Source organism: Enterobacter sp. 4974935, from assembly GCF_058661735.1.
In genome coordinates, this window is the sequence record NZ_JBZWGT010000003.1 from 2,107,803 (window position 1) to 2,163,770 (window position 55,968).

Consider the following 55,968-nt stretch of genomic DNA (forward strand, 5'->3'; position numbering starts at 1 on the left):
AATGGCGGACGTTGCCAGGCGTTGAGCGGTTGGGTCCGCGCCATACGCCAGAATGGAGATCGCTTTCATGGCTTTTCCTTAAACAGATGAAAGCCTTAGTCTAGGAATCCGCGTGATGGATAACCTTTGTCTGTTTGACAGCCACGCAGGCAGGCTGGCAAAAAAGCGGATATTTACTGGCTGGCGATCACCGCAACGCCCTTTTCTTTCATAGCGTTGACCCAGCGTTCATCCGTTGTGTTTTCAACAACGAGCGTATTCACCAGCGACAAATCGCCAATCACAAACGCCGAGGCCGTGTTGATCTTTTCCGGTGAGGCCAATACCACCGTTTCCGCCGCTCTGCCGGAAAATGCACGTTTGATGCATGCTTCTTCATAATCTCCGGTTGTCAGCCCGGCCTCAGGATGCACGCCGGTGACACCCATGAAAAACAGATCCGCATGAATATTGTTGATGCCTTCAATAGCGGCCGCGCCGACCGTGACGATGGAGTGTTTATACAAACGACCGCCAATCAGGATCACCTCTATGCACGGATGGTTGACCAGCCCCAATGCAATACCCGGGCTGTGCGTCACCACGGTTACCCGCAAATCTGGCGGCAAGAAGGTAATAAGTTCTGAGGTGGTCGTCCCGCCATCAATGATCACCACCTGCCCCGGTGAAATGAGCTGCGCGCCCCGACGTGCCACGCGTTTTTTTGCATCCATTTTAACGGACTGACGCTCGGCAAAAGGCGCAATCGCTGAAGATGCCGGAAGCGCGCCGCCGTGGACACGCTGCAAACGCCCTTCTGCCGCCAGTTCACGTAGATCCCGGCGGATAGTGTCCTCAGACACCGAGAAAAAGAGGCTGAGCGCAGTTGACTGGACCTGGCCTTCCGCCTCCAGCTTTTCCAGAATCAACTGTTTACGCTGACTTGTGAGCATGAATTATTCCTGATGTTGCACGATAATTATTGTAATTACACGAAAATGCTGTTTATGATGCATACTCTACGAGAGGAGAGCCAAACGTGCAATCAAAACGTGCAGATATACGCATCATCAACAGCGAAACGTTGTCCGACAACTGGTATAACCTGAAAAAATACACTTTTGACCTCCAGCGCAGCGATGGTGACTGGCAGCGGCAAGAGCGTGAAGTGTATGACCGCGGGAATGGCGCGACGATCCTGCTCTATAATCGCGGCAGCAAAACAGTCATTCTTACACGTCAGTTTCGTTTCCCTGTGTTTATCAATGGTCACGAAGAGGATCTCATTGAGGCGGCTGCCGGGTTGCTCGATAACCTTGACCCGGAAAGCCGGATTAAGGCCGAAGCGGAAGAGGAAACCGGGTATAAGGTGACGCGCATAGAGAAAATTTTTGAGGCCTATATGAGCCCGGGCTCCGTTACCGAAAAACTCTACTTCTATCTGGCGGAATATCACCCGCAGGATCGGACCAGCGCGGGCGGCGGCGTTAAAGCAGAGGGGGAAGATATCGACGTGCTGGAAATGACGCTGGACGACGCGCTTCGTGGCATCGAGAATGGCCAGATCGTCGACGGTAAAACCATCATGCTGCTGTATCACCTGGCCCTGAAAGGCATTTTATAATCTCACGTTTATCCGGATACCTGCCCCGGCGCAGGTATTTGCCTGTGCTATTCTTGCTGAACACCTCAACATGGAGATGCGAAAATGGCCGACTGGGATCCTTCTCTATATCTACAATACAGCGCAGAACGCACACGTCCCGCCGCTGAGTTACTGGCCCGGGTGCCGCTTGCTGACATAACCTCTGGCGTGGATTTGGGTTGCGGGCCAGGCAACAGCACCGCGCTGCTGAAACAACGCTGGCCTTCAGCGCAGATAGCCGGTGTGGATAACTCCCCGGCGATGCTGGAGGAAGCCCGACAGGCCCTGCCAGACTGCCACTTTGTTGAATCGGATATCCGTCACTACAAACCTGACCAGCCTCTCAGCCTGATCTACGCCAACGCTTCCCTGCAATGGATCCCGGACCATTACCACCTTCTGCCGCATCTGGTTTCACTGCTCCAGTTAAACGGCGTGCTGGCGATACAAATGCCTGACAACTGGCTTGAGCCGACGCACGCCCTGATGCGTGAAGTTGCCTGGGAACAGGGCTACCCCGATCGTGGCCGCGAGCAGCTGCCGGGTATTCATGCCTACTATGATATTCTGACGGATGCGGGATGCGACGTGGATATCTGGCGCACCACCTACTTTCATCAGATGAGCTCTCATCAGGCGATTATTGACTGGGTCAGCGCGACGGGGTTACGGCCGTGGCTACAGGATCTCAACGAGAGCGAGCAGCAAAAGTTTCTGAAACGCTACCTCGAGCTGCTGGAAGAGCAGTATCCGCTCCAGGAGAACGGGCAGATACTGCTGGCTTTTCCGCGCCTGTTTATGGTTGCTCAGCGGGTTCCGTAAGCCGAATCAGGAACGCGCTTCCTTGAGCAAATGCTGAATTACAGCCTCCTGCTTGTCGTAGTTGCCTTCGCCAAACGAGGTGTAACGCAGTTGCCCTTTCGCATCGAAATAGTAATGTGCTGGCCAGTACTGATTACCGAACGCGCTCCAGATTTTGTAGTTATTATCCGTCACTACGCGGTACGGCAACTGCCATTCGTTGACCGCGTTTTTCACCGATGATAACGGCTTTTCCCAGGGGTATTCAGGGGTGTGGACGCCAATCACCACCAGACCTTGTGACTCATATTTTTTCGCCCAGTCTCGAACATGCGGAAGGGTATGCTGGCAGTTGATACAGTCCCAGGTCCAGAAATCGATAAGCACAACTTTCCCCCGCAAGGCCTTAGACGTGACAGGGTCACCGTTTACCCAGCCCGTACCGCCGCTTAATGTCGGTAGCTGGCTGCTCGGCATTGCGTCAGCGGTCGGTCGCAGTTTCACCTGCGTGGAGGTTGGTTGCGCAAGGCTCAAGAGAGCGTTTTCCAGCTGGTCGGTAATACCGCTGGCGCCTTTCAGGACCGACGTCATTCCTGAGGCGTTGAAAGCCACGGCGGCTAACATCATCACCCCTGCGCCCTGACGCAGACGCTCCATCAATGCGGATTTGGCTCTCAGAGGGGTTATCAGCTTACGGCCCCCCGCGACAAGCAGCCCCAGCATCAACGCGCACCCACTGCCGTAAGCGGCTAACAGCGCTCCGGTTGCGATGGCCGAGTGGCCAGTAATGTTAATGCCGAAGATCGCCCCGAGAATCGGTCCTGCACAGGGGGACCACAGAAGTCCAACGGCCAGCCCTGCCAGAAAAGCCGAAAACATGCCGTGTCGCTGAACGCTGTGGGTGTTAAGAACGTTCCCCGCGCTGACCGCCGGGCTGGCAATGCGCTGAGCGAACTGCGGGAAGATCAGGGCCAGGGCGGCAATGCTCAGTACCAGCAGCGCAATCCAGCGACCGATAACGGTGGCGTCAGCGATCCAGTCACTGGCAACCGTTACTACCATCGCCACAAACGTGAACATCACTATCATTCCCGCCAGAAGCGCCAGAATGTGTTTGCGCTGCCCCTGAAAGCCGGCGAACAGCAGAGGAATAACGGGAAGCGTGCACGGACTGAGCAGGCTAATCATGCCGCCTAAAAAAGCGATTATCAGAAACATAACGACCTCACGATACAGTTGCTGCGAAGGTGCAGTGAGGTCATTTCACCCTGCGAATGTGTTCAGGCCGTGTGCAAAAAACTGAATTTTGTCTGCCTTCGTATCCGCACGGCGCGCAGATACACAGGCGTACAATTAAACGCGCGGAAGAGTCACGCTTACGGCCAGCCCGCCCTCTGCCCGGTTTGCAAGATGCAATTTCCCGTCAAGCTGGGCGGTGAGCTGCGCGGCGATGGCGAGGCCTAACCCGGTGCCGCCCGTTTCGCGGTTGCGCGACGTTTCAACCCGGTAGAACGGCTGTAACACCGCCCCCAGTTCTGCCTCCGGGATGCCGGGGCCGTTATCCATAATGCGGATCGCTACCTGCCTTTCATCTTCATCAATCTCTATTACCGCGCTATGGCCAAACTTGAGCGCATTATCCAGCAGATTGGTCATTACCCGGCGCAATGCCTGGGGGCGGGTGACGATCGGCAGACGTGTACTGCGTGCATGAAACTGCACGTTTTTACCAATGTCCTGATAATCACTGGCGATGCTGTTAACCCACGCGTTTAGCTCCAGCTTAAGCGTGGTCTCTTTCAGTGATTCTGATGACCGGGCATAGGCAATACCTTCTCGTACCAGGCGCGACATATTATCCAGGTCGCTCAACAACTTATCGTGGAGTTCGGGCTGATCCGCCATTTCGACCCGCAGCTTCATACGCGTGATGGGCGTCTGAAGATCGTGAGAAATGGACGCCAGAATCTGCGCGCGTTCACGCAGATAAGTTTGTATCCGCGACTGCATCTCATTAAAAGCCTGCGCCGCCTGTCGCACCTCAACCGGACCTTTTTCAGTCATAGGAGAATGGGCCGCAGGATCGAGGGAATCAACCGCGCGCGTGAATTGCAGGAAAGGCCGGACAACCTGGCGCACGGCAATCCAGGAGCAGAGCGCGACAAGTAACAACTGAAGAACCAGCACCACGGGTAACCAGCTGGCGACTGGCGGCATGCGCGGGATCAGATCGATAGTGAGCGGTGCGCCGTCGCGGAGCGTCAGATGGGCCTGAATGTGGGAAACAGGCCCCGGCACTGCCGTAAACTGGAGCGGATATTGAACTGAAAGCGTCTCTTTCAGGGTGCGAATCGCATCCCGCGAGCGCTTGTCCGTTGGCGCAGCGCCTGCCTCGCCGGGACCAAGGATATAACGATAATTACCGCGACCGAGCCGTTCCAGCCACTCTGGCCGCTCTTTGGCCGGAAGCCGGTCGAGAATGGCCACGCTGGTCGCCACGTCATTCTCAAGATTGCCCAGCATAACCGTGCGCGCGCTGTGCATTCGCTCAACCATGACCAGCGTCAGGCTGAGCGCGTTAGCCAGCAAGAGTCCAAGCAGCACAATGATCAGCAGCCGGGCCAGTAAGGTGCGGGGCCACAGCGTCATTCATTGGCCTCGACGATGGTCACCGGCATAGTAAAAACGTAGCCTTCGCTGCGAACGGTTTTAATGTAGGCTGGCGAGCGGGCATCTTCATTCAGGCGCTGTCGCACGCGGCTCACCAGGAGATCAATCGAACGCTCAAACAGCTCGGCATCACGTCCCTGCGTCAGGTTCAGCAGTTGATCGCGGGTCAGCACCCGTTGAGGATGATCGAGAAATACACGCAGAAGGCGATATTCCGCCCCGCTGAGCGCCACAACCATCCCCTCGTTATCAATCAGATGACGCGCCACGGTATCCAGCTGCCATTCACCGAACACCACCAGGCGCCCTGCCTCGGTCACCTGAAGATTAGGCGGCATAGTACGAAAACGGCGCAGGATAGTTTTGATACGCGCCAGCAGTTCGCGGGCCACAAACGGTTTTACCACATAATCGTCGGCGCCCATCTCCAGTCCCAGGATCCGGTCCATGTCCTCGTTGCGCGCGGTGAGCATCAGGATCGGCAGATCCTTATGCCTGCTGCTGCGCAGCTGTCGACACACCGTCAGGCCATCATCACCGGGCATCATCACGTCCAGCACCACCAGGTCGATGTGCTGTTTGTCGAGCACTACGCGCATCTCTTTCCCGTTCGCCGCGCCAGAGGCGTGGTAGCCGGATTTCACGAGGTAATCGACAATCAGTTCACGAATATCCCTGTCGTCATCGACGACAAGGATGTGATCAATATGCTCCACCGCAGGCTCCTGATTAAGAGGTAACGGATTGAAAATAGCACATATCAGAGCTTATCCGCGTCGACAACGGCTTTAACAAAGTTCTGCGGATCTTCCTGCGGCGGGTTGTGGCCAACTGTTGCGCCGAAAGTACGGTGCTCATATTTTCCGGTGAATTTCCCCGCATAGGCTGCGGGTGCAGGATGTGGTGCTCCGTTGTTACCGCCCTCGATGGTGATGGTCGGCACCGTAATGTTCGGTAGCGTAGCCAGTTTCTGTTCGTAGGCGTCATATTTCTGCTCACCCTTCTCCAGCCCCAGACGCCAGCGGTAATTACTGAGCGTGACGGCAACGTGGTCCGGGTTATCGAGGGATTTGGCGCTGGCATTGAAGGTGGCATCGCTGAATTTCCAGTCAGGCGAAGCCTGGGACCAGATCAACCGGGCAAAATCGTGTGTATTTTTAGCATAGCCTTCCGCCCCGCGCGGCGTAGCGAAATAGAACTGATACCACCACTGAACTTCTGCCTTCGGCGGTAAAGGCTGTTTGCCAATCGCCTGGCTGCTGATCAGGTAGCCACTTACCGAGACCAGCGATTTCACCCGTTCCGGCCAGAGCGCCGCAACGATATCCGCCGTACGTGCACCCCAGTCATAACCGGCAAACACCGCCTGTTTGATATCCAGGGCGTCCATCAGGTTGACGATGTCTTTCGCCATTGCCGAAGGCTGGCCGTTTCGCGGCGTTTTATCAGAAATAAAGCGCGTGGTGCCGTACCCGCGCAGGGACGGCACAATGACACGATACCCTTTCGCGGCCAGCGCGGGGGCCACTTCAGCGTAGCTGTGAATGTCGTACGGCCAGCCATGCAGCAGGATCACCGGTTGCCCCTCTTTCGGCCCGATATCGACATAACCGACGTTAAGATCGCCAGCGTTAATCTGTTTTACCTGGTTGAAGGCCGACGCGTAATCCTTGCCCATCGCTTCCGCCTGACAGGACATCACGGTGCCAAGCGAAACGGTCAGGGCGACTGCTGAGTATGCGAGTTTGTTAAACATGATGTTATCTCCGGGTGAGTTCAGTTGACGGAGATATAACACCATGCGTTTGTATAAAGGATGTGTGCGGATGCGGTTTTATTGCATACCTGTGTATGTATCACAGACGCAGATACAGTGTGATACAAACCCGGTTAAGGGGTGATTCGGTACCGGACGTAATCGTCGGCTTCACCATAGTGGTCATACAGCTTACGCGCCGGATTGTGCATGCGGGTTACCCAGTAGAGTTTTGACCACCCTTCCCGCTTACCCTCATCGATCAGGGCGTCGATAAGCGCTTTACCCGCCCCTGCGCCACGTTCGGCAGCGTCAACAAATAGATCTTCCAGATAGGGGTAAGTTTGGATATCGAAAATTATGTACGTTAAGGTTAATTTTTTGCCATCACGTCATTAGTATATTCACAAACAGACTCGCCATTATTGACTGTATGCTGGAGATTCAGCTCCGTTAAGTAGCCGTCTGCCAGATACAAAACCCGGTCTGCAGAGGCTATGGTTTCCGGGCGATGGGCTATCAGCAGAACAGGAAGCCCCAGTTGACGTAAGGTCTGGCTTATCCGGATTTCACTCTCAACATCAAGGTGGCTGGTCGCTTCATCCAGTAACAGGAATCCCGGTTTCTTGTACAACGCCCTTGCCAGCAGAATGCGTTGTTTTTGTCCTCCGGAAAGCCCTCCGCCGGTTTCACCAATCAGCGTCTGATACCCCATCGGCATTGCCATAACATCGCTGTCGATAAGTGCCAGTCTTGCGCACTGGATCATTCGTTCATAATTTCGGTCATCACTGAAAAAAATAATGTTATCTGCTACAGAACCTTTGAAAAGATGGTCATCCTGCAGTACGGTACCGATACGCTGACGAACCTGAAAATAATCCGGATGCGTATGCAATATGCCAAATGCCCTGATCCTGCCCTCATCAGGGATGTGGATCCCAAGGATAAGCTTCACCAGTGTCGTTTTCCCGCATCCGGATTTACCTGTAATGGCAACGACTTCTCCGGGATTGAGTGTCAGCGACACCCCGCCGATTATCGGATTTTCCCCTCCCTTGTGGCTGAAGATGATGTGCTCAAGTACTAGAGGAGCATGAGCATATTCATCCATCTCCCTGCGGGATACAGAAGGAATGTGCGAAGCGTTGTTATGCTCACGAAAAGGCTGTTGCTGAAGGCCTTCTGTCGGGGTCAGTACAATATCAGCCAGTCGTTCGTTGTAAACATCGAGCATACGCCAGGAAAAAAACTTATCAGTCAGGCTACTGATACTGGAAGAAAAACGCGTCTGATAGGATAAATAAGCAACCAGCATGCCGACGGTGAAGGTACCATTCAATACCTCCCCGGCGCCTTTCCACAAAATGATTGCTGATACCACGCTGCCGGTAAGAGTGTGAGCAATGTCATAGCACATCAGCAGACGGCTCTGACGCAACTGCGTATTTCTGCGGGCAACGTTGAGATTCAGCCAGGCGGCCTCACGATGTGCCGTCACACCGTTAATTCTCAGGCTGAGGATCCCGTTGAGTGTTTCAAGAAAATGCCCGGACTCCTTGGCACCTGCATCCCAGGCATCTTCTGCCGACTGTCGAAGGGACGGATACCACAGTGCCCTCAACACACCATAGAAAATGGCTGCAAGTACGGCGATCAATGTCATTTCAGGACTGTACAGCAGCATCATGCAAAGCGCAGTCACCACGAGCAACACATCCAGAATACCTTCCAGCACTTGCGTAGTCAGCGCCTGCTGGATGGTATCTACCGCCTCAAAACGAGCATTAATACTCCCCTTACTGCGTGCATCAAACCAGGCCAGAGGAAGATGGACCAGATGATGGAAAACCCGTGCTGTCCACTGCATGTTAAAATTGACGGACAGTGTAATACTCGCCCACTGGCGGGCCAGTGACAGCAGCATCTGGGTCAGTGACATCAGCAGAAGCGCAATAATAATGACGGTCAACAAACTCTGGTCGGCAGCCACCAGGACTTCATCAATCACCAGCTGGTTGAGAAGCGGGCTTCCCAGTGTCAGGATTTCGAGTGCCACGGCAAAAACGATAATTCGCGACATTGCCGACAACAGACCCGGTGTTTTACCTGTCAGTTGGCGCAGATGGATTTTTTTCCTTTCATCCCGAGCGGTAAAATCACTGGCTGGCATCAGCTCCAGCGCGACGCCGGTGAAATGTTTTCCAGCATCCTGTAGGGAGAGCGTTACTTTTCCCTTTTCCGGATCATGAATAACCAGCCTGCTTCCGCGAACTTTATGTAGCACAACAAAATGATTCATGTTCCAGTAGAGAATACACGGGAGAGAAAGGGATCTTAGGTCCTCAAGCTCCAGCCGAACTGCCCGGCTGGATAATCCGATACCGGCCGCACATTCAGTCAGTCTCTGCAGGGTCATCCCTTGTGAGCTGATACTGAAACGTTCGCGCAGTGTGGGTAAGTCTGTTTGCAGACCATGCCAGCAGGCCATCATGACCAGGCATGCCAGACCACATTCCGCTGACTCTGTCTGTCGGGTGAGAGGAAGCTGTTTTCTCCCGGTCCATTTGAGTGTATCCATCACAGCTTTCCTTTCAGGCTCCAGAGCGGCTCAGTCAGCCACTCCCACAAATTGCGGGTATCCAGGCTGACATCCCCCTCAAGAACCATGCCGGGGCGCAGGGCTTCCTGTTTCCCATAAGCCAGAATAAAAGTATTTTCAGGTTCAACGATGACGCGGTAATGACCTTCATTCTCCTTCCAGGTCACAGGAGATACGGAGAGTAAATCAGAAGATGTCAGCGTTGTATGGCTTATTTCACGGATAGTCCCGTACTGCACACCAAACTTCTGATAGGGGAAGGCAGAGAACCGCAGGGCAACACGCTGCCCCGCCTGAATAAAGCCAGCATTCTGACTGGTAGCATAGAGTTCTATCTGCAAACGGGCATTGTCGGGAATGAGGGTCATGACAGGTTCAGATGCCCTGACAGACTGTCCCTGTCTGACCAGCACGGCAGCAACGGTTCCGGATACCGGTGAAGTCAGCGTGAAATTTTCCTTACCTGCCAGTTCGTCCTGCTGTTGCCTGATAACCTGCAACTGCCTGTCCATTTCAGCCTTCCGGCTTTCACCCTGAACGATGAGATGGTCAAGGTCGTCTTTAGCAGCCTCCATCGCGGTGTGCAGTTGCAGAAGCCCCTGACGCTGATCCTCAACGTTTTGCTGTGACGTTGAAACGTCAATCTGCTTCTGCTGGTATTCGATATCTGATACGTAATGCGTATCAGCAAGTTTCTTATAGCGCTCCATAACAGACACGGCCAGCGCAGCCTGATGCACGGCAAGTGACAGACGCTTTTCTGCACTTTTAACCTGAGGTTTCAGGGAAACTATTCGCTGTTGTATGGCATGCTGCTGCTGACTGTTGTCACGCAATTCCAGGGTCTGTTGAGAAGTCAGCATTGTAAACTGAGTTTGTAGGGAAAGTCTTATAGCAGCGAGTGTACCTGCCCCCTGTTCGTTGAAATGTTCAAACTTCCTTAAGTAAAAAAATATACAAGAAAAATGCAATTGAAAATTCCGCAATAAACAATAAGAAAAATGACACATCGAGAGTAAGATAGCGGAGGGTTATGGATGGCGATAACGTAATTATTATTGAGATAACAGACGCAATAAAAAGAACAATTACGTTTTTCTTACTATAAATGAATGGATAGACATGCCTAAAGATTATCATGTTCAACCTATTATTAATTCATATTTTATATAAGAATCAACAAATATGGTTATGATATCGTAATCATTTTTTGATATCATGCACTTTAACTTCAGTGAACATTTGTAATGATTCCATTCTGCAACACAACAATTTTTATCGGAGTGTACTTTATTTACTTTTAAACCTATTCATCAAGTTAACGCCCCATCGAGTTACTGCTATTAATACAATCAACGCAATAAGAAACCTTGATATAATCCCTGGCCGTGATACTTCGTTAAACTCAAGAACTTCAGCGTATTTCAAAAGGGTAAATGCGATAATGAAAAAAAATAAGTAAATTAGGAAATTTAAAAATTGTTTCATGCTTAACCCGATACTTGTGATTACATTAACTTTATCAAAAATAATAGCTCATCATGACTACTTCGAATAATCATTAAATATCGAAACACCTAGAATAACATTCAGTTATAATGAGCTTTTAAATTATTATCACACACAACTCAAATTACTTACCAACGGCATTGTCCGGGGCCGTTGTAATTATTACTTTTATCTTTACTACCACGATCTGAAAAACTATCTTTTGTGCACTGGCCAGCTATAGCTCCACCAATTACCCCAGCGGTCATACCCACTGGCCCCCCAGGAGAGCCGGCGATTAGACCACCGATGATTCCTGCGCCGCATGAGTCAACGCCCTTGTAAATAGAGCCATTGTTTCCTTTTGAATTACCAGATTTAGAGCTGGTGTTACGACTACCGGCACCTTCATAATTACCGCTTCCATTGCCGCCACTTACTAATGCTATCTCATTAAGGCTTATTGCTCTTATATTCGACATAAATCATCTCCATTTAATTTAGTTTTGCATTTTGTGCTAAAAAAATATCTTACATTACTTAATGTAAAGAAAGTGTATTTATGTAAGCAAATGTAAATAAGCTATTGAACTTCGTAAACCGTAGCTCCATTTGGGAGCAGTTCAGCTCCTGCATGGGCAGGCCTATAACACGAAATCGACCTGGAGGTACGGTAATGTTCAGGCATCTTTTCTGACGTCCAGCGCGCAATCACTTCTGCGTCGTAACAGATTTTACAGCCATGGCGCATCGCTTCGTTACGGACGTGCCAGAGTGTTTCGGCTTCTTCGGGCCTGGCTTTTCTTGGCATTACATACTCCTTTATGGATAAATCTGAATAACAAAAGCACGACCAACTGGAATGTGATATTGATGAAATATCAGAACCCAAACAAATGATAACGCTCAAATATGGAGATCACCGGATGACGATACCCACGCTTACGACAGAACGCTTATTACTTAAACCCCTTGTTGCCGCCGATGCCGTCCAGATCCAGCAACGCTATCCGCGCTGGGAAATTGTCCGCTATATGGTGGCTTCAGTCCCCTGGCCCTACCCGGAAAACGGTGCAGAAAATTATGTCAACAACGTTGCACTGCCCGACATGGCCAAAGGGATTGCGTGGTTCTGGACGATTCGCCGTCGCGAAGCGCCTGACGAACTGATGGGGTTGATTTGCCTGTATGACGTGGAGGACAACAACAGGGGGTTCTGGCTCGCGCCGGAATTTCAGGGCCAGGGATATATGCGTGAGGCGAGTATCGCGGCAACGGATTACTGGTTCAATACGCTTAACAAAGCGGTGTTACGCGCGCCGAAAGCGGCGGCCAACAGCCGCTCCCGACGTATTTCAGACAGCAGCGGCATGCGACTCATCAGGACAGAGAAGAAAGCCTATGTCAGCGGCCTGCTGGATTCGGAGCTGTGGGAAATCACCCGCGACGAGTGGAATGCCCGTCAGGTCAGCTGATAATACTTATCCGGCATTAGCCTTTCAGGGATGTTCTCTTCATCGTTCATCTGCAACAGATCGCGCTCCATCATGTTGCAGATGGCGTCCAGCGGCAGATCGTTATCTTCCGTCCCAAACGGATCTTCCAGCTCTTCCGCCAGCGTATCAAGCGAGATAAAAGTGTAGGAAATCAGCGCAGAGACAAAGGGCGTCATGTAATGCAGATCAACAACCAGCGCAAACGGCAGCATGATGCAGAACAAATACACCGTTCGGTGCAGGATCAGCGTATAGGCAAACGGGACTGGCGTATTGGCGATACGCTCACAGCCTGCCAGCACGATGGACATATCGTTCAGGCGGTTGTTGAGGCTGTGAAACAGGATGTCTGAAAGGTACCCGCTGCGCCGCCGTACGGCCAGCCACTCCCCCATGATCAGCAGGATACGGTTCGCCGGCGAGTTGGCATCCATCACTTTGCGTAAATCGTCTGGAGCCAGATAGCGGGACAGCTGATCGGCATTGGTTTCTCTGCGCAGTGTCATACGTAGACAGTTAGCAAACGCGATTTGCAGGCGGACAAACTCTCCAAGATGTTTATCATCCGGCAAGGTGTTTTTTACCTCGCGAAACAGCGAGCGCGCCGCTATCATCAACTGCCCCCAAAGCAGGCGCGCCTCAACGTAGCGCGAATAACAGGCGTTATTGCGAAATCCCAGGAAGATGGCGATAGCCACGCCCAGAATGCTGAACGGCGCGACGGTAAAGCGGATACCCAGCGAGGTGTACCACGGCAGCATGACAATCACGGCGATGGAAAGCAGGAAGTTAAGCAGCAGTCGGGTATAAATTTTGGGAAGTACCGAACCATGCCAGACAAAAATCAGTTGCAGCCAGTGCTGTTGAGGACGAACAATCATAATCAGCTTCAGAAAAGTAAAGAGCGCGGCTATTAAACGTGATCCTCATCACGGTTGCAAGCATGTTAATAGTTCATTGCATTTTCTGACCTGTTAAGCCCTGACCGCACGGTGCTGCCTGTGCTTTTTAAAAAAAGGATGTATAGTATGTTGTAACTAATACTGTTCTGTAAAAAACCCGGCAAACGCCGGGCATTATGATTAGCAGAGCGGTTTCACCGCCTCGCGCATGCCTTTGCTTAAAATTGCATCCAGATCCTGCGCAACCTGGTCTACCAGTCCGTTCACCAGAGTGAGATCCTGTTCCCAGTGCTCGCTCACGCTTAACACCGACGATACCAGTTCACGGGTAGTGACTTGTTTGTCGTGATGTTGCGTCCACAGCTGCTGGTAACGTTCAAGCCAGTGCGCATCGTCCTGCACCGGATAGCGCTCACCGTTGCGCTCGGCACGGTAAAATGCAATCAGCGCCGCCAGGGCAAAGGTCAGACGTGCTGGCAGTTCACCGGTCGCCTTCTGCCCTGCCAGCAGTTGCGGCAGAATGCGGGTGCGGTACTTTGTCATCCCGTTCAGTGCAATCGACAGCAGCTGATGCTTAATGTACGGATTACGAAAACGCCCCGTTACGGCACTGGCGAAGGAGTGCAGCTCATCGCGCGGCAGATCCAGGACCGGAATAATCTCTTCATAAATAGCCTTCTCTACGAACGCGCAAATCTCCCCGTCGTTCATGGCTTCCCCTACCGTATCCAGCCCGGCCTGAAAAGCGACCGGAACCAGCGCCGTGTGTGCGCCGTTGAGGATCGCCACCTTACGCTCTTTATAAGGTTTGATGTCGTCAACAATCAGGACGTTGAGCGGGTATTTATCCAGGCGCAATTCAGCTGAAAGTGATTTTGGCCCCTGAATAACAAACAGGTAGAAATGTTCTGCCGTGTCGAGGAAGCTGTCGTGATAGCCCAGCCCGGCTTCCAGCTCTGCCACCTCATCACGCGGATAGCCGGTAACAATGCGGTCAACCAGCGTCGAGCAGAAGGTGTTAGCGTTATTCAGCCACGCAATGAATGCCGCTGGCAGCGCCCACTCCTGTGCATAGCGCAGCACCAGTTCACGCAGGGCATCGCCGTTATAGTCGATAAGCTCACAAGGAATGATGATCCAGCCTTTATCCGCAGCCCCGTTAAAGTGGGTAAAGCGTTCGAACAGCAGACGCGTCAGTTTGGCCGGATAGCTGACAGCTGGCGCATCGTCAAACTTATCGCCCGCGTGATAGCCGATCCCCGCCTCCGTGGTATTGGAGAAGACAAACCGCATCTCCGGATTATGGGCGAGTTTCAGGAATTCATCGTACTGGCTGTAGACGCTGATTTCACGATTCACGGAACGAATAAGACGCGCATCGCTTACCGCATCCCCCTCCTCATTCAGACCACGAATAATCGTGGTATACAGACCATCCTGGGTGCTCAGCGACGGCGGAAAATCACTCTGGATCGGCCGTACAATCACCACACCTGCATTGAGATCGGTATGCTCGTTTAAGAGGTCGATTTGCCAGTCAACGAACGCGCGGAGGAAGTTACCTTCGCCAAACTGGATGATACGTTCAGGGTAGCGCGCACCGGGGAAATCACGACGGTTGAGTGTGTTCACAATGGAGGTCCTTTATAATTAGTCATACAGCCTGATAAGATTGGTGTGATAACTTATCAAAACTTCAGGACCAGAACCCCTGTCTGGATCAACTCAGGACGCGATGGTGAAAAATATCAAAGAAATTTATAGAACACCGAGGTCGCCGTCATGTCCCCGTTCGGCATCAGGGCGTAGCGTGGGATCTCCCCCGCCTTTTGCCAGCCCGCTCTCTGATAAAACGTCTCCGCGCCGCTGCCGGTCGAGGTATCAAGCACCAGCACCGTAAGCGCTTTTTCACGCGCAACCGCCTCCAGGGCTTCCATCAGCGCCATTGCCGCACCTTTACGGCGCGCCTTCTCATGTACCAGAAGTTTCGCGACATCTGCGCGGTGCGGCTGGTTTTCCGGCTGGTCGGTGATCAGCTGGACCGTGCCAACCAGCCCCTGCTCCGCGTCAAAACAGCCCAGGACGGTACGCTCGTCGCGCCCGACGCTGTCTGCGACGCCGAGCCAGAAGGTTTGGGCTTTCTCGGGAGAAAAAGGCAGCATAAAGCTGACGGAGGCGCCGCCGTTGACACAGTTGACGAGGATATCGCTCAGGGCATCAATGTGGCTGAGGATGTCCTGTCGGGAGAGAGGTTTAATCAGCATGGGAGAGTTCATTGCGCGTCCTTAGGTTGAATCTCTCCACTTTGCTATTAACATTTTTGTTACGCAATAAGCGATGACATAGGATTTCGTTATGTCATTTTTCGCCGTGATGTTGCCGCTTCATGGCGTACATTTGCGCATCTGCCTGTTTTAACCACGCCTGCATATCGTTGCGGTGATGATCGAACTCGCTCAGCCCCCAGGAGAACTGTAACGACCAGGGATGCAGCTGACGCGCGTTATACTTCTCCGTTTGTTCGACAAGATACTGCATGGCGATCCAGGCGCCAGGTTCATCGGTATCCGCAAATAGCACCGCGAACTCATCTCCCCCGAAACGCACCAGCATATCGGCCTCGCGGAATGAGGAGCGCATCAGGGCGGCCATCGCTTTCAGGGCCTTGTCGCCCTCCTGATGCCCGAAGCGATCGTTAATGGTTTTGAAATGGTCCAGATCCAGCCAGCCAAGCGTTAACGGTTCTGCCCTACGCTGCGAAACCGACAGTGCAAACTGCGCAAACTGGTTAAACCCGCGTCGGTTAAACAGGCCCGTGAGTTCATCGGTCGTGGCGGCGCTAACGGCTGCAAATTCATCTTCTGCCAGCGCGCTGAGATCGGCCAGTACGGCGGAATCCGCCGCGGTAAACTCACGCGGTGCGTAATCAATGAGACACAACGATCCTACGCACGCCCCGTCACGTAAACGCAGCGGGAAACCGGCATAAAAGCGCACGCCCGGATCTCCCGCCACCTGCGGATTATCCGCAAAGCGTTCGTCCAGCAGCGTGTCAGCCACCACCAGCGGCGCGTCACCCAGGATCGTATGACCACAAAACGAGAGATCGCGAGGCTGGCTGGCGAGTGCCCGCCCGTCGGCAGATTTCACGATCGCAGCGTGGTCATCCACCAGCGTAATCATCGCCAGCGGCACCCTGAAAAAGCGTGTTGCCAGCCGCGTGAGACGATCAAACGCGGGATAATTGTCGATCTCAAGCAGACCGGACTCGCGCAGCGCATTCATGCGCTCCGTTTCATTCACGGGAATTAGAGGTGCTTTCATGACGTCTCCTGACGCTGAGCATTAGTAAAAGCGTAGCTTAAACAGAGACATTGTCAGTTCAGGAGGCACGATTTACCTCAATGACCAGCCAATGATGGATCACGTTGACGATATACTGTTGCTGCTGCGCACTCAGCGGCACGCCCTGCGGGATAGCATGCCACTTAGCCAGACAGCCCCGGCAGCAGGTTGCCGTGGCATGCTGGGCGATAAAAACCGGATGGCCGCGCATCGGCGTCTGCTTACCGTCATTCACCGGGTGTGCAGGCGCCAGCCGCGCGGCGATAAAATCAGCGGCATGCTTATCGATAGTGTCCGCGCCCTTATCCCAGCAGTATTGCCGCTCTTTCATCCCTAAATGAAATCGTGAACGAAACGTGGAGCGAGCCAGGCGCGTGAACAGAGGATCTAACGTGGACATCAGTATACGGACCGCCCAAGGCGTTTGGTCAGCTGTTCCAGCGCCGCGACGCCCGCCAGTGAGTTGCCGGTCTCGTCCAGTTCCGGGCTCCAGACGGCAATCGCCATCTCGTGCGGAACAATGGCCACGACGCCACCGCCAACGCCGGATTTAGCCGGCAGCCCCACGCGCCAGGCAAACTCCCCGGCGTTCTGATACATTCCGCTGGTTGCCATTAAGGCGTTGATCTGCCGGGCCTGCATCGGGGAGACAACGTCCTCGTCCAGATGCGGGGCATGGCCCTGATGCGCCAGAAACAGAAAAGTCTGCGCCAGTTCAACGCAGTTCATCTTCAGGGCGCAGTAATGAAAATAGTTTTGCAGAACCGTGGCGACATCATTATGAAAGTTGCCGAAGGACTTCATCAGCCAGGCGATGGCGGCGTTACGTGCAGAGTGTTCAAACTCAGAGCGCGCTACCACCGGATCGTAGGCGATGTCCTGCACGCCGGAAAGCTGCCGCACAATCTGGAGCATACGCTGGCGCGGCGCGCTCAGCCGGCTTTGCAGCATATCGCACACCACCAGCGCCCCGGCGTTGATAAACGGGTTGCGCGGCTTACCCTGTTCGATTTCAAGCTGGAGAAGGGAGTTGAAGGGCTGACCGGAGGGATCTTTGCCCACCCGCTGCCAGATCTCCTGCTCGTCATACTGGCGCATGGCGGCAACGAGGCTAAGCACTTTTGAGATCGACTGAATTGAAAAGCGCTCCAGTGCATCTCCCGCCTGAAAACGCTGCCCGTCGACAGTACAAATGGCGATGCCGAGCTTATTACCGCTGATCGAGGCCAGCGCGGGAATGTAATCGGCAACCTTACCCTGCCCCAGTAACGGACGAACCTGCGCCAGAATCTCGTCCAGCATCTCATTATGGATGACCGCAGCCACACTTTGCTCCTTGCCCTCAGGCTAAAACGGGCTGCGAGTATAACAGAGGCTTATACGTCACGTCAGGCAGGGAGACGAAAACGCGAGACGGCCTGCAACAAAAGATCTGACTCCCGATGCAGGCGCTCAGAGGCATTCGACGCTTCGCTAACCAGCACATCTGTCTGACGCGATACCTGATTCAGCGCCTGAAGTTGGCGCGTCATCTGATGAATGCTTTCCCCCTGATTTAGAGTGGCCAGCGAAATATCATTCAGCAGGCTACTCAGATTGGCCACCAGCCCGGTGACCTGCTGGAGATTTTCTTCCAGACGGTTTACCACCTGAGAACCTTCTTCAATGCCCTGTAGCGAGTGGTTAATTAGCGACTGGATGGTTTGCGTAGAGTGACTGCTTTTTCTGGCCAGCAGCCCCACTTCACGGGCGACCACCGCGAACCCGCGCCCCTGTTCTCCCGCATGGGCGGCTTCAATGGCAGCGTTGAGGGCCAGAATATTGGTCTGAAACGCCACGCTGTCGATCATGGCGACGATCCCACGCATCTCTGAGGATCGGTCGACGATCGTCTGCATTGAGCCATTCACCGCTGTCATCATTTGCTCCCCGCCGACGGCAGCCTGTCGGGCTTCATCCGCGCGCGAGCGGGCGAGTTTTGCATAACCCGTGTTCCCCTCAACGTGGGTTTCGAGATCGGCGATATGCGCGGTCACTTCCTCCAGCTCTTTGGCCTGTCGCGTGGACTGCTGATAAAGCTTCTGGTTCCCCTGCGCAAGTGACCCGATATTTTCGACCATAGAGGTCGTGGCCTCGCTGACCTGAGTCACCAGTTGCTGGAGCCCGCGCTGCATGGCGGTAATACTGCCGCTGAGCTGGCTGATTTCACGGTTAAAACGCACAACGTCAGGGGGTATTCCCGACAAATCCCCTGCCGCAAGCTGGTTAATATGGACAATCAGACGGCGTAGCGGGGATATCACCCATTTCGCCATTGCAAACCAGACGGCAATGGCAATAGCCAGCAGCACCAGCGGCGCAAACAGGAAAAGCCGTTGCAGGCCTGAGAGCTGTTCCATGAGCGACTGACGCCCCTGTATCGCCTGCTTCTCACTCCGTTGCTGATAACGTGCAAAGTTGTCATTAAAATCGGTCTGAAACGCCTGGGCGGGTACGGCGAAAAAGAGGTCGATGCTGTTGGTTTTCACCAGCCCTTCCGCCTGCTCGCTAATGGCACCGAAGAACAGCTGATAGCTATTAACAAGCCCCTCGTCCTGCCGAGGATTAAGCGCGAGCCAGGCTTGCCATGCCTGCTGAGACGCCGCCAGGGATTTTTGCGCCTCGTCCATCAGGCTATGCCAGCTCCCTTCCGAACCGGTCTCTTTATCCTGCATAAAGTACACCCCGGAGCGGTTGAGCAGATCGCTCGCCGCAAGCAGCGAAATACGCGCCTGATCCAGTCTGCTCTGTTGCTGCCAGGCCAGCTGATTGCGCTGTTCGTTACGCTGGGCTTGATTCAGGGAAGCGGTAAGCAGGAAGGAGGATGAAAGTTGCAGGGCGGAGAAAAGGCCGATAATACAAAAGATGCCGGTCAGCAGGCCAAACTGACGAGGAAAAAAGCGCTGCGCAAGACGACGAAAAATTTGCGTTAGGTTCATAATTTTCTTCTGTAACAATACGTTAGACGCGAGCGAGTCTACGAAACGAAAATGACAGAACCATTGCAAAATAATGACAGGAAACGTGAATTGCCGGGTAGCGGCCTTGCCCTACCCGGCAACAACATTACACGCGATCCTTCCAGACCGTCTGAACGTTACAGAACTCATGCAGACCGAAATGTGAAAGCTCTCGCCCGAAGCCGCTCTTCTTCACTCCGCCAAACGCAACGCGCGCATCGCTTGCGCTGTAGCCATTGATAAAGACTCCGCCACACTCCAGCTCGCGAGAGAAGGTTTCAGCCAGCGCATCGTTCGCGGTAAAGACCGTCGCTGATAAGCCAAAGTCGCTGTCGTTAGCCAGCTGCAACGCGTGCGACGCATCATTGGCGACGGTAATCGCGGCCACCGGGCCAAACAGCTCCTGACGGAAGGCCGTCATCTGTGGGGTGACGTCGCCGAGTACGGTTGGCGCATAATAGTTACCGGTCCCGGCAAGCTTCTCGCCGCCGAGCAGCAGGGTCGCCCCTTCCGCCAGCGTAGCCTGTACCTGCTGATGCAGTTCATCGCGAAGATCAAATCGCGCCATCGGGCCAATATAGTTATCTTCCTCATCCGGTGCGCCCATTTTCAGCGCCTTGACCGCGTCAACAAAGCGTTGGGTAAAGGTGTCCGCCACGCCCGCTTCCACAATAAAGCGTTTCGCCGCCGCGCAAACTTGTCCGGTATTCTGATAACGTCCGGCCACGGCCGCGTTGACAGCCAGATCCAGATCGGCATCATTCAGAACGATAAACGGATCGGAGCCGCCCAGCTCCAGCACGCATTTCTTCAGCGCCGCGCCCGCCTGCGCGCCAATTGCCGCACCAGCCCGAACGCTGCCGGTTACGGTCACCGCCGCGATACGCCGATCGTTAATCGCCTGGCTGACGCCGTCATTTGTCGCGTTCACCCAGCCAAAGATCCCCTCCGGGAAACCGGCATCCGCGAACACCTTCCCGATAAGCTCCGCCGAGCCGAGCACATTTGGCGCATGTTTAAGCAGATAGCTGTTCCCTGCCAGCAGGATCGGCACCGCACCGCGCAGCACCTGCCAGAGCGGGAAGTTCCACGGCATCACCGCCAGAATAGGCCCCAGCGGACGGTACTCAATCACCGCATTGTCGACCTGGGTAGATTCCGGGCGCAGCATTGCCGGGCCGTATTCAGCGTACCAGTCGCAAAGGCTGGCGGACTTAGCCACCTCCGCACGCGCCTGCACAATGGGCTTGCCCATCTCCCGGGAGATAGTCTGCGCCATCTCTTCCGCACGGCTACGCAGCGCCGCACCCAGATCGCGAAGTTTTTGCGCCCGGTGCGCCACGCTTTCGCGTCGCCACTGACGAAAACCGGTATCCGCCTGCGCAATGGCACGCTCAACGTCACCGGACGTTGCCCACGGGTAAGCAGCCAGCGTTTCGCCGGTAGCCGGGTTGACAGAGTGGGCATGGGTAGCAGATGAATACGTCATGAAGTTCTCCATGTAATAACAGTTGATTGATTGTGGCCCACTCTGCTATTTCTTAAAAATGAATAATACTCACCACCTTGTTCACGAATCGAGAACGGTATGGACTTAACACAGCTTGAGATGTTTAACGCCGTCGCACTGACCGGCAGCATTACCCAGGCGGCGCAGAAGGTACACCGGGTGCCGTCAAATCTCACCACCCGCATCCGACAGCTTGAAGCGGATCTCGGTGTGGAGCTGTTTATTCGCGAGAATCAGCGCCTGCGGCTTTCCCCCGCCGGGCACAATTTTTTGCGCTACAGCAAACAGATCCTGGCGCTGGTCGACGAAGCGCGAATGGTCGTCGCCGGGGATGAACCGCAGGGATTATTCTCGCTCGGCGCGCTGGAAAGTACCGCCGCCGTACGCATTCCGGAAAGTCTGGCGCGGTTTAATCAGCGCTATCCGCGCATTCAGTTTGCGTTGTCCACCGGGCCTTCCGGTACGATGATTGACGGTGTGCTTGAGGGGACGCTCAGCGCCGCCTTTGTCGACGGGCCGCTCTCACACCCCGAACTGGAAGGAATGCCGGTTTACCGGGAAGAGATGATGCTGGTCACCCCTGCGGGCCATGCGGAAGTGTCAAAAGCCACGCAGGTGAGCGGTAGCGACGTGTATGCCTTTCGCGCCAACTGTTCCTACCGGCGTCATCTGGAGAGCTGGTTTCATGCTGACCGCGTAACGCCGGGAAGGATCCACGAGATGGAGTCCTACCACGGGATGCTCGCCTGCGTGATTGCCGGGGCAGGCATTGCGCTGATGCCCCGCTCCATGCTAGAGAGCATGCCGGGGCATCATCAGGTGGCGGCGTGGCCGCTGGCGGAAAACTGGCGCTGGCTCACCACCTGGCTGGTGTGGCGACGCGGGGCGATGACCCGCCAGCTTGAGGCGTTTATAGGGCTGCTAAACGAACGTCAGCCACCAGTGTCTTCTCCATAAACAGGCTCAGCGGATCCTCGTTGTAGGGGGCAAACGCGGGGCGCCGTTCGTATCCACACTGTTGATACAGACGAATAGCGGCGTGTTGTTTGATCCCCGTCTCCAGCCGGACGGTGTGGCAGCAGCGGCTGAGGGCTTCATCTTCCAGCGCCGCCAGTAATTTATCACCCAGCCGTTGCCCGCGATGGGTTGGATCAATATAGACCCGTTTCATTTCCCCGGTCCCGTCCCCGTTCAAAACAACAGCGCCACACCCGACAGCGTTAAGCTGAGTGTCACGAATAATCATCAGGATCAGCGAGTCGTCCGGCAGTTCGGTTAAATCCAGCAGATGATTACTTTCCGCGGGATAGAGAACACTTTGATAACGGTCCAGCGCCGTAATCAGGGCGAGAATATCTGGATGATGGGCGGATTCAGCGGTAATAGAATACATGGCAGGCTCCTTGTCGTTTTCGTTCAACATACCGCCCGCCCTGTATACCGGCGTCATAGTTTTTAATGATGACCGTAATCCTGGAGACGAAGGAAAATTTTCCCCTTCATATACAGCGTGGCCTGGCCGCCAATCAGCACGCGGTCGCCTTTCAGCTCGCAGCGCAGATCCCCGCCGCGCAAGGAGACCTGGCGGGCCGACATCTGCGTTGTTCCAAGCTTTTCGCTCCAGTACGGGATCAGCATGCTGTGCGCTGATCCCGTCACCGGATCCTCCGGTACCCCTTCCCCCGGGCAGAAGAAGCGGCTGACGAAATCATACTCATCCCCCGGCGCCGTAACGCAGACCATTTTCCCCAGCGGGAGCATGGCTGTGATATCCGGCGTCAGCGCCTCCACCTGCCGCTGGCTGTCGAGCACCACCATGTAATCGCGCCCTGAACGCACCTCTTTTGCCGCGTTAATGCCCAGCGCGCTGAACAGCACTGGGGGTGGAGTATCGACAACCTCGGTTGACCACGCCGGGAAATTCAGCGTCAGCCAGTCGCCGCTGCGTTGTACCGTCAGTTCGCCGACAAAGCGCGTGGTGAATGTGATTTCCGTATGTGGATAATCCAGGTATTCGAAAATAACGTGAGAAGCCGCGAGGGTTGCGTGGCCGCAGAGGTTAATTTCATCCTGCGTGGTAAACCAGCGCAGTTCAAACCCGTTATCCGTTCGGACAAAGAACGCCGTCTCTGACTGATTATGCTGCTTCGCCATCTTCAGCAACGTCTCATCCGGCAGCCACGCTTCCAGCGGACACACCGCCGCCGCATTGCCGCCGAACACCCTGTCGCTGAAGGCATCCACCAGATAAAAATCAATTTCCTGCATCGTTGGTTCCTCTTAGATTTATTCAGCGCAGAAATACTGTGCCCTTCAGATACAGCGCCGCCTGCCCGCCCATCCGCACGCGGTCGCCTTTCAGTTCGCAGCGTACGTCGCCACCACGGGCAGAAACCTGACGGGCAAACATCTGTGTTTTGCCAAGCTGTTCACTCCAGTAAGGGATCAGCATGGTGTGCGCGGAGCCGGTGACAGGATCTTCCGGCACGGCCACGCCCGGCGAGAAGAAACGACTGACAAAGTCGTATTCCCCCTCGTCCCGGGCGGTGACGGCCACTTTATGCTCCCCCGGCGTCATGGCGGAGAAATCCGGATTAATGGCTTCCACTTGCTCGCGGCTCTCCAGTACCAGCACCCAGGCGCGGCCTTTTCGCGCCTCGACGTAGTGGCTGATACCGAGTGCGGCGAGCATCTCCGGTGGCGGCGTCTGTGCCTGCGTCGGGCAGGCCGGGAAGTCCAGCGTCATCCAGTCACCTTCACGGCTGACGGTCAGGCGACCAGAAGCGGTGTCAAAATGAAGGCGAGAGTCCGGATAATCCAGTTCGTTAAACAGAACATACGCCGCGGCAAGCGTCGCGTGACCACACAGATTAACCTCGGTGAGCGTGGTGAACCAGCGCAGCTCAATCCCCCCTTTGGTGCACACAAAAAACGCGGTTTCCGACTGGTTATGCTGTTGTGCCATCCGCAGTAACGTCTCATCCGGCAGCCACGCGTCGAGCGGGCACACCGCCGCCGGGTTGCCGCCAAAGGAGGACTCGCTGAACGCATCTACCAGATAAAAATCAATCTCCTGCATCGTGTTACCGCCTGTTTTTGTTGTGTAGTTCTTTATCTTCAATGAAAACAACCGCGTTCGCTACCGCTGCATGAAGGTAAATTTTGTGATTCACATCACATAACGGTTGAGTTTTCGCCGTTTAAGGCTTTAAGATCGTCTCCTCATCTTTCAGGCAACGAATCCCAGATATCCCTATGACAACACACACGGTTTCCCGCAGGGTCGCGTGGCTACGCGTGGTCACGCTCGCCATCGCAGCGTTTATTTTCAACACCACGGAATTTGTTCCGGTTGGGCTGCTGTCCGACATTGCAGCCAGCTTCCATATGGAAACGGCACAGGTTGGCATTATGCTGACCATCTATGCATGGGTGGTAGCGCTGATGTCGCTGCCGTTTATGCTCCTGACCAGCCAGATGGAACGTCGTAAGCTGCTGATTGGGCTGTTTGTGATGTTCATTGCCAGCCATGTGCTGTCATTTATGGCATGGAACTTTACGGTGCTGGTGATCAGCCGCGTCGGCATCGCGTTTGCCCATGCCGTTTTCTGGTCGATCACCGCATCGCTCGCCATTCGTCTCGCCCCGGCGGGGAAACGCGCCCAGGCGTTGAGCCTGATTGCCACCGGAACGGCGCTGGCGATGGTGTTAGGCCTGCCGATCGGGCGCATTGTGGGTCAATACTTCGGCTGGCGCACCACCTTCTTTGCCATCGGCATGGGGGCGCTGATCACCCTGGTGTGTCTGATCAAACTGCTGCCAAAACTGCCCAGCGAACACTCCGGCTCGCTGAAAAGTCTGCCTCTGCTGATGCGTCGACCGGCGCTGATGAGCATCTATCTGCTGACCGTGATTGTGGTGACCGCCCATTACACGGCCTACAGCTATATTGAGCCGTTTGTTCAGGTTGTGGCGGGCTTTAGCGCTAACTTCGCCACCGTTCTGCTGCTGATCCTGGGCGGCGCGGGTATTATCGGCAGCATCCTGTTCGGGAAGCTGGGCAATAAGCACGCGTCTGCGCTTGTAAGCAGTGCGATTGGCCTGCTGCTGGCGTGCCTGCTGTTACTGATGCCTGCGGCAGGCAGCGAGAGTCATCTGGCGATCCTCAGTCTGTTCTGGGGCGTGGCGATCATGATTATTGGTCTGGGAATGCAGGTCAAAGTGCTGGCCCTGGCCCCGGACGCCACGGACGTGGCAATGTCGCTGTTCTCGGGAATTTTTAATCTGGGAATTGGGGCCGGTGCGCTGGTGGGAAATCAGATCAGCCTGCATGTATCGATGTCGGCCATTGGCTATCTCGGGGCGATTCCCGCGCTGATTGCGCTGATCTGGTCGGTGCTTATCTTCCGTAAATGGCCGGTCGCGATGGAAGAACAGACCAGCCACGGTTGACGTTTGTTATGCCGGGTGGCGGCTTCGGCCTACCCGGCCCAGGTTATTACGGACTTGTAGGCCGGGTAAGCGCAGCGCCACCCGGCAATGTCCTCAGTGATACGTCTTAATGATCTCCAGCACGCCGTTAATAATAAACTGCACGCCCATACAGACCAGCAGGAAGCCCATCAGACGGGAGATAGCTTCAATTCCCCCCTTGCCCACCCCGCGCATAATCGCCCCGGAGCTGCGCAATGACCCCCAGACGATAATGGCGATAAGCGCAAAAATGATCGGCGGCGCAACGGTAATAACCCAGTGCGGAAAAGTAACACCATCACGCACCGTTGAGGCGGAACTGATGATCATCGCAATCGTTCCCGGCCCCGCCGTGCTCGGCATGGCTAACGGCACAAACGCGATATTGGCGCTCGGTTCGCTTTCAAGCTCCTCCGATTTGCTTTTGGCTTCCGGCGATTCATGCGCTTTATGCGCCGGGAACAGCATCCGGAAACCAATAAACGCCACAATCAGCCCACCGGCGATACGCAGACCGGGAATCGAAATACCAAAAGTATTCATCACCAGTTGTCCGGCGTAATAAGCCACCATCATAATCGCGAAGACGTAAACGGAGGCCATCCTCGACTGCTGGTTGCGCTCCGCGCTGTTCATGTTACCCGCCAGCCCCAGAAAGAGCGCCACGGTCGTTAACGGGTTCGCCAGCGGAAGCAACACCACCAGCCCAAGCCCCACTGCTTTAATCAAATCCAACATAATGCACCGCAGTCCTTATCCTTATTCATTACCGCAATTATAGGGGGAAAGTCTCGTCCTGAGCTATCCGCGCAACGTAACCATAATTGTCCCGCGTAACTAATAACTCCAGATTATCTATATGATTTAAAAGCGTACAGAAAAAGTTCCTGAAGCGTTTTAGCAATTCGTGGCATCGGCTGATCCATTCAGTTGACTTATACTTGCCTGAGCAATAATATCTGCCGTGACTAAACTACTTGCCAGGGCAACCATTGTGAAAAGCACCAGTGATCTCTTTAACGACATAATCCCACTGGGTCGTCTTATTCATATGGTTAACCAGAAAAAAGATCGCCTGCTCAATGACTACCTGTCACCGCTGGATATCACCGCAACACAGTTCAAAGTGCTGTGTTCCATTCGCTGCGAAGTGTGTATCACGCCGGTTGAGCTGAAAAAGGTGCTCTCTGTCGATCTGGGTGCGTTAACCCGCATGCTGGATCGTCTCGTCTGCAAAGGATGGATAGAACGAAGCCCTAACCCGAATGACAAACGTGGCGTACTGGTGAAACTGACCAGCGATGGCGCGGCCATGTGTGAGCAATGTCATCAATTAGTAGGACAAACACTGCACCAGGAACTGACAAAAAACTTAACGGCAGATGAAGTGGCAACGCTTGAGCTTTTACTCAAGAAAATCCTGCCGTAAACAGAAAAAGAGGTATGACGATGTCCAGACGCAATACTGACGCTATCACCATTCATAGCATTTTGGACTGGATCGAAGATAACCTGGAATCTCCACTTTCCCTTGAGAAAGTGTCTGAGCGTTCAGGTTACTCAAAATGGCACCTGCAACGGATGTTTAAAAAAGAGACCGGCCATTCATTAGGACAATATATTCGCAGCCGTAAGCTGACGGAGATTGCCCAAAAACTGAAAGAAAGCAATGAGCCGATCCTCTATCTGGCGGAACGCTACGGATTTGAATCGCAACAAACCCTGACGCGTACGTTCAAGAACTACTTTGACGTGCCGCCTCATAAGTACCGTATTACCAGTATGCCGGGTGAATCCCGTTATCTGTATCCGCTAAAACATTACAGTTAATCATCGCCTGTTAAGACGTAACCGAGGAAATCATGAAATTTATCGCCTCCGCCGCCCTCACCTTGCTGGTGCTGGTTTCCGGCCAGAGCTTCGCGGAGCAAACCCCCAGTGCGGGGCAGCAAAATAATCGTGACACCATGATTATGCCGTCCACGCAAAACCAGTCGCCCTGGGACTTCAATCACATGGGCGCTGGCAGCGACAAATCCGACGAATTAGGCGTGCCGTATTATAATCACGACCTGTAATTCGTTTTTGCCCCGCTAATGCGGGGCTTTTTTCTGCCTTAACTCCGCACCCGCGTCGCCCGACGCACCCGCAAGCCAAAGACGTTGATATACAGCCCGGCCATAATCAGCCCTGCGCCACACAGTTGCAGCGCGCTGAGCGTTTCATCCAGCAACAGGGCGGCGCTGGCAAGCCCGACCACCGGTACCAGCAGCGATAACGGCGCCACGCGCCAGGTTTCATAGCGTCCGAGCAGCGATCCCCAGATGCCGTAGCCAATGATTGAGGCGACTAATGCCAGGTAGATCAGCGACAAAATGGTCGTCAGGTCGATCTCCACCAGGCTTTTCAGCATCACCTGCGGTCCATCCAGAATAAACGACGCGGCCATAAACGGCACAATGGGGATCAACGCGCTCCAGACCACCAGCGACATGATCCCAGGACGCGACTCATGCTGCATTATCAGCTTGTTAAAGATGTTGCCGCACGCCCAGCTAAGCCCCGCCGCCAGGGTGAGCATAAAGCCCAGCAGCGCGACATGCTGACCGTTGAGGCTGCCTTCTATCAGCACCAGCACGCCAAAGACCGCAAGGCTAATGCCCGCCAGCTGTTTGCCCTGCAAACGTTCGCCAAAGACAAACGCGCCGAGAATAATGGTAAAGAAAGCCTGCACCTGAAGCACCAGCGAAGCCAGACCCGCAGGCATACCGAATTTGATAGCGCAAAAAAGAAACGCAAACTGACCAAAGCTGATGGTGAGGCCGTAGCCCAGCAGAAGCTTCAGGGGAATCTTTGGGCGGGCAACGAAAAGCAGCGCCGGGAAGGCCACCAGCAGGAAGCGCAGACCCGCCAGCATGAGTGGAGGCATGTTGTGCAACCCCATTTTGATGACCACAAAATTGAGTCCCCACACCACGACAACCAGTAACGCTAACAGCCCGTCTTTCCGCGTCATTTTCCGCCCCTGAATTATTAAATTTTTGTAAACACTTCAAGGTAACAGAAAAAATACCCCCGCGAGAAGATCATTAATTCTGGTACTGAGGAGAAGCACTTGCGGATAAATTGGGTGCTATACAAGCTGCCGATCCCATGATAATCCTGTAATAACACAACAAAAAAAGCATAAGCATTTGTCGGGCAGGAAAATGAAACCATCAATCAGGCGCTCAACCGCAGCGCTGCTGGCATCGTCATTGTTATTAACAATTGGCCGCGGGGCAACGCTGCCCTTTATGACCATATATCTCACACGCGTGTACGATATGAGCGTGGAGAATATTGGCTATGCCCTTACCGTGGCGTTGACCATTGGCGTGGTGTTTAGCCTGGGGTTTGGCATCCTGGCGGACAAGTTCGACAAAAAACGCTATATGCTGGTCGCCATCGTGGCCTTTATCGCCGGGTTTATGGCCATTCCGCTGGTGAATAACGTGACGCTGGTGGTGTTGTTCTTTGCCCTGATTAACTGCGCCTATTCCGTCTTCTCAACGGTGCTGAAAGCGTGGTTTGCCGACGTGCTGACCTCCAGCGAAAAGGCGCGCGTTTTCTCACTCAACTACAGTTTCCTGAACATCGGCTGGACGATTGGGCCGCCGGTTGGCACTCTACTGGTGATGTACAGCCTGCAACTGCCGTTCTGGCTGGCGGCCTTCTGCGCCGCACTGCCGCTCGGGTTTATCCATTTCTTTGTGCAGAAAAGCGTAGCGTCTGACAGCGTGGAGGAAAAAGCGCCGTGGCAGCCCTCGGTGCTGCTGAAGGACCGGGCGCTGTTCTGGTACACGCTCTCCGGCCTGCTGGCGTCCTATGTGGGCGGATCGTTCGCCAGCTGCATTTCCCAGTATGTCCTCGCCGCGTATGCGGACAGCGATTTCGCAGAAAAGGTGGTGGCCGTTGTGTTGCCCGTCAACGCGGTGGTGGTGGTCACCCTGCAATACGCGCTTGGCCGCAAGATCTCCGCCAGCAACATCCGCCCGCTAATGACAGCCGCAACGCTCTTTTTCATCCTCGGGCTGGGCGGGTTTATGCTTTCCGGCGAGAACCTGCTTTACTGGGGGATTGCGGCGGCGATTTTCACCCTGGGTGAAATTATTTATGCCCCGGGTGAATACATGCTGATCGACAATATCGCCCCGCCGGGCATGAAGGCGAGCTACTTCTCCGCCCAGGCGCTGGGCTGGCTGGGCGCGGCGGCGAACCCGATGATCACCGGGCTCATCCTGACCCATCTGCCGCACTGGTCGTTATTTATTATTATGATGGCCGCTATTATTGCGGCGTGGCTGATGGTTTTGCGCGGGATGCGCGTGAAAAGTGAAGATAGCGTGTCGGGTGGCGCTGCGCTTACCCGACCTGGAAAACCCTAATCCCACGCCGGGTAAGGCTAAGCCCCCACCCGGCAAATCCAACTGCCTAGTGGTGCAACATCTCCTGCACCACCTGCTCTTTGTACATCTCGTTCGGGTAGTAGGTCGGCCAGTTATCCATCTCTTTCAGCAGCGCCTCGTGGGAGGTGTTGCCCATAAAGATATGGAAGTGTGAAGAGGCTTTCGGCCCGATGGTATGATCGCTGAACTGCACAAACTTAGGCGCCTGGCTTGCCTTATCCTTACATTCAAACAGGTAGCGCACGCCTTTTTTCCCCGACGCATAGGTCAGAATTTTATAGCCGCTGTAGTCGTAGCGGCAGCTGCTCACCGTTTTGCCTCTGTGGAATTCCATCACGTTGTTTTCAATGCCGATGGCGTCCACGTCCGTCGCGTAGCCCTTACGGTAGTAGGCTTTCACCTCGGCAGCGGATTTATCCCCCTTCTGCGCTTTCTTTTCGAAAACCGGATCCAGCGAACCATCAAGCAGGAACGGGTAAACGGACTGCCAGGTCCCGTCCCAGTCAGACAGCGTCCTGTCCCTGACGTCTTTATCCTCAAAGACGCCGTTTGCCGCCTTCTGTTCCGCCTCCGTCATCTGATGACCGTGCGAATGGGCAAAAAGCGAGCCGCTTACCAGCAGCGTTCCCAGAGTCAGCGCAATTTTTCCAAGTTGTGCAGCCACAGCAAAACCCTCATTCCGTGTTATAAGAATGAGGATGTTATAGTATAACATTTCAGATCGCAACCAGTCCGCGAACCCCCTCCTGCTCCATGTTCTCACCGCGCCCCTGCTGGACAATGCTGCCGCGCGACATCACCAGATAGCTGTCGGCCAGCTCCGCCGCAAAATCATAAAACTGCTCCACCAGCAGGATCGCCATATCCCCCCGGTTCGCCAGGCTGCGGATCACCTGCCCAATCTCTTTAATCACCGACGGCTGTATACCTTCCGTGGGTTCATCCAGGATCAGTAACCGTGGACGGCTCGCCAGCGCGCGACCAATCGCCAGCTGCTGCTGCTGACCACCGGAAAGATCGCCTCCGCGACGGTGTTTCATCTCCTTAAGCACCGGGAAAAGCTGCCAAATCTCCTCCGGCACGCTCCTTGCGTTTCCCGCGGAGAAGCGCGACAGTCCCATCAGCAGGTTTTCTTCTACGGTCAGACGCGGAAAAATCTCCCGCCCCTGCGGAACATACGCCACGCCGGACTGCACCCGCTGGTGCGGTTGACTGTGAGTGATGGTCTTTCCCTGCCAGACCACCTCCCCGGCTTTCACCGGGATCAGCCCCATCAGGCACCTCAGCAGTGTGGTTTTCCCCACCCCGTTGCGCCCCAGCAGGCAGGTAACTTCCCCGACCACCGCCTCAAAGCTCACCCCGCGCAGAATATGGCTTCCGCCGTAGTACTGATTCAGCTCGTTAACCTGTAACATCCCCTCTCCTTAGCGTCCCAGATAGACGTCGATCACCTGCTCATTGGCCTGTACCTCGCGAAGCGAGCCTTCTGCCAGTACGCGCCCCTGATGCAGCACCGTGACGTGGTCGGCGATGGTCTCGACGAAGCCCATATCGTGCTCAACCACCATCAGCGAATGCTTGCCTGCCAGAGTTCGGAACAGCTCGGCTGTGTATTCCGTCTCTGCGTCGGTCATACCGGCGGCGGGTTCGTCCAGCAGCAACAGATGCGGATCCTGCACCAGCAGCATGCCGATCTCCAGAAACTGCTTCTGCCCGTGGGAAAGCAGCCCGGCGCGGCGATCGCGCTCGCAGCCAAGCCGCAGCAAACCCAACATCTCGTCAATGCGGTCGCGCTGCTCGCCGCTGAGTGTTGCCCGCAGGCTCGCCCAGACGGACCTGTCGGCTTTCATGGCGATTTCGAGGTTTTCCCCTACGGTCAGCGCTTCAAACACGGTCGGTTTCTGGAACTTACGGCCAATGCCCTGACGGGCAATGGCCGCCGGTTCAAGGGCTGTCAGATCGATGGACTGATCGTAAATAGCCTTCCCGCTTTTTGGCCGGGTTTTGCCGGTGATCACGTCCATCAGCGTAGTTTTACCGGCGCCGTTAGGGCCAATGATGCAGCGCAATTCTCCAATGCCGATATTAAGTGAGAGATCGGTCAACGCCTGAAAACCATCGAAACTGACGTTAATGGCCTCGAGCTGTAACACCGGATCGGTCTGCTCACGGTAACGATCGCCCGGTAGCTGGCGGGTAAAGAGTCCTTCAGAGGGCTGCATTAATTCTCTCCCTTACGAAACAGACCGAACACGCCGCGCGGTAAAAAGAGCGTCACGGCGATGAAAATCAGCCCAAGAAACAGTTGCCAGTACTCCGGCATCGCCACGGTGAAAAAGCTCTTCGCACCATTGACCAGCGCCGCACCAATCACCGGGCCTACCAGGGTGCCGCGCCCGCCCAGCGCCACCCAGATGGCCGCTTCAATCGAGTTGGTCGGCGACATTTCACCTGGGTTGATAATACCCACCTGCGGAACGTACAGCGCCCCCGCCAGACCACACAGTACGGCGGAAAGCGTCCAGACCAGCAGCTTGAAGCCGCGCGGATCGTAGCCGCAGAACGTCAGACGGTTTTCCGCATCGCGCACCGCCGTTAAAATGCGGCCAAACTTACTCTTCGCCAGCGCGTAGCCTGTGCCCAGGGCCAGAAGCAGCAGCATGACCGTTGCGAGAAACAGCGCGATCCGCGTGGTGGTCGCCGTAACGGAAAACCCGAGCAGCGTGGTAAAGCCGGTAAAGCCGTTATTGCCGCCAAAACCGGTTTCGTTGCGAAAGAACAGCAGCATGCCCGCATAGGTCAGCGCCTGGGTCATGATGGAAAAATAGACCCCTTTGATCTTCGAGCGGAAAGCAAACCAGCCGAAGACCAGCGCCAGCAGGCCGGGGATCGTCACGATTAACACCAGCGCCCAGGCAAAATGCTGCGTTCCCCACCAGAACCAGGGCAGTTCGCTCCACGAGAGAAACGACATAAACGCGGGCAGCCCGTCCCCGGCCGCCTGGCGCATCAGGTACATGCCCATCGCATAGCCGCCCAGGGCGAAGAATATGCCGTGCCCCAGCGAGAGCATACCGGCATAGCCCCAGACCAGATCGAGGGCCACGGCGACAACCGCGTAGCAGAGGATCTTGCCGATAAGCGTCAACATCCACGTCGAAACGGCCAGCGGATGGGTGGCGGGTAACAGCGCGAGAAAAGGCAGCACCAGCAGCGCCGCAACCAGCAGACTGCCGAAGATTTGCGCAGTGCGCGGTGCCCTGCGCGCCAGTGTTAAGGTCAATGGCTGGCTCATCAGTCTGTCACCCTCCCTTTAAGTGCGAATAACCCCTGCGGACGTTTCTGGATAAACAGAATGATCGCCACCAGAATCAGGATCTTGCCCAGCACGGCGCCCATCTGCGGTTCAAGAATTTTATTGAAGATCCCCAGACCAAAGGCCGCCGCGACGCTACCGGCCAGCTGGCCGACGCCGCCGAGCACCACCACCAGGAACGAATCGATGATGTATCCCTGGCCCAGCTCCGGCCCCACGTTCCCCAGCTGGGATAACGCCACGCCGCCCAACCCGGCAATGCCGGACCCGAGGCCAAATGCCAGCATATCTACCCGTCCGGTGGGAACGCCGCAGCAGGCCGCCATGCTGCGGTTTTGCGTCACCGCCCGCACGTTGAGACCCAGACGCGTTTTGTTCAGAATGAGCCAGGTGAAGAACAGCACCAGCAGTACAAAGCCGAGCACCACAATACGGTTCCAGGGCAGCGTCAGGTTGGCGAAAACCTGCACCCCGCCGGACAGCCATGCCGGGTTAGCGACCTCAAGGTTCTGAGCGCCAAAGGTCATGCGGACCAGCTGGATAAGTATCAGGCTTATCCCCCAGGTGGCGAGCAGGGTTTCCAGCGGGCGGCCATAAAGATGGCGGATCACCGTGCGCTCCAGCACCATCCCGATGCCTGCGGTCAGGCAAAACGCCACCGGCAGCGCCACCACCGGATAAAGCGCCAGCCACTGAGGCATCCACTGCGCCATTACCTGCTGCACCATCCAGGTGGCATACGCCCCGAGCATCAGCATTTCACCGTGAGCCATGTTAATCACCCCCAGCAGACCATAGGTGATAGCCAGCCCGAGCGCGGCCAGCAAGAGTACCGACCCCAGCGACAGGCCCATGAAGGCCTGCCCCAGCAGTTCGCCCCACATCAGCCGGTGCTGAATACGCTCCAGGCTCTCAGCGGCGGCGGCACGTACCCGTGCGTCCGGCTCGGTTTGCGTCCGGGTGAACGGCGTCAGCGTGGCCTGCACGTCCGGATCGTCAGACTGTCCCAACAGCTCAACAGCCTTGAGCCGTACTTCAGTCTGTGGGCTCGTCAGCTGGAGGTTTGCCAGCGCCAGCATCAGCGACTGTCGGGCGACGTCGTCCGTTTCGCTACTGGCCCGCTGTTGCAGAAAGCCGAGCATATCCGGCCGGGCGTCACGCTGAAGTTGCCGCGCGGCATGACGCCTTTCGGTGACACTGTCACTGACAAGCTGATGCGTCGCCAGCGCCGTGACGGTTAACACGCGCAGTCGGTTGGTCAGCCGCACGGCTTTGGTCGTGCCTTCAGCGCTTTTTGCCGCGCCCAGGGCAACCATTTCGCCGTCGATGCGGGTAAATGCCTTCTTCTGGCTGTCGGTATAAAGGTTCTCCTGTTGCAGCGCCTTAAGCAGCGGCAAACGTGCAGGTTCCGGCGTGGCTGCCCAGCGGGTCAGCATGGCGGTTTGCTGGCTGCGGCTAGCGGCAACGAAATCATCGGCATCCGATGCCTGCGCCATCCCTGACAGCAGTCCGGTAAGCCACACAATCGCAATCATCATGCGTATGGCGTTCATGACGTCTCTCCCTGGTGGTGGCTTAGTTGCTGGCGGTTTTCATCGGCTGGTCAGGCTTTTTGTCATTCCCGGCGATAAACGGGCTCCACGGCTGAGCGCGTACCGGCTGTTCGGTTTGCCAGACGACGTTGAACTGGCCGTTGCCTTCAATTTCACCAATCATGACGGGCTTATGCAGGTGGTGGTTGGTGGCGTCCATGGTCAGCGTAAAGCCGGACGGCGCGTTGAACGACTGGCCCGCCATTGCCGCGCGCACTTTGTCCACGTCGGTTGTTCCCGCTTTTTCAACCGCCTGCGCCCACATATGCAGGCCAACGTAAGTCGCTTCCATCGGATCGTTGGTGACCACGGTATCGGCATTCGGCAGCTTATGGGCTTTCGCGTAGGCTTTGTAAGCCGCGACAAAGGTCTGGTTGGTCGGGTTGTCGACGGATTCAAAGTAATTCCACGCCGCCAGGTTACCCACCAGCGGTTTGGTATCAATGCCGCGCAGTTCTTCCTCACCCACCGAGAACGCCACCACCGGCACGTCCGTGGCTTTCAGCCCCTGGTTCGCCAGTTCTTTATAGAAAGGCACGTTGGAATCACCGTTGATAGTGGAGACCACCGCCGCTTTGCCGCCCGTGGAGAACTTTTTGATACTGGCGACAATGGTCTGGTAATCGCTATGACCAAATGGGGTGTAGACCTCTTCAATATCTTTATCTTCAACGCCTTTCGAGTGCAGGAAGGCGCGCAGGATCTTGTTCGTAGTGCGCGGGTAAACGTAGTCCGTACCCAGCAGGAAGAATCGCTTCGCGCTGCCGCCGTCCTCGCTCATCAGGTACTCCACCGCCGGGATCGCCTGCTGGTTAGGCGCCGCGCCGGTATAGAAGACGTTAGGTGACATCTCTTCACCTTCATACTGCACCGGATAGAACAGCAAACCGTTCAGCTCCTCAAAAACCGGCAGAACCGATTTACGCGATACGGAGGTCCAGCAGCCAAACACCACGGCGACCTTATCCTGGCTCAGAAGCTGGCGGGCCTTTTCGGCAAACAGCGGCCAGTTGGATGCCGGGTCAACCACCACCGGCTCCAGCTTTTTCCCGAGCACGCCGCCTTTAGCATTGATTTCATCGATGGTCATCAGGGCGACATCTTTCAGGGGCGTTTCTGAAATGGCCATCGTGCCGGAGAGAGAGTGCATAATCCCGACTTTAATGGTCTCTGCGGCCTGGACGCCAAAGCTCATTCCCATGGCGATGACGGAGGCGGACAAGGTGAACGCTTTAATAAAGGTACGACGGTGCATATTTTCACTCCTGAAAAGAAAGCTGTGCGAAGACGTCCGTTACCGCCGGACGCAGAAAAAAGTAACGCCAGTTTCAGGAGAGCAAAAACAGTGCCAGGTTGCAGAGACAGGATTTTAAAGGGATCGAAGAGAGGAGTGACGGGAAACGACTCAGAATGGTACAGCGCTGCACTGTAATAATGCAGCGCTGTAAACGGCGTTACCAGACGTCGCTGGCGATTTGCGTCACCAGGCGAACTTTATCCCACTGCTGGGCTTCGCTCAGGCTGTTACCCTCTTCCGTAGAAGCAAATCCGCACTGCGGGCTGAGGCAAATCTGCTCTTTCGCCACGTAGCGCGCAGCCTCTTCCAGACGCGCTTTCACCCCTTCCGGGTTCTCCAGTTCACCGTGTTTGGTGGTGATCAGCCCCAGAACCACCTGCTGTTTACCCGGGCGCACAAAACGCAGTGGCGCGAAGTCCCCGCTACGGTCGTTGTCGTACTCCAGGAAGAACGCGTCGACGTTCACCGTGCCGAACAGCACCTCCGCCACCGGCTCATAGCCGCCCTCGGAAATCCAGGTTGAGCGGAAGTTGCCGCGGCAGACGTGCAGCCCGACGGTCAGATCGTCCGGTTTGCCCTCCAGCGCCTTATTCAGCACCCGCGCATAGGTCCGGGCAAGTTCGTCTGCATCGTCACCGCGCTCGCGGATCTGGCGGCGCTGGTCCTCCGAACAAAGATAGGCCCAGACGGTGTCATCCAGTTGCAGATAGCGGCAGCCTGCATCGTAAAAGGCCCGAATGGCATCGCGCCAGGTGGTCGCCAGATCGTCAAAGTAATCCTTCAGATCCGGGTAGACCGTAGCATCAATATCCTTGCGGCCACCGCGGAAGTGCAGCACACTCGGGCTCGGAATGGTCATCTTCGGCTGTGCATTACCGCTAATGCTTTTGAGGTAGCGGAAATCTTCCAGCATAGGATGATCGCCGAAGCCCAGTTTGCCCGTTACGCGCACGCCATGGGCTTTAGTCTGCACCCCGTTGAACTGAATGCCCTGCTGGGAATCATAACGCTCCACGCCCTGTAGCCCGTCAAAGAAGTCAAAGTGCCACCAGGCGCGGCGGAATTCACCGTCCGTTACCACATGCAGACCGCAGGCGCACTGCTGCTCGACAACATGACGAATGGCCTCGTCCTCAACCGCGCGAAGCTGCCCGGCATCGATTTCACCGCTGGCAAATTGCAGACGGGCCTGTTTAATGGCATCCGGGCGTAAAAAACTGCCGACTACATCGGCGCGGTACGGGGCATGGTGTCGCTGCATGGAAATCTCCTCTGTCTGTCGGCGTTAATTGCCCACAGTGATAATTCATCTCTTGAATCTTTAGACTTCTGGATGTCTAAACGTCCTGAAAAGATGTCATACCGGCTCGCCGCCGACAAACGAGAAAATTTCATCTGTGTTGAAATAAATTCATGTTCACAGAGCGGGTGATGAAGATCCTGCAAACGCGAACCGCTCATCTTCCCAGCCGGTCATGCCCCCGAGCATAATCTTAACCGGCAGACCCAGACGCGCCAGCTTTAGGGCCGCCCTGTCCGCCCCGTTGCAGTGCGGGCCTGCACAATAGACGACAAACAGCGTGCCCTCCGGCCACGCTTTCATCCGCTCTGCGGTGATCTGGCTCCAGGGTAAATGCAGCGCGCCGGGCAGATGCCGCCGGGCAAAATGTTCAGGCTTTCCGACAACGTGCAGCAGAACAAAGTCCTGCTCACCGCTGGATACCGCGTGATGGACATCGGCGCAGTCCGTCTCGACACTCAGACGACGCAGAAAATGTCCCACAGCTTCCTGCGGCTCAGCAGCCGGAAATTCAGTAACATAGCTCATGAATCTTCCTCATTTGTGGTGTTTGTGTTAACACTACTCTATCCCTTAATTCAGCCCATGAATGCGTCCGCCTATGCCAGAAAACAGCAAAAAGATGACAAACTTAAGACATCCCTCGCCGCGCGCGGTCGTGCTGGCATATGACGGTTTATGTACCTTTGAGTTTGGCGTGGCGGTAGAAATCTTTGGCTTGCCGCGCCCGGAGATGGGCGATGACTGGTATCAGTTTGCCGTGGCGAGCGTGGATGATGGCGAACTCCGGGCAACGGGCGGGATCCGTATTCTGGCCGATGGCGATCTGAGTCTGCTGGAGACGGCGGATCTGGTTGTCGTTCCCGGCTGGCGAGGGCTGGACGAACCCGTACCCGAAGCGCTCTGCCAGGCGCTCCGCGCGGCGCATGCCCGCGGCTGCCAGCTACTCTCGATCTGTTCTGGCGTTTTCGTTCTGGCAGCCTCAGGCCTGCTTGACGGGCGGAAGGCGACCACCCACTGGCGCTATACGCAAGCGCTGAAAACACGCTGTCCCGCCATTACCGTGGTCGAAGATGTGCTCTACCAGGACGAAGGCGATATTCTCACTTCCGCCGGAAGCGCCGCGGGGATTGATCTGTGCCTGCACGTGGTGCGCCGGAATTACGGTATGGAAGTGGCAAACCGCGTGGCGCGTCGGCTGGTGATCCCGCCCCATCGGGACGGCTCGCAAACCCAGCAGCTTAGCCGACCGGTGGCTCAGTTGCGGGAGAGCCAGCGCCTGGGCCAGTTGTTTGATTTTCTTCACCAGCATCTGGCCGTTTCCCATACCGTCGAATCGCTGGCCCTGCGGGTGGGTATGAGTCAGCGCACCTTTCTGCGCCGTTTCCAGGACGCGACCGGAACAACACCCGCGCGCTGGTTATTGACTGCGCGATTGCAGCGGGCAAAAGATTATCTCGAAAACAGTCGGCTCAGCATCGACAATATTGCGGAACAAACCGGATTTGGACAAAGCGCCACGCTGCGCCACCATTTCCGGCAGCAATTTGCGCTTTCACCCGCGCAATATCGCAAACAATTTTTACCAGTACGATAAACGGGCAAAAAAAAACCGCCATAATCTGGCGGTAAATGCTTGCATGGATAGATTTGTATTTTGGTATCTACGCTCCGGTATTCCATACCGGGATGTGGATCACCTGCAATCTACCACTGTGAGCCTCAACGAAGCATAAACGAATCGATTAACCCGCTTTGGTATTAATTTGCAGATAACGCATCAGCCCCTGCTCTGCACTCTGGCGGGCATCATCATTAATCGCTTCGAGATAAAACGCACGAGAGACCCCATACGGCGCCTGCTCGGATGGGTAAACAGCGAACTGGAAGGTTTTGCCCCTCGCCTTATTGGTACAGCCCAGCTCCCAGCGATCTTCACTTACCTGGGTGCTATTACATTCGACACGTCCGTAATCGCTGGTTAAATACGATCCGACACGGCTTTTTGCTGACTGAATATATTCTGGTTCTTCATTTGAATAGATGCTGGCCGCAGCACCCACCGCAACCACTACGCCCAGAAGTGATAGCACGATTATTTTTTTCATTTATTCGATCCAATCCTTAGCCAGAAAAATCTTATTGTAAATGATTTCCCAATAAATCTAGCTTCTCTTTGCATACCAGAAATGGGAGTTTACAACGACGATATTGCTTTTAAGAATAGTCTTAAGTGAGTTTTATGGCGACCACAATTTTTGACAGTCTATTTTCTCAAATTTAAAGAGTCGAATAATTACTCTATGAAATTATCTCTACGATGACCTTAGCGTATTTTCGGGGGTAAAAGATGTTCAGAAAAGGCTTTTCGCTACTGCTGCTGATTAGTGCACTGTTGTCGGGGCAGATTATGGCGGAGCACAAAGGGCATGAATTTGTGTATGTGAAAAACGCCGACCATCAGCTTCGTCATGAAGCTGACAGCGACGAGTTACGCAGCGCAGCAGAGGAGTCTGCGGAGGGGTTGCGCGAGCACCATACCTGGCAGAAATCGCGCAAACCGGATACCCACTCTGCGGGTTAGCTGCCTTTACGCTTCGGCAGGGTCTTCATCAAATCGTCAGGGCTGACGGAGGCCACAATGCTGCCCGGAGACGGCATTTTGAAGATGTGATTCTTCATCTTGCCGATAACGTGCATTTCACACGGACGGCAGTCAAACTTCAGCGTCAGTACTTCATCGCCATTCACCAGCTGCATCGGCGTCGCTTTCCAGCTTTTAATATTGCCTTTCGCCTGTTTCGGACAAAGGTTAAAGGCAAACCGCAGGCAGTGTTTGGTGATCATCACCGGCACATCGCCCTTCTCTTCATGCGCTTCATACGCGGCGTCAATCAGTTGCACGCCGTGACGATGGTAAAACGCACGCGCTTTGTGGTTGTAAACGTTCGCAAGGAAAGAGAGATGCGTGTCCGGGTAGACCGGCGCAGGCACCGCTTCGGCCTTACGACTGCCGCGCGGATAGTTTGCCAGGCGTGCTTCATCCAGCATCTCAGCCGTTTCACGGCGGAACTGGTTCAGCAGGCTGTTCGGCACGAACAGCGCATCCGGCAGATTCACCTCAATATTGCGCGCATAATAAATGGTCTGCCCGAGCTTCGCTACGCCATCCTTGAGGTTGCTAAGCGCTTTCTCCGCATTGTTCGCCACCTCGAACAGGCCGTCGAGCGTATGCGTCACGCTGATGCCGTCTTCGCAGGTCATGGTCAGGATCAGCTGCTCTTCCCAGCCACCCAGCGCGATATCCACCGCAATGCGACGCTCGCTGGAGGTCTTGAGCAAGGCCTGCTGCCAGTTGTGATCCAGGTTACGGTTCAGCGCCGCATTCGGGCGGGCTTTGTAAAGGTCGGCAGGCATTTCGTTCGGCCAGACGCGATAACGATTTTCGCCGGTTTTCTCCACCGTATTGGCGCGAAAACCAACCACTTCACGTTTGATCATCACGTTGAGACCATCGCCGTTCGCCAGCGGTTCTGTAACCTGAACGTCAAGATGATCCTTCGCCACTTTCAGCACTTCACCCACCGGCAGACCAATAAACTTCGGTGAATCGAACGCGCCAATATCCCCTTTGCGCGCATTAACGAAATAATCCGTACTGCCGCGGTGGAACGTTTTGTCCGTCGATGGAATAAAGAAATGCTCTGTACGACCGGCGGACGCGCGCGCCAGGTCACCGCGATCGTCGATGATGGCATCCAGCATCTGACGATAATGGGCGGTGATATTTTTCACGTAGCTCATGTCCTTGTAGCGGCCTTCAATTTTGAAGGAGCGTACGCCGGCATCGATCAGCGCGCCGAGGTTTGCCGTCTGATCGTTATCTTTCATCGACAGCAGGTGTTTTTCGAATGCCACCACGCGGCCCTGATCGTCTTTCAGGGTATACGGCAGACGGCAGGCCTGAGAGCAGTCGCCGCGGTTAGCGCTGCGCCCCGTCTGGGCGTGAGAGATATTACACTGCCCGGAATAGGCCACGCAAAGCGCACCGTGGATAAAGAATTCAATGGTCGCGTCGGTGGCCTGGTGGATATCGCGGATCTGGTTCAGGTTCAGCTCACGCGCCAGAACAATCTGCGTAAACCCGACGTCTGAAAGAAACTTCGCCTTCTCAACGGTGCGGATATCGCACTGGGTGCTGGCGTGCAGCTCAATTGGCGGGATATCCAGTTCCAGAACACCCATATCCTGAACGATCAGAGCGTCAACGCCGGTCTGGTAAAGATCGGTAATAAGACGCTGCGCGGGCTCCAGCTCATCATCATGAAGAATGGTGTTCAGGGTCACGAACACCTTCGCCCCGAAACGGTGGGCGAACGGTACCAGTTCGGCAATGTCGCGCAGGCTATTGCTGGCGTTATGACGGGCACCAAAGCCTGGGCCGCCAATGTAGACGGCATCCGCACCGTGAAGAATGGCTTCACGGGCAATGGCGGCGTCGCGGGCCGGGCTTAGCAGTTCAAGATGATGGGGGTGCAGGCGCATACTTCGTCGTTATCCGTTATGGTCAAAATGGCGGCTATTGTAGTCAGAAGTCTGTGCCAGTGAAACCGTTTTGCGACGCTTTAGCGGGGATAATGGATCAGAGAGTGAAAATGCACCGTCCGGGTGCTGCTGTTACGGTACGCGTGCGGTTTATCGCCGGCAAAACGCACGCCGGAATCAGCGTATAGAGTGCGCCAGACACCGTCAATCTGCATGTCCAGCTCACCGCTTATCACCACCACGTGTTCAATCACCCCGGCTTCGTGCGGCGTGGACTCACTCAGCGCGCCGGGCGACAGGGTGATGGAGAAATGGTCGAACTTAAGCTGTTCATCCCAGGGGAAAAGCGGTTTCACCACCATCGCCTGCTGCTGCGGATCGAACACCGCCTGCGGTTCGCTCTCTGGAGTGATAAACGCCGAAAAAGGTACGTTCAGCCCGGTGGCAATTTTCCACAAGGTTGAGACCGTCGGGCTGGACTCATTGCGTTCGATTTGCCCAAGCATCGCTTTCGACACGCCCGTCTCTTCCGCCAGTTTCGACAGGCTCCAGCCCCGCGCCTGACGCAGCGCTTTCAGTGTGGTTGCCAGGTGTTGAGTGATATCCATAGTTCCTCCTGTTGCGGCAAAGCATACCACTTGTACGCTATAGCGCACAGTGATACCTTATCCCGGACGTTATAACGCACAACGGAGTTCACATGCGATCGACTGCCTCTCTCTTTCCTGCCGTGCTGGCTGGTTTTGTTGCCGTTCTGGTGGGCTACGCCAGCTCTGCCGCCATTATCTGGCAGGCGGCTGCGGCGGCGGGCGCCAGTACACAGCAAATCGCCGGATGGATGACCGCGCTGGGGCTCGGGATGGGGATCAGCACGCTTGCATTGTCGTGGTGGTATAAAGCCCCGGTGCTGACCGCCTGGTCGACTCCTGGCGCGGCGCTGCTCGCCACCAGCCTGCAAGGCGTGACGCTGGCGGAAACCATAGGGGTATTTATATTTGCGAATGCGCTGATTCTGCTGTGCGGCGTCACTGGCCTGTTTGCCCGGTTGATGAAACTGATCCCGCACTCGCTTGCCGCCGCTATGCTGGCAGGCGTGCTGTTACAGTTTGGCCTGAAGGCATTCAGCAATCTTGAGGGACACGTGCTTCTTTGCGGCAGTATGCTGGCCGCCTGGCTGGTGGCTAAAGCCGTAGCGCCCCGGTACGCCATTGTCGCCACGCTGCTGGTGGGGGTGTTCGTGGCCTGGGCTGGAGGTGACGTTGTCACGAATAAAATGACGTTATCGGTGATCATGCCGGAATTCATTGCCCCTGCGTTCACCTTCACCAGCCTGATCAGCATCGGCTTACCCTTCTTCCTGGTGACCATGGCGTCGCAGAATGCGCCCGGCTTCGCCACCATGCAGGCATCGGGCTATCCGCTGGCGGTCTCACCGCTGATCGTTGCCACCGGCGGGCTGGCGCTGCTGTTGTCCCCCTTCGGCGTCTATTCCATCTGTATCGCCGCCATCACCGCCGCCATCTGCCAGAGCCCGGACGCCCACCCGGATGCCAGTAAACGCTGGCTGGCTGCGGCGGCCGCAGGTGGGTTTTATCTGCTTGCGGGGGTGTTCGGCGGGTCGATTTCGGGGCTGATGGCCGCCCTGCCGCTGAGCGGCATCCAGACGCTGGCCGGGCTGGCCCTGCTCGGCACTATCAGCGGGAGTTTGTATCAGGCATTGAATCATGAAGCAGAGCGCGACGCGGCGATCGTCACCTTCCTGATGACCGCCAGCGGCGTCACGCTCCTGGGAATTGGCTCCGCTTTCTGGGGGCTGGTGCTGGGTGGGATCTGTTACGCTGTCTTCTCACGCCTTCGCCGCGCGTAGCTGTGACGGCGTGATGCCGGTCATGCTGCGAAAACGGTTACTGAAATGGCTGGCGGAGTTAAATCCGCAGGCAAGCGCGATGTCGGTGAGCGGCGTGGTCGTGTGCTGAATCAGCGCTTTGGCCTTCTCCATGCGGCGCTGCATGACGTACTGATGCGGCGCCAGCCCCATCGACTGGCGGAACATCCGCGCAAAGTGATACTCACTGAGTGCGGCCTGGCCCGCCAGTTCCGCCAGCGTTAAGGGTTGCGCCAGATTTTCCTCGATAAAGGCCAGCACGTTGCGCAGCACAAACGGCGATAGCCCGCCGGTGACCACCGGTAACTTCCACTGGACGCTGGAATAGTGCTGGACCAAATGCGTCAGTAATAAGGTCGACGCAGTGCTCAGGGTGAGCTGATTGGCGTTTTGCTGCCAGTCGCAGCCGAGCAAAAACTGGCGATAAAGGGTGGTGATTTTCGGATCGCTGCCGAAGATTTTTTCCTCCAGCGTCAGCGATAGCGGTCGTTTATCCCAGATTTTCTCCCCCACGTCCCGCAGGTGTTCATCGGTGCAGTAGAGGTGCACGAACGACAGGTCATCACGAATATCCCATGTGGATTCGCTCTCTTCCGGCATCAGACAAAAACGGTCCGGCCCGCCGCCATTTTTCCAGCCACCCGGCGTTTTTTGATAGCTTTCATAGCCATCCGCCACGTACAGGCTAAGGGTGTGATGGTTGCTTTTCACGGTGATCGTGTCGTGCTTGTTGTACCACGCCGCCAGTTGAATGCCAGTATTGAGCGCGACGGTTTCCCGCAGCACTGCATTTTTTTGGCGTAACGTTTCAAAGGTGTCGTAAACGAGAGACATGGCCGTAAACAGGTGATTAATCAGACTGTCAGTCTAAGAAGTGTTGCAGCCTGTTACCAGCCATTGTGCGAGAAAAAAGCGCAAGAATTTGCAAGTCCGGCGCAAGGCGATGAAAGCCGGGGCCCCCTTCTTTCGCCACACTGTTGTTTTCCGCGGTATGAGAAGAGAGACACCATGAACGCATTACTCTATGGGCTGGTTGTTGTTATCTGGGGCACGACCTGGATCGCCATTTTTTTACAACAGGGGCCGGTTGCAGCGCCGGTCTCCATTTTCTGGCGCTTCGCCGTGGCCAGCGCCACGATGATGATCGTCCTGGTCGCCCTTCGTCGCCTGCGCAGGCTGGCGCTGCGGGATCATCTCTATTGCATGCTTCAGGGTTGCTGCGTTTTCTGTTTCAACTTCTGGTGCTTTTACACCGCCGCCGCCCATATCAATACCGGCCTTGAGTCGGTGATTTTCTCGATGGCCGTGCTGTATAACGCCATCAACAGCTTTATCTTCTTCGGCCAGCGTCCCCCCGCACGCTTCTGGACGGCGGCAGCGCTGGGGCTTATCGGGATCATTACCCTGTTCTGGAACGATCTGCTCGCCAGCGGCTGGAGCGCGTCATTGCTTACGGGCATCGGGCTTTCCGCCCTTGGCACCTACGGCTTCTCGCTGGGGAATATGATCAGCATGCGTCATCAGCGAAACGGGCTGGAAACCATGACCACCAACGCCTGGGCGATGCTGTATGGCACCGTCGTGATGGGCCTTATCGCTCTCTTCAGGGGCGAAAGCTTTATGCCGGAATGGACGGTGAGCTATATGGGGGCGCTGCTCTATCTTGCTCTGTTTGGCTCGGTGATTGCCTTCGGCGCCTACTTTACGCTGGTAGGCCGCATTGGTCCCGGTAAGGCCGCGTACAGCACCCTGCTGTTCCCGCTGGTGGCGCTGTCGCTTTCAACGGTGTACGAGGGTTACGTGTGGCATATCAACGGGATCGTCGGCCTGCTGTTGATTTTAGGGGGAAATATGGTGATGTTTACGAAACCGGAAACCTGGTTCCGCCGCCTGCTGACGGCATAAAATAACGGCCTGCGTAGATGCAGGCCGTTTTTATTATTTTGCTGTCTGATGGACATCAAACATGGTGGCATCGGTCGCCATATCATCCACAACCTGTTTCAGTGTGGCGAATCCCAACGGCGTGTTCTCGTTGGCAAGCTCTTTACCTTCACCTTTACGAACAACTTTAACTACCGGTTTGTTCGTGGCGGCATCAATCAGCTCACCTTCAAAGAAAAGATGCGTATCCATGGTGCGATGGCCAGTTGCCATCTGCGTACCCGCAACCAGCAGCGCGACGGGCACCACTTCATAGAACTGCAAACCTTCTTTCTCTGAGCTCACACCCGTGATGGCGCCGCGGAAGATCAGGCTATGTTTGCCCGGCGTCGTCACAATTGGCTTACGCTGGCCAATCGCGTTTTTTAATGTGTTATTGGTGTAACTCAACAATTCATCAAGCGTTTTTTGCCCAAGCTGTGTGGTTGGCTTTGGTGTCGGATAATAGGTTATCGGGGTCCAGATAATACTGTCGTAGTTCGCCGGATCATAGGAAGGATCGACCCAACGCAAGGTTGGTTTCCCGGTTGCTGATGTCATCTCCTGCAAGTCAGAGTAATCTTTTAAAAAGCCTGAATATTGATCGGGGGCTGCGACTTTTGACGCACAGCCAGAAAGGGCCAACAGGCCAGAAAGCACTGCAACTTTAAAAAAAGTGGAAGTACGCATGATGGAGTTCCGAGTTATCTGCAAGTATGCACTTGAAGTTATAACAAAAAACAGAGGGAAATGTTGTGGCAAAAAATGACGGGGAAGGCACAAATTGTAAAAATAGTGCCCGGACGGGATCCGGGCAGAAAAATATTACTGTTTTATATCTACCTGCCAGAACAGATGTTTGCCGAAGGGATCGATTTCATAGCCCGTGACCTCTTTTCTGACTGGCTCAAAAATGGTCGAGTGGGCAATCATAACCGCCGGCATTTGATCGTGCATCATCTGCTGCGCCTGCTTGTACAGCGCCACGCGTTTTTCGCGATCGGTTATCGATTTTGCTTCGGCAATCAGGTTATCAAACGGCTTATAGCACCATTTGGCCGAGTTCGACCCGCCGTTGGCGGACGTACAGGTAAACAGTGGTCCGAAGAAGTTATCTGGATCGCCCGTCGCCGTTGTCCAGCCCATCAGCGCAGCCTGATGCTCCCCGCCCTTCACGCGCTTCAGGTATTCGCCCCATTCGTAGGTCACGATTTTGGTCTGCACGCCTACTTTCGCCCAGTCCGCCTGGATCATTTCAGCCATACGCTTCGCGTTCGGGTTATACGGCCGCTGCACGGGCATAGCCCACAGATCGATGCTTACGCCGTTGGCAAATCCCGCCTCCTTTAACAGCGTTTTCGCTTTTTCTGGATCGTAATCGTAGTCTTTCAGCTCGCTGTCGGCACTCCAGACGCCAGGCGGCAGCAGGTTTTTCGCCGCCGTGCCGGTGCCGTGGAAGACCGCCTCAATGATGGCCGGTTTGTTAATCGCCATCGCCAGCGCCTGGCGCACTTTTACGTTATCCAGCGGCGGCTTTTGCGTGTTAAATGCCAGGAAACCGGTATTCAGACCGGCCTTGCTCATCAGGTTGATGTCTTTGTTAGCCTTCATACGCGGCAGATCCGCCGGGTTTGGGAACGGCATCACCTGGCACTCATTCTTCTCGACTTTGGCAAAACGCACCGAGGCGTCCGGCGTGATGGTGAACACCAGTCGATCCAGCTTCGATTTTCCCTGCCAGTAGTCCGGGAAGGCGGTAAAGAGGATGCGGGAATCCTTCTGATATTGCGCCAGTTTAAACGGCCCGGTGCCAATCGGCTGCATATCAACCTTTTCAGGCGTGCCCGCTTTCAGCATGGCATCGGCATACTCCGCCGACAGGATGGAGGCAAAATACCACGCCAGATCGGCAACAAACGGCGCTTCCGGGTGCGCCAGGGTGAAGCGCACGGTGCGATCGTCAACCTTATCAATGGCGGTAATCAGGTTGCCGAACTCCAGACTTTCGAAGTTGGAATAACTGCCGTTGGAGACGTTATGGTAGGGATGATTCACATCCTTCTGGCGCATAAACGAGAAAATCACGTCATCCGCGTTGAAGTCGCGCGTCGGCGTGAACAGTTTATTACTGTGGAATTTCACCCCTTTGCGCAGGTGGAAGGTGTAGACCTTACCATCCTCGCTCACCTCCCAGCTTTCCGCCAGGCTCGGCACCAGTTCGGTAGTGCCCGGTTTGAAATCGACCAGACGGTTATAAACCGGTACGGCGCTGGCGTCCACGCTGGTCCCCGACGTATAGAGCTGAGGATTGAAATTTTCCGGCGATCCTTCGGAGCAATACACCAGCGTTTTTGCCGCGACGGTGGAACTGACCGTCAGCGCAGCAAGCGCCAGCGTTATCATTGTGAATGTGCTTTTCATCATTTATTCCTGTCTTTTTAATTCGACGGCTAATTACTTCTTTTGCCATTTAATAAATAACATTAAAGTGATGGCGCAAACACATGAAAAATAAATACAGAAGGAAACACTATGGGCTCAGAACTCTCCAGACAATTAACCCAACGCTTTTTCCGCTATCTCGCCATCACCAGCCAGAGCGACCCGAAAGTCAAAACCCTGCCCTCCACCCCGGGCCAGCACGACATGGCGCGGGAGCTGGCGAAGGAGCTGGAAACGCTGGGGTTAGACGATATTGTGATTGATGAGTTCGCCACCGTTACCGCCGTAAAAAAAGGCAATATTCCCGGCGCGCCGCGGATTGGTTTTATTACCCATATCGATACCGTTGACGTCGGTTTATCCCCGGATATTCATCCACAAATATTAACCTTTACGGGAGATGATCTCTGCCTGAATAAAGAAAAAGATATTTGGTTGCGCGTAAATGAGCACCCGGAAATTCTGGCTTATCCTGATGAGGAGATTATTTTCAGCGACGGAACCAGCGTATTAGGCGCAGATAATAAAGCGGCCGTCACCGTGGTCATGACGGTGCTGGAAAACCTCACCGCTGAACATAAGCATGGCGATATTGTGGTGGCGTTTGTGCCCGATGAAGAGATTGGTCTCTGTGGCGCGAAAGCGCTGGATTTGAAGCGCTTCGACGTCGATTTTGCCTGGACCATCGACTGCTGCGAGCTGGGGGAAATTGTTTACGAGAACTTTAACGCGGCTGCGGCTGAAATTCGCTTTACCGGCGTCACGGCGCACCCGATGTCCGCCAAAGGGGTGCTGGTCAACCCGCTGCTGATGGCAACGGATTTCATCTGCCATTTCGATCGCCAGCAAACCCCGGAATGCACCGAGGGGCGCGAAGGTTATATCTGGTTTAACGGCATCCAGGCCGGGCAAAACGAAGCGGTGCTGAAAGCCAACATTCGTGATTTTGACAAAGAGGGTTTTGCCGCCCGCAAGCAGCAAATTGCCGATGTGGCAGCGCGGATTGCTGCGCAGCATCCCACGGCAAACGTGGAGTATCGCATTGAAGATACCTACAGCAATATCAGCAATGCGATTGGCGAAGACCGCCGCGCGATCGACCTGATGTTCGAGGCGATGGAATCGCTCGGTATCACCCCAAAACCGATCCCCATGCGCGGTGGCACGGACGGGGCGGCCCTGTCAGCCAAAGGCTTGCTCACCCCGAACTTCTTCACCGGCGCCCATAACTTCCACTCAAAGTTTGAGTTTTTACCGCTGTCGTCGTTCGAGGCCTCCTGTCGCACGGCCCTGCAACTCTGTCTGCTGGCCGCGCGTTAAGCGGGCTTGCGTGCGAACATGGTGGCGAAGCGCAGCTTGATTCGGTTCCCGTAGGCATCGGTACGGTGGAGTTCCCCCACCTCTTCGTTGTACTTGATCAGCTCCCAGCCTTCGTAGTAGTGGCTCAGTTCACCGGTCTTGAAGGCAAACGGGAAACCGACGGTACACGGATAGTCCTCCGTATCCATGGCGGCAACGATCAGGTTATAGCCGCCTGGTTTAGTGCAACGCTGCATATTGGCGATAAGACCAGGGATGGTTTTCGCTTCGAGAAACATCAACACGACGGTGGAAAGAATAAAGTCGTATTCGCCGTCAAAAGTCAGGTTGTTCAGGTCCTTTATCGCCGTTTGCAGATTCACGATCCCTTCCGCCGCCTTAATGCGCTCGATGTTATCGATGCTCATCGGGTTTTTATCCCACGCCGTCACGTCATAGCCGTTGGCAGCGAGGTAGAGGCTGTTACGGCCATTTCCGCAACCGAGATCGAGCGTTTTTCCCGGCTTAACAATGTCCGCGCTGTAGAGCACCTCTGAGTGCGTGCGGGTCAGGCCATATTTCTCGGTAAAGTAGTTTTCATCGACAGTCATTATTTTTCCTCGTATTGCATTAGCAGTGCTTTATCAGCGCGCACCAGAAGTTTGCCCTGCATCAGCAAGATAAAAGTACGGACCAGCAGCATCGCGATGATGATGTTGGTGAAAATAAACAGGGGAACCGCGAGGGCATGAAAGAACCCTGACGGACTGCTCTGCCCCAGATGTAAACCGGTGGTCGCCAGCGCCGACACCCCGAACGAGAAGCTCCAGAACGACGCGTTGAACGGCTGCGACAGATACCACGGCATCAGACGCAGCATAAACAGGAGTTGCAACAGACCATAGCCGAAAAGCATTTTGGCGAAGGTGTCCGCTTCGCCGCCGTTGACGCTAAACCAGGCGCTACAGGCCACCAGGGCAGGCGCAAGCTGGATCCCGAGCGAAGTACGAAGCGCCGCGGGCAGTTCGCCCGCGCTGCGCAGGCGTTGCAGAATGACCGGCTCGAGGCTCAGCCAGGAAAAGACCCCGGCACCAAGGAACACCAGCCCCGCATCGTGGAAACCCAGCGCACCGCAGGCCATGGCGCTGATAAAATTGTTCGCTACCGTCGGCAGATACAGTCCCGGCGTCGTGGCCTCTTCCGGATGCTTACCGCGCCACAGCCCGGCGCTTTGCCAGGCGGCATACGCAAGCTGGATCACCACGCCTACGCTAAACAGCACCAGCGACACCGGTCGGCACCACGGCACAAAGCCAATGGCCACCAGTAGCGTTGTGGCAGGAAACAGGCTGACAAAACTGCTCATTACCGGATGCCGCATCTCGGCCAGCACGCTATGTGGAAACCGTACCGCACGGGTAAGAAACGCCACGCTCAGCAGGAACCAGATCGCCACCGCCAGCGCCACCAGGATCTCGCCCGGCCAGCGAGTCACCGGCCAGATAGTACCGGCATAACGCCAGGCGAACCCCATACCTATGGTACCCAGAACCATACCGAAATAACCGGCGGGCAAGTTAAGAACGCGTTGGTCTTGGTTATGCATTTTTTTTAAACTTTAAAATGTATTTTAAATGCCATTTTAAGGGGTTTACCGTGCAGACGCCAGCACTTCGAAACGCCAAAAGTTTGCTACGTTTAGTGAATGGCTTTTCAGGGAAAACACGATGACAAAATACAGGCTTAGCAATGAAACGCGTCTCTGGCGCTGGCAGGACGGATCAACGCCGTGCACAACCCTACTCAGACAGATTATTGCCGCAAAGGATTTTAACGATGTGACCAGCGGGACAAAAGGTGGTTGGGTTGAGGATGAACACGCGCTCGCCCAGGACGGGGATTGCTGGGTTTATGATGAAAACAGCGTGGTGTTTGCCGGGGCCAGGATATCCGGCAACGCCCGCCTCACCCAACCCTGCATCGTAAGCCACCGCGCACACGTAGGCGGCAACAGCTGGCTTGACGCGGCAGAGGTGAGTCACGGCGCGGCAATAAGTGACAACGTCACTATCCAGCACTCCACCGTACGCGGGGAATGCCGTATCGCGGGTGACGCGCGGGTGCTGCATAACAGCATGGTGATTGCAGCCAAAGGGCTGACACCCGACCGTGAGCAGATCCTGCAGATTTACGACAGAGCCACGGTCAGCCAGTCGCGTATTGTGCATCAGGCGCAAATCTACGGCGATGCCATGGTGACCTGGGCCTTTGTTGAGCACCGCGCGGAGGTGTTCGACCGCGCCATTCTTGAGGGCAACGCGGTTAATAACGTCTGGGTGTGCGACTGCGCCAAAGTGTACGGCAACGCCCGCCTGCTGGCCGGTTTAGAGGATGATGCGATCCCGACCGTGCGGTACAGTTCACAGGTCGCGGAAAACGCCCTCGTCGAAGGTAACTGCGTGATTAAACACCACGTATTGATTGGTGGCGAGGCGTGGTTACGCGGCGGGCCGATCCTGATTGATGACAAGGTCGTTATTCAGGGGCGCGCGCGTATCAGCGGCGATGTCCTGATTGAGCATCAGGTGGAGATGACAGACGATGCGGCGATCGAGGCGCTGGAGGGTGAAAGCATTCACGTCCGGGGAACCAAAGTGATCAACGGTGACACGCGGATCACCCGGACGCCGCTGCTGGGGGCGCTATAGCGGGAATAACCTGGCGTACAGGTTTACGTCATCGAAGCGGCCGTTGAGCATTTCCGCTTCCCGCAAACAACCTTCCAGCGCAAAACCGTTGCGCTGCGCCACGCGGTTACTGTTATGGTTAGCCACGCGACATTTGATCACAAAGCGGCGGATCTCGCCGCGCTCAACGTAATAGCGCATAAAGGCCTGTAGCGCCTGAGAGAGAATGCCCTGTCCCTGATGCGCTTTGTCAAGCCAGTAGCCGATGTACCCGGCCTTATTCGCAGGCTCTATCGCGTTAAAAGAAAGCACGCCCACCAGCTCGTCCTTCATGAAAATCAGGAACATTTTGGCGTAGCCGCGCTGGTGCAGCATCTGGTTGCTCTGCACGTTACGGCGCGTGTCCTCTTCAGTGCCGACATGCTGCGCCCAGTCGAAGGCGGTTTGCAGCCAGGTTTGGTTTTTAATAACGAGGTTGTGCAGATCGGTGGTATAGCGCTCTTCGACGGCGCGAAGCTCGATTTCCTGGGTTACGGGGATAATTTCTGAAGACATAGTGCCTCTTAATTGCCGGGTGGCGCTAACGCTTACCCGGCCTACAAATGCGTCCGAATCAGGCCGGGTAAGGCGAAGCCGCCACCCGGCACAAACCCATAAGGACTAACGCATGATCCGGTCGTCAACGTAGTTACGTTTGTCCGGCGCGGGCGGGAAGTACTGATACAGCCAGGTCTCGCTGATGGCGTCGCCCTGACAGCGCAGGAACAGACGCATATCGACCGGCTCGGTGGAGTCAGAGGTTGGGTACCAGTCAAACAGAATGCGATACCCGTCGAACGGCTCGACGTAGAGGATCTCCACCTGCTTCGCTTCACCGCTGGACAGGGTGATCACCGGCTCAATGCCCTTCGGTGCGGCGGCCTTCAAATCGCCCCCGACGAAGTCGATGGCAAAGCGACGGGCCCACACTTTCGGGTAATTTTCACCCGGCGCCCAGCCCTCCGGGAAGCCGCCCATACCGGTACGGGTAGCGTAGACGTTTGCCAGCGGTGAACGCACCGGCGGCTGCGCGCTCCAGTAGAGACGGTATTTGAAGTCCAGTTCATCACCCGCCTGCACCGGTTTTTCCGGCTGCCAGAAGCAGACCACGTTATCGAGCGTCTCGCCGGTTGTCGGGATCTCCATCAGGGCGATGGATCCTTTACCCCAGTTGTTGCGCGGCTCGACCCACAGGCTTGGTCGCTTGTTATACCAGCCCATGACGTCCTGGTAATGGGAGAAATCACGGTCAAGCTGCAACAAACCAAAGCCTTTCGGGTTTTTATCCAGAAAAGCGTTAAATTGCAGCTTTTGCGGGTTGTTCAGCGGTCGGCAGATCCACTCTCCGTTACCGCGCCACATTGCCAGGCGGTCTGAATCGTGGATCTGCGGATGAATGGTGTCGCACATGCGGCGTTCGTTGTTGCCGCAGCTGAACATGCTGGTCATCGGCGCGATGCCGAGCTGCTTGATGTCTTTGCGCGCATAGAGATGGTTTTCGACGTCCATGATCACCTGGCTCTTCTCACAGTGGATCACAAACTTATAGGCACCGGTAATGCTCGGGCTGTCCAGCAGCGCATAGACGGTAAAGGTGGTATCGCCCGGCTTAACGGTTTCAAACCAGAAGGAGGTGAAATCCGGGAACTCTTCCGGGGTGTCGGTAAAGGTATCCACCGCCAGACCACGCGCAGAGAGGCCGTACTGGTAGGTATCATCCACCGCGCGGAAGTAGCTCGCGCCCAGGAACGAAACGATATCGCGTCGCGCCAGCTCCGGCGCTTTAAAGACGCGGAATCCGGCGAAGCCGAGGTCACTCTGACCTTCAAGCTGTTTGGTATCCACGCCCGTATCGCCGTAGCTGAACAGCTCTGGACGGAAGTGGATCTCACGCGCCTGAGAGGTGCTTTGATCCAGCGAGAACATGCGCACGCGGCGGCGGAATCCCATCCCCATATGGAAGAACTGGGCGTCCAGCTGGCGACCTTCAATGTTATTCCACAGCGACTGTTTCTCATCGTAACGGATGGCGTTGTACGCCTGCGGCGTCATGGTGGCCAGCGTTTCCGGCAGCGGACGCGGCGCACCACCCCACGGGGTTTTCGCCAGATCGTGCGCCATGGATTGCAGAACAGAGAAGTCAAAGCGACGGCTCTGACCGTCGGCAATGTCGGAGTCAGCAGCATACGCCGCCTGGGAAAACAGAGAAGCAAGGCCAGAAGTGCCGCTCAGGGCAGCCATTGCCAGGGAACCTTTGAGAAAACGTCTGCGATTCATGCCTGAGAAAACGTCCTTATGGTCGTGTGAATGAGTTTCGCGCGCAGCGAAATGACGGCAAGAAAGAACGCACAGCCTAAACAAAAACGGTTAAGAATCCAATTGTTGGCGGGTGATTATCTGAACAAACCGAGAAATATTTTCTGTCGACCAGAACGGCCTGAAAAAGGGGTAAAGTTATGTATAAAAGAGTCCCGGCTGGACATCAACAGCCGGGACCAACGAGGCGGTTATTTTACGCTGACATCGATACCCGGGAAGTACTTATCAGCCAGTTTAGCGATCGTGCCGTCGGCACGTACTTTATCAATTGCGGCATCAAGCTGCTTTTTGGTGGCCTCATCCCCCTTACGCAGCCCAAAGCCGATCCCACTGCCGAGGATGGTGTCGTCCGACACCGGTTTGCCGATAAAGCCAAACCCTTTACCCTGCGGCTTGCTGAGGAAACCTGCCTGCCCGGCCGCTGACATGACCAGCGAGGCATCGATGCGGCCATTCAGCAGATCTCCCCAGGCCATATTCTGATCTTTATAAGACACCACGGTGACACCGTGCTTTTCCCAGTGCTCTTTGGCGTAGGTTTCCTGAATTGAACCCTGGAGAACGCCGATGGTTTTGCCCTTCAGCCCTTCCGGCGTGGCCTCTACCGCAGAACCGGCTTTGCCCACCAGCTGGGAGGGAATACGGTAGATGGGCTGGGTAAAATCAATGCTCTTACGACGCTGTTCGGTGATGTTCATCGCCGAGTTTATGGCGTCGAACTTTTTCGCCACCAGACCGGGAATCAACGCATCAAACGAGGTTTCTACCCAGCTGCACTTCAGCGCGGCGGCTTTACAGATGGCATTTCCCAGTTCTACGTCAAATCCTTCCAGCTCCCCTGAGGCATTGCGGCTTTCAAACGGCGGATATTCCGCTTCCAGCCCGTATCGCAACTCGGTAGCAGCAAACGACGAGAATGAACACAGCAGTCCTATGCCGACAACTAACGCGCGTAATTTCATCTCAAATTCCTTAACGTGGAGTAACCCGACAAAGGGCCTGGGCACCTGCCCGTAACGTCGCCTCATCTTTCGCAAAAGAGAGACGGATCAGTTTATTGTCCGTGCCATCGGCATAAAACGCTGACAGCGGAATGGTTGCAACCCCGTACTCGACAATCAGCCTTTTCACCATCTCGCTGTCGCGCTCGTCGCTAAAGCCGCTGTAATCCGCAAGCAGGAAAAACGAACCGGCACTCGGAAGCAGCCTG

Annotated in this window: 58 protein-coding genes (2 of these 58 running past the window's edge); 15 read left to right on the plus strand and 43 right to left on the minus strand. The window is 55.4% G+C overall.

Going from position 1 to position 55,968, the window contains the following annotated elements:
• Together AC4OVS_RS11305 and AC4OVS_RS11310 are read right to left on the minus strand one after the other, a co-directional pair.
• Positions 1–69: the start of a glycoside hydrolase family 28 protein gene (locus AC4OVS_RS11305; RefSeq protein WP_491922411.1), read on the minus strand. 1,224 nt of this gene lie to the left of the window's left edge; 69 of the gene's 1,293 nt are visible here — the first part of the coding sequence; its start codon is at positions 67–69; the stop codon falls past the left edge of the window.
• Between the two features lie 104 nt (positions 70–173).
• Positions 174–932: a DeoR/GlpR family DNA-binding transcription regulator gene (locus AC4OVS_RS11310; RefSeq protein ID WP_022648129.1), complete on the minus strand. Its 759-nt coding sequence runs from the start codon at positions 930–932 to the stop codon at positions 174–176.
• Between the two features lie 86 nt (positions 933–1,018).
• On the opposite strand from AC4OVS_RS11310, the gene AC4OVS_RS11315 reads away from it, so the two are divergent.
• Together AC4OVS_RS11315 and tam are read left to right on the plus strand one after the other, a co-directional pair.
• Positions 1,019–1,603: a GDP-mannose pyrophosphatase gene (locus AC4OVS_RS11315; RefSeq protein ID WP_491922412.1), complete on the plus strand. Its 585-nt coding sequence runs from the start codon at positions 1,019–1,021 to the stop codon at positions 1,601–1,603.
• 84 nt (positions 1,604–1,687) lie between these two features.
• On the plus strand, positions 1,688–2,446 hold the full coding sequence (tam, locus tag AC4OVS_RS11320; RefSeq protein WP_180250709.1) for a trans-aconitate 2-methyltransferase: 759 nt from the start codon (positions 1,688–1,690) through the stop codon (positions 2,444–2,446).
• 6 nt (positions 2,447–2,452) lie between these two features.
• Here tam and AC4OVS_RS11325 read toward each other — a convergent pair whose 3' ends face one another.
• The 8 genes from AC4OVS_RS11325 to AC4OVS_RS11360 all read right to left on the minus strand — a co-directional run bounded on the left by AC4OVS_RS11325 (position 2,453) and on the right by AC4OVS_RS11360 (position 11,423).
• A complete protein-coding gene (locus AC4OVS_RS11325; protein WP_491922413.1) occupies positions 2,453–3,643 on the minus strand; it encodes a cytochrome c biogenesis protein/redoxin in 1,191 nt (396 codons plus the stop codon).
• Between the two features lie 135 nt (positions 3,644–3,778).
• Positions 3,779–5,074, minus strand: a complete 1,296-nt coding sequence (locus tag AC4OVS_RS11330; RefSeq protein WP_032624255.1) for an ATP-binding protein — start codon at positions 5,072–5,074, stop codon at positions 3,779–3,781.
• Positions 5,071–5,811, minus strand: coding sequence for a response regulator (locus AC4OVS_RS11335; protein ID WP_023300109.1), 741 nt, complete (start codon positions 5,809–5,811; stop codon positions 5,071–5,073). The genes AC4OVS_RS11330 and AC4OVS_RS11335 overlap by 4 nt, the downstream gene beginning before the upstream one ends.
• A gap of 44 nt (positions 5,812–5,855) precedes the next feature.
• A complete protein-coding gene (locus tag AC4OVS_RS11340; protein WP_063149957.1) occupies positions 5,856–6,851 on the minus strand; it encodes an alpha/beta hydrolase in 996 nt (331 codons plus the stop codon).
• 134 nt (positions 6,852–6,985) lie between these two features.
• A complete protein-coding gene (locus tag AC4OVS_RS11345; RefSeq protein ID WP_254909581.1) occupies positions 6,986–7,213 on the minus strand; it encodes a GNAT family N-acetyltransferase in 228 nt (75 codons plus the stop codon).
• 11 nt (positions 7,214–7,224) lie between these two features.
• Positions 7,225–9,432 (minus strand): peptidase domain-containing ABC transporter, encoded by a 2,208-nt coding sequence (locus tag AC4OVS_RS11350; RefSeq protein WP_491922414.1) that lies wholly within the window; start codon positions 9,430–9,432, stop codon positions 7,225–7,227.
• Positions 9,432–10,424 carry an HlyD family secretion protein gene (locus tag AC4OVS_RS11355; RefSeq protein ID WP_237764330.1) on the minus strand — a complete coding sequence of 331 codons (993 nt, stop codon included), beginning with the start codon at positions 10,422–10,424 and terminating at the stop codon, positions 9,432–9,434. Before AC4OVS_RS11355 ends, AC4OVS_RS11350 begins: the two co-directional genes overlap by 1 nt.
• 666 nt (positions 10,425–11,090) lie before the next feature.
• A complete protein-coding gene (locus tag AC4OVS_RS11360) occupies positions 11,091–11,423 on the minus strand; it encodes a hypothetical protein (protein ID WP_074134676.1) in 333 nt (110 codons plus the stop codon).
• A gap of 444 nt (positions 11,424–11,867) precedes the next feature.
• Between AC4OVS_RS11360 and AC4OVS_RS11365 the strand changes: the two genes are divergently transcribed.
• Complete coding sequence (locus tag AC4OVS_RS11365; protein WP_023300104.1) at positions 11,868–12,416, plus strand: GNAT family N-acetyltransferase; 549 nt, start codon at positions 11,868–11,870, stop codon at positions 12,414–12,416.
• On the opposite strand, the gene AC4OVS_RS11370 is transcribed toward AC4OVS_RS11365, so the two are convergent.
• From AC4OVS_RS11370 to sad, 8 genes are all read right to left on the minus strand, one after another.
• Positions 12,404–13,318, minus strand: coding sequence for a bestrophin family protein (locus AC4OVS_RS11370; RefSeq protein ID WP_199008567.1), 915 nt, complete (start codon positions 13,316–13,318; stop codon positions 12,404–12,406). The two genes, AC4OVS_RS11365 and AC4OVS_RS11370, sit on opposite strands and share 13 nt — an antisense overlap.
• A 201-nt stretch (positions 13,319–13,519) precedes the next feature.
• On the minus strand, positions 13,520–14,971 hold the full coding sequence (locus tag AC4OVS_RS11375) for a tagaturonate reductase (RefSeq protein WP_048965758.1): 1,452 nt from the start codon (positions 14,969–14,971) through the stop codon (positions 13,520–13,522).
• Between the two features lie 116 nt (positions 14,972–15,087).
• On the minus strand, positions 15,088–15,615 hold the full coding sequence (locus tag AC4OVS_RS11380; protein WP_032624259.1) for a GNAT family N-acetyltransferase: 528 nt from the start codon (positions 15,613–15,615) through the stop codon (positions 15,088–15,090).
• Positions 15,616–15,697: 82 nt separating this feature from the next.
• Positions 15,698–16,663, minus strand: a complete 966-nt coding sequence (locus tag AC4OVS_RS11385; protein WP_045308109.1) for a sensor domain-containing diguanylate cyclase — start codon at positions 16,661–16,663, stop codon at positions 15,698–15,700.
• A gap of 58 nt (positions 16,664–16,721) precedes the next feature.
• Positions 16,722–17,084 (minus strand): DUF4186 domain-containing protein, encoded by a 363-nt coding sequence (locus tag AC4OVS_RS11390; RefSeq protein ID WP_048965757.1) that lies wholly within the window; start codon positions 17,082–17,084, stop codon positions 16,722–16,724.
• Complete coding sequence (glsB, locus tag AC4OVS_RS11395; protein WP_022648113.1) at positions 17,084–18,010, minus strand: glutaminase B; 927 nt, start codon at positions 18,008–18,010, stop codon at positions 17,084–17,086. Before glsB ends, AC4OVS_RS11390 begins: the two co-directional genes overlap by 1 nt.
• Before the next feature lie 62 nt (positions 18,011–18,072).
• Complete coding sequence (locus tag AC4OVS_RS11400; protein WP_038416053.1) at positions 18,073–19,662, minus strand: methyl-accepting chemotaxis protein; 1,590 nt, start codon at positions 19,660–19,662, stop codon at positions 18,073–18,075.
• Positions 19,663–19,789: 127 nt separating this feature from the next.
• Complete coding sequence (sad, locus tag AC4OVS_RS11405; protein WP_038416052.1) at positions 19,790–21,172, minus strand: succinate-semialdehyde dehydrogenase; 1,383 nt, start codon at positions 21,170–21,172, stop codon at positions 19,790–19,792.
• A 99-nt stretch (positions 21,173–21,271) separates the two neighbouring features.
• On the opposite strand from sad, the gene ptrR reads away from it, so the two are divergent.
• Positions 21,272–22,150 (plus strand): putrescine utilization regulator PtrR, encoded by an 879-nt coding sequence (gene ptrR, locus AC4OVS_RS11410; protein ID WP_045622741.1) that lies wholly within the window; start codon positions 21,272–21,274, stop codon positions 22,148–22,150.
• Here the strand turns inward: ptrR and AC4OVS_RS11415 are convergent.
• The 3 genes from AC4OVS_RS11415 to AC4OVS_RS11425 all read right to left on the minus strand — a co-directional run bounded on the left by AC4OVS_RS11415 (position 22,104) and on the right by AC4OVS_RS11425 (position 24,272).
• Positions 22,104–22,586 (minus strand): GNAT family N-acetyltransferase, encoded by a 483-nt coding sequence (locus tag AC4OVS_RS11415; protein WP_032622224.1) that lies wholly within the window; start codon positions 22,584–22,586, stop codon positions 22,104–22,106. The two genes, ptrR and AC4OVS_RS11415, sit on opposite strands and share 47 nt — an antisense overlap.
• A 62-nt stretch (positions 22,587–22,648) precedes the next feature.
• A complete protein-coding gene (locus AC4OVS_RS11420; protein ID WP_491922415.1) occupies positions 22,649–23,461 on the minus strand; it encodes a PhzF family phenazine biosynthesis protein in 813 nt (270 codons plus the stop codon).
• Positions 23,462–23,483: 22 nt separating this feature from the next.
• Complete coding sequence (locus tag AC4OVS_RS11425) at positions 23,484–24,272, minus strand: PhzF family phenazine biosynthesis protein (protein ID WP_063137745.1); 789 nt, start codon at positions 24,270–24,272, stop codon at positions 23,484–23,486.
• 176 nt (positions 24,273–24,448) lie between these two features.
• Here AC4OVS_RS11425 and AC4OVS_RS11430 point away from each other — a divergent pair, with 176 nt between their 5' ends.
• Positions 24,449–25,645 (plus strand): sugar transporter, encoded by a 1,197-nt coding sequence (locus AC4OVS_RS11430; RefSeq protein ID WP_063853637.1) that lies wholly within the window; start codon positions 24,449–24,451, stop codon positions 25,643–25,645.
• A 93-nt stretch (positions 25,646–25,738) separates the two neighbouring features.
• On the opposite strand, the gene AC4OVS_RS11435 is transcribed toward AC4OVS_RS11430, so the two are convergent.
• The gene (locus AC4OVS_RS11435) at positions 25,739–26,404 is read right to left on the minus strand and encodes a MarC family NAAT transporter (protein ID WP_491922416.1); all 666 of its coding nucleotides are present in this window, start codon (positions 26,402–26,404) and stop codon (positions 25,739–25,741) included.
• 256 nt (positions 26,405–26,660) lie between these two features.
• Here AC4OVS_RS11435 and marR point away from each other — a divergent pair, with 256 nt between their 5' ends.
• The 3 genes from marR to marB are packed head-to-tail and all read left to right on the plus strand — an operon-like array spanning position 26,661 to position 27,744.
• Positions 26,661–27,095, plus strand: a complete 435-nt coding sequence (marR, locus tag AC4OVS_RS11440) for a multiple antibiotic resistance transcriptional regulator MarR (RefSeq protein WP_020884159.1) — start codon at positions 26,661–26,663, stop codon at positions 27,093–27,095.
• 20 nt (positions 27,096–27,115) lie between these two features.
• Positions 27,116–27,496, plus strand: a complete 381-nt coding sequence (gene marA / locus AC4OVS_RS11445; protein WP_491922759.1) for an MDR efflux pump AcrAB transcriptional activator MarA — start codon at positions 27,116–27,118, stop codon at positions 27,494–27,496.
• A gap of 32 nt (positions 27,497–27,528) precedes the next feature.
• Entirely contained in the window at positions 27,529–27,744 is a 216-nt protein-coding gene (marB, locus tag AC4OVS_RS11450; RefSeq protein ID WP_003857184.1) for a multiple antibiotic resistance protein MarB, read from the plus strand.
• 38 nt (positions 27,745–27,782) lie between these two features.
• On the opposite strand, the gene eamA is transcribed toward marB, so the two are convergent.
• On the minus strand, positions 27,783–28,682 hold the full coding sequence (gene eamA, locus AC4OVS_RS11455) for an O-acetylserine/cysteine exporter (RefSeq protein WP_023330139.1): 900 nt from the start codon (positions 28,680–28,682) through the stop codon (positions 27,783–27,785).
• 193 nt (positions 28,683–28,875) lie between these two features.
• On the opposite strand from eamA, the gene ydeE reads away from it, so the two are divergent.
• Entirely contained in the window at positions 28,876–30,093 is a 1,218-nt protein-coding gene (gene ydeE / locus AC4OVS_RS11460) for an efflux MFS transporter YdeE (protein ID WP_491922417.1), read from the plus strand.
• Positions 30,094–30,139: 46 nt separating this feature from the next.
• Here ydeE and zinT read toward each other — a convergent pair whose 3' ends face one another.
• The 8 genes from zinT to AC4OVS_RS11500 all read right to left on the minus strand — a co-directional run bounded on the left by zinT (position 30,140) and on the right by AC4OVS_RS11500 (position 38,147).
• Positions 30,140–30,778 (minus strand): metal-binding protein ZinT, encoded by a 639-nt coding sequence (gene zinT / locus AC4OVS_RS11465; protein WP_046621665.1) that lies wholly within the window; start codon positions 30,776–30,778, stop codon positions 30,140–30,142.
• Positions 30,779–30,830: 52 nt separating this feature from the next.
• Entirely contained in the window at positions 30,831–31,529 is a 699-nt protein-coding gene (gene urtE, locus AC4OVS_RS11470; protein ID WP_491922418.1) for an urea ABC transporter ATP-binding subunit UrtE, read from the minus strand.
• Positions 31,530–31,538: 9 nt separating this feature from the next.
• Complete coding sequence (gene urtD, locus AC4OVS_RS11475) at positions 31,539–32,336, minus strand: urea ABC transporter ATP-binding protein UrtD (protein WP_491922419.1); 798 nt, start codon at positions 32,334–32,336, stop codon at positions 31,539–31,541.
• Positions 32,336–33,409, minus strand: a complete 1,074-nt coding sequence (gene urtC / locus AC4OVS_RS11480; RefSeq protein ID WP_023306186.1) for an urea ABC transporter permease subunit UrtC — start codon at positions 33,407–33,409, stop codon at positions 32,336–32,338. The genes urtD and urtC overlap by 1 nt, the downstream gene beginning before the upstream one ends.
• Positions 33,409–34,983: an urea ABC transporter permease subunit UrtB gene (urtB, locus tag AC4OVS_RS11485; protein WP_491922420.1), complete on the minus strand. Its 1,575-nt coding sequence runs from the start codon at positions 34,981–34,983 to the stop codon at positions 33,409–33,411. The genes urtC and urtB overlap by 1 nt, the downstream gene beginning before the upstream one ends.
• Before the next feature lie 22 nt (positions 34,984–35,005).
• The gene (gene urtA / locus AC4OVS_RS11490) at positions 35,006–36,277 is read right to left on the minus strand and encodes an urea ABC transporter substrate-binding protein (protein ID WP_022648096.1); all 1,272 of its coding nucleotides are present in this window, start codon (positions 36,275–36,277) and stop codon (positions 35,006–35,008) included.
• 199 nt (positions 36,278–36,476) lie between these two features.
• On the minus strand, positions 36,477–37,580 hold the full coding sequence (locus tag AC4OVS_RS11495) for a cobalamin-independent methionine synthase II family protein (protein ID WP_023300089.1): 1,104 nt from the start codon (positions 37,578–37,580) through the stop codon (positions 36,477–36,479).
• A 156-nt stretch (positions 37,581–37,736) separates the two neighbouring features.
• Positions 37,737–38,147 carry a rhodanese-like domain-containing protein gene (locus AC4OVS_RS11500; RefSeq protein ID WP_023300088.1) on the minus strand — a complete coding sequence of 137 codons (411 nt, stop codon included), beginning with the start codon at positions 38,145–38,147 and terminating at the stop codon, positions 37,737–37,739.
• 73 nt (positions 38,148–38,220) lie between these two features.
• Between AC4OVS_RS11500 and ftrA the strand changes: the two genes are divergently transcribed.
• Complete coding sequence (gene ftrA, locus AC4OVS_RS11505; protein ID WP_491922421.1) at positions 38,221–39,216, plus strand: transcriptional regulator FtrA; 996 nt, start codon at positions 38,221–38,223, stop codon at positions 39,214–39,216.
• A gap of 148 nt (positions 39,217–39,364) precedes the next feature.
• On the opposite strand, the gene AC4OVS_RS11510 is transcribed toward ftrA, so the two are convergent.
• The gene (locus tag AC4OVS_RS11510; protein WP_015570547.1) at positions 39,365–39,727 is read right to left on the minus strand and encodes a hypothetical protein; all 363 of its coding nucleotides are present in this window, start codon (positions 39,725–39,727) and stop codon (positions 39,365–39,367) included.
• Positions 39,728–39,969: 242 nt separating this feature from the next.
• Here AC4OVS_RS11510 and AC4OVS_RS11515 point away from each other — a divergent pair, with 242 nt between their 5' ends.
• The gene (locus AC4OVS_RS11515) at positions 39,970–40,203 is read left to right on the plus strand and encodes a DUF2554 family protein (protein WP_491922422.1); all 234 of its coding nucleotides are present in this window, start codon (positions 39,970–39,972) and stop codon (positions 40,201–40,203) included.
• Here AC4OVS_RS11515 and AC4OVS_RS11520 read toward each other — a convergent pair.
• Positions 40,200–42,164 carry a peptidase U32 family protein gene (locus tag AC4OVS_RS11520; protein ID WP_058646654.1) on the minus strand — a complete coding sequence of 655 codons (1,965 nt, stop codon included), beginning with the start codon at positions 42,162–42,164 and terminating at the stop codon, positions 40,200–40,202. The two genes, AC4OVS_RS11515 and AC4OVS_RS11520, sit on opposite strands and share 4 nt — an antisense overlap.
• Before the next feature lie 80 nt (positions 42,165–42,244).
• Complete coding sequence (locus AC4OVS_RS11525) at positions 42,245–42,772, minus strand: helix-turn-helix domain-containing protein (protein WP_023300084.1); 528 nt, start codon at positions 42,770–42,772, stop codon at positions 42,245–42,247.
• 92 nt (positions 42,773–42,864) lie between these two features.
• On the opposite strand from AC4OVS_RS11525, the gene AC4OVS_RS11530 reads away from it, so the two are divergent.
• On the plus strand, positions 42,865–44,031 hold the full coding sequence (locus AC4OVS_RS11530) for a benzoate/H(+) symporter BenE family transporter (protein ID WP_023300083.1): 1,167 nt from the start codon (positions 42,865–42,867) through the stop codon (positions 44,029–44,031).
• On the opposite strand, the gene AC4OVS_RS11535 is transcribed toward AC4OVS_RS11530, so the two are convergent.
• Complete coding sequence (locus tag AC4OVS_RS11535) at positions 44,011–44,883, minus strand: helix-turn-helix domain-containing protein (protein WP_023300082.1); 873 nt, start codon at positions 44,881–44,883, stop codon at positions 44,011–44,013. The genes AC4OVS_RS11530 and AC4OVS_RS11535 overlap by 21 nt on opposite strands.
• Positions 44,884–45,057: 174 nt before the next feature.
• Between AC4OVS_RS11535 and AC4OVS_RS11540 the strand changes: the two genes are divergently transcribed.
• Positions 45,058–45,954: a DMT family transporter gene (locus AC4OVS_RS11540; protein WP_491922423.1), complete on the plus strand. Its 897-nt coding sequence runs from the start codon at positions 45,058–45,060 to the stop codon at positions 45,952–45,954.
• 33 nt (positions 45,955–45,987) lie between these two features.
• Here the strand turns inward: AC4OVS_RS11540 and AC4OVS_RS11545 are convergent, their stop codons facing one another.
• Positions 45,988–46,662, minus strand: a complete 675-nt coding sequence (locus tag AC4OVS_RS11545; protein WP_022648086.1) for a DUF3313 domain-containing protein — start codon at positions 46,660–46,662, stop codon at positions 45,988–45,990.
• Positions 46,663–46,797: 135 nt separating this feature from the next.
• Positions 46,798–48,393: an ABC transporter substrate-binding protein gene (locus AC4OVS_RS11550; RefSeq protein WP_046621579.1), complete on the minus strand. Its 1,596-nt coding sequence runs from the start codon at positions 48,391–48,393 to the stop codon at positions 46,798–46,800.
• 111 nt (positions 48,394–48,504) lie between these two features.
• Between AC4OVS_RS11550 and pepT the strand changes: the two genes are divergently transcribed.
• On the plus strand, positions 48,505–49,734 hold the full coding sequence (gene pepT, locus AC4OVS_RS11555; protein WP_038416038.1) for a peptidase T: 1,230 nt from the start codon (positions 48,505–48,507) through the stop codon (positions 49,732–49,734).
• Here pepT and tehB read toward each other — a convergent pair.
• The gene (gene tehB, locus AC4OVS_RS11560; RefSeq protein ID WP_491922424.1) at positions 49,731–50,324 is read right to left on the minus strand and encodes a tellurite resistance methyltransferase TehB; all 594 of its coding nucleotides are present in this window, start codon (positions 50,322–50,324) and stop codon (positions 49,731–49,733) included. The two genes, pepT and tehB, sit on opposite strands and share 4 nt — an antisense overlap.
• On the minus strand, positions 50,324–51,319 hold the full coding sequence (tehA, locus tag AC4OVS_RS11565; RefSeq protein ID WP_491922425.1) for a dicarboxylate transporter/tellurite-resistance protein TehA: 996 nt from the start codon (positions 51,317–51,319) through the stop codon (positions 50,324–50,326). The genes tehB and tehA overlap by 1 nt, the downstream gene beginning before the upstream one ends.
• Positions 51,320–51,440: 121 nt before the next feature.
• Between tehA and ydcK the strand changes: the two genes are divergently transcribed.
• Positions 51,441–52,421, plus strand: a complete 981-nt coding sequence (gene ydcK / locus AC4OVS_RS11570) for a YdcK family protein (protein ID WP_491922426.1) — start codon at positions 51,441–51,443, stop codon at positions 52,419–52,421.
• Here ydcK and rimL read toward each other — a convergent pair.
• The 4 genes from rimL to AC4OVS_RS11590 form a co-directional block, all read right to left on the minus strand.
• The gene (gene rimL / locus AC4OVS_RS11575) at positions 52,416–52,955 is read right to left on the minus strand and encodes a 50S ribosomal protein L7/L12-serine acetyltransferase (RefSeq protein ID WP_491922427.1); all 540 of its coding nucleotides are present in this window, start codon (positions 52,953–52,955) and stop codon (positions 52,416–52,418) included. The genes ydcK and rimL overlap by 6 nt on opposite strands.
• Positions 52,956–53,060: 105 nt before the next feature.
• The gene (locus AC4OVS_RS11580; RefSeq protein WP_491922428.1) at positions 53,061–54,716 is read right to left on the minus strand and encodes a glucan biosynthesis protein D; all 1,656 of its coding nucleotides are present in this window, start codon (positions 54,714–54,716) and stop codon (positions 53,061–53,063) included.
• Between the two features lie 230 nt (positions 54,717–54,946).
• On the minus strand, positions 54,947–55,720 hold the full coding sequence (locus tag AC4OVS_RS11585; protein WP_038416033.1) for an ABC transporter substrate-binding protein: 774 nt from the start codon (positions 55,718–55,720) through the stop codon (positions 54,947–54,949).
• A gap of 10 nt (positions 55,721–55,730) precedes the next feature.
• Positions 55,731–55,968, minus strand: partial view of a pyridoxal phosphate-dependent aminotransferase gene (locus AC4OVS_RS11590; RefSeq protein ID WP_063853650.1) — the final stretch only. The gene runs 932 nt beyond the window's last position; 238 of the gene's 1,170 nt are visible here — the last part of the coding sequence; its start codon lies beyond the right edge, outside the window; the stop codon is at positions 55,731–55,733.

What these genes read in the sequence shown, in the direction of transcription:
- AC4OVS_RS11385 (WP_045308109.1), bottom strand. Translation starts at nt 16,663, where the DNA reads ATGAAAGCACCTCTAATTCCCGTGAATGAAACGGAGCGCATGAATGCG.
- AC4OVS_RS11430 (WP_063853637.1), top strand. Translation starts at nt 24,449, where the DNA reads ATGACAACACACACGGTTTCCCGCAGGGTCGCGTGGCTACGCGTGGTC.
- rimL (WP_491922427.1), bottom strand. Translation starts at nt 52,955, where the DNA reads ATGTCTTCAGAAATTATCCCCGTAACCCAGGAAATCGAGCTTCGCGCC.
- AC4OVS_RS11415 (WP_032622224.1), bottom strand. Translation starts at nt 22,586, where the DNA reads ATGTATTCTATTACCGCTGAATCCGCCCATCATCCAGATATTCTCGCC.
- AC4OVS_RS11400 (WP_038416053.1), bottom strand. Translation starts at nt 19,662, where the DNA reads ATGAACCTAACGCAAATTTTTCGTCGTCTTGCGCAGCGCTTTTTTCCT.
- AC4OVS_RS11360 (WP_074134676.1), bottom strand. Translation starts at nt 11,423, where the DNA reads ATGTCGAATATAAGAGCAATAAGCCTTAATGAGATAGCATTAGTAAGT.
- marB (WP_003857184.1), top strand. Translation starts at nt 27,529, where the DNA reads ATGAAATTTATCGCCTCCGCCGCCCTCACCTTGCTGGTGCTGGTTTCC.
- AC4OVS_RS11380 (WP_032624259.1), bottom strand. Translation starts at nt 15,615, where the DNA reads ATGAACTCTCCCATGCTGATTAAACCTCTCTCCCGACAGGACATCCTC.
- eamA (WP_023330139.1), bottom strand. Translation starts at nt 28,682, where the DNA reads ATGACGCGGAAAGACGGGCTGTTAGCGTTACTGGTTGTCGTGGTGTGG.
- marA (WP_491922759.1), top strand. Translation starts at nt 27,116, where the DNA reads ATGTCCAGACGCAATACTGACGCTATCACCATTCATAGCATTTTGGAC.
- AC4OVS_RS11545 (WP_022648086.1), bottom strand. Translation starts at nt 46,662, where the DNA reads ATGCGTACTTCCACTTTTTTTAAAGTTGCAGTGCTTTCTGGCCTGTTG.
- AC4OVS_RS11350 (WP_491922414.1), bottom strand. Translation starts at nt 9,432, where the DNA reads ATGGATACACTCAAATGGACCGGGAGAAAACAGCTTCCTCTCACCCGA.
- urtE (WP_491922418.1), bottom strand. Translation starts at nt 31,529, where the DNA reads ATGTTACAGGTTAACGAGCTGAATCAGTACTACGGCGGAAGCCATATT.
- AC4OVS_RS11550 (WP_046621579.1), bottom strand. Translation starts at nt 48,393, where the DNA reads ATGAAAAGCACATTCACAATGATAACGCTGGCGCTTGCTGCGCTGACG.
- AC4OVS_RS11540 (WP_491922423.1), top strand. Translation starts at nt 45,058, where the DNA reads ATGAACGCATTACTCTATGGGCTGGTTGTTGTTATCTGGGGCACGACC.
- AC4OVS_RS11425 (WP_063137745.1), bottom strand. Translation starts at nt 24,272, where the DNA reads ATGCAGGAGATTGATTTTTATCTGGTAGATGCGTTCAGCGAGTCCTCC.
- AC4OVS_RS11580 (WP_491922428.1), bottom strand. Translation starts at nt 54,716, where the DNA reads ATGAATCGCAGACGTTTTCTCAAAGGTTCCCTGGCAATGGCTGCCCTG.
- AC4OVS_RS11435 (WP_491922416.1), bottom strand. Translation starts at nt 26,404, where the DNA reads ATGTTGGATTTGATTAAAGCAGTGGGGCTTGGGCTGGTGGTGTTGCTT.
- tehB (WP_491922424.1), bottom strand. Translation starts at nt 50,324, where the DNA reads ATGACTGTCGATGAAAACTACTTTACCGAGAAATATGGCCTGACCCGC.
- AC4OVS_RS11365 (WP_023300104.1), top strand. Translation starts at nt 11,868, where the DNA reads ATGACGATACCCACGCTTACGACAGAACGCTTATTACTTAAACCCCTT.
- urtB (WP_491922420.1), bottom strand. Translation starts at nt 34,983, where the DNA reads ATGAACGCCATACGCATGATGATTGCGATTGTGTGGCTTACCGGACTG.
- urtC (WP_023306186.1), bottom strand. Translation starts at nt 33,409, where the DNA reads ATGAGCCAGCCATTGACCTTAACACTGGCGCGCAGGGCACCGCGCACT.
- AC4OVS_RS11340 (WP_063149957.1), bottom strand. Translation starts at nt 6,851, where the DNA reads ATGTTTAACAAACTCGCATACTCAGCAGTCGCCCTGACCGTTTCGCTT.
- AC4OVS_RS11420 (WP_491922415.1), bottom strand. Translation starts at nt 23,461, where the DNA reads ATGCAGGAAATTGATTTTTATCTGGTGGATGCCTTCAGCGACAGGGTG.
- AC4OVS_RS11325 (WP_491922413.1), bottom strand. Translation starts at nt 3,643, where the DNA reads ATGTTTCTGATAATCGCTTTTTTAGGCGGCATGATTAGCCTGCTCAGT.
- tehA (WP_491922425.1), bottom strand. Translation starts at nt 51,319, where the DNA reads ATGCATAACCAAGACCAACGCGTTCTTAACTTGCCCGCCGGTTATTTC.
- AC4OVS_RS11310 (WP_022648129.1), bottom strand. Translation starts at nt 932, where the DNA reads ATGCTCACAAGTCAGCGTAAACAGTTGATTCTGGAAAAGCTGGAGGCG.
- tam (WP_180250709.1), top strand. Translation starts at nt 1,688, where the DNA reads ATGGCCGACTGGGATCCTTCTCTATATCTACAATACAGCGCAGAACGC.
- AC4OVS_RS11500 (WP_023300088.1), bottom strand. Translation starts at nt 38,147, where the DNA reads ATGAGCTATGTTACTGAATTTCCGGCTGCTGAGCCGCAGGAAGCTGTG.
- ptrR (WP_045622741.1), top strand. Translation starts at nt 21,272, where the DNA reads ATGGACTTAACACAGCTTGAGATGTTTAACGCCGTCGCACTGACCGGC.
- ftrA (WP_491922421.1), top strand. Translation starts at nt 38,221, where the DNA reads ATGCCAGAAAACAGCAAAAAGATGACAAACTTAAGACATCCCTCGCCG.
- AC4OVS_RS11515 (WP_491922422.1), top strand. Translation starts at nt 39,970, where the DNA reads ATGTTCAGAAAAGGCTTTTCGCTACTGCTGCTGATTAGTGCACTGTTG.
- AC4OVS_RS11525 (WP_023300084.1), bottom strand. Translation starts at nt 42,772, where the DNA reads ATGGATATCACTCAACACCTGGCAACCACACTGAAAGCGCTGCGTCAG.
- AC4OVS_RS11370 (WP_199008567.1), bottom strand. Translation starts at nt 13,318, where the DNA reads ATGATTGTTCGTCCTCAACAGCACTGGCTGCAACTGATTTTTGTCTGG.
- urtA (WP_022648096.1), bottom strand. Translation starts at nt 36,277, where the DNA reads ATGCACCGTCGTACCTTTATTAAAGCGTTCACCTTGTCCGCCTCCGTC.
- AC4OVS_RS11390 (WP_048965757.1), bottom strand. Translation starts at nt 17,084, where the DNA reads ATGTCCACGTTAGATCCTCTGTTCACGCGCCTGGCTCGCTCCACGTTT.
- AC4OVS_RS11530 (WP_023300083.1), top strand. Translation starts at nt 42,865, where the DNA reads ATGCGATCGACTGCCTCTCTCTTTCCTGCCGTGCTGGCTGGTTTTGTT.
- ydeE (WP_491922417.1), top strand. Translation starts at nt 28,876, where the DNA reads ATGAAACCATCAATCAGGCGCTCAACCGCAGCGCTGCTGGCATCGTCA.
- AC4OVS_RS11330 (WP_032624255.1), bottom strand. Translation starts at nt 5,074, where the DNA reads ATGACGCTGTGGCCCCGCACCTTACTGGCCCGGCTGCTGATCATTGTG.
- ydcK (WP_491922426.1), top strand. Translation starts at nt 51,441, where the DNA reads ATGACAAAATACAGGCTTAGCAATGAAACGCGTCTCTGGCGCTGGCAG.
- AC4OVS_RS11495 (WP_023300089.1), bottom strand. Translation starts at nt 37,580, where the DNA reads ATGCAGCGACACCATGCCCCGTACCGCGCCGATGTAGTCGGCAGTTTT.
- AC4OVS_RS11520 (WP_058646654.1), bottom strand. Translation starts at nt 42,164, where the DNA reads ATGCGCCTGCACCCCCATCATCTTGAACTGCTAAGCCCGGCCCGCGAC.
- AC4OVS_RS11535 (WP_023300082.1), bottom strand. Translation starts at nt 44,883, where the DNA reads ATGTCTCTCGTTTACGACACCTTTGAAACGTTACGCCAAAAAAATGCA.
- urtD (WP_491922419.1), bottom strand. Translation starts at nt 32,336, where the DNA reads ATGCAGCCCTCTGAAGGACTCTTTACCCGCCAGCTACCGGGCGATCGT.
- pepT (WP_038416038.1), top strand. Translation starts at nt 48,505, where the DNA reads ATGGGCTCAGAACTCTCCAGACAATTAACCCAACGCTTTTTCCGCTAT.
- sad (WP_038416052.1), bottom strand. Translation starts at nt 21,172, where the DNA reads ATGACGTATTCATCTGCTACCCATGCCCACTCTGTCAACCCGGCTACC.
- AC4OVS_RS11585 (WP_038416033.1), bottom strand. Translation starts at nt 55,720, where the DNA reads ATGAAATTACGCGCGTTAGTTGTCGGCATAGGACTGCTGTGTTCATTC.
- AC4OVS_RS11510 (WP_015570547.1), bottom strand. Translation starts at nt 39,727, where the DNA reads ATGAAAAAAATAATCGTGCTATCACTTCTGGGCGTAGTGGTTGCGGTG.